We start from the raw sequence: 49,615 nt of genomic DNA on the forward strand, positions 1-49,615 counted from the left end.
CCCGAACCGTTGAAACCGGCGGGAAGTCGTTGGGCAACATACGCCATTGGCATCCGGTCGTTGCAATGTAGAGGAGTGCGTCGACCACGTCGCGCAAACATGTCGTACGGGGCCGACCAGTTGTCTTCGGCGGCGACATCGAAGGCGCTATCAACGCCCATTCCGCATCCTTCATATCGCTTGCGTATTTATCGCCTTTTCGATCATGTTGACGGCGGGTGAGTTCAGTCCAAGCCATTGTGATCTCCATTCAGCTTCACAACCGAACAGAATCACAAACCACTGAACTCACTCAAATAGTTTTAAATCGGGCTCTTAGACCAATCTTGCCTGCCCAGCCGCTGGGCAGGCACCACACCGCGCTAGATCACGCCCGCGATATCAAGGGCGATCCGGTCAGCCAAGGCCTTTGCCACGCCCGGCGACGTCAGCCCGCCAACGCCGACCCGGCTGCGAATGCGCCAGTATAGCCCGGGCTGCCAACCACGCGTTTGCGCCGTCTTCATCCGCAGCGTGAACCCGTTCGACGGCTTCAGCGCCATTGGATTGCGATCAACCGCTTCAATGTCGCCCCGCGCCGCAATCAAGCGGCCTGCCCCGTCGGTCAGCCCGTCTTGCGTCCAGTTTAAACTGTCAGTGCGCCCCCGCCACATCGCATAGGCCAGCGCCAGCGCGGCCAAAGCGGCGGCGACCATCAGCGCCTGTGTGACAAGGCCTTGCGAAAACGCAGTGCGCAGCAGCAGCGCCGCCATCGCCAGCATCACGCCAATCCCCGTCGCCGTGCGAAACACTGTAGGGGCAAGGATGGGCGGCGGGATATCGGTCATACGGTCTGCTCCGGTCGGGGCCGCAGGACGTTGCGGCGCGTCGCTGTGATAGCGGCAAATGGGGGTGGCGTCATGGACCATCTTAGCGCTGCTCGCGCTGCGGCCTTACGCCAAGCGTGCGCCGACGGATTGGCACACCAAGGTGCAATAATTTGCCTCAATCTCGGCCGCGGTCAGGCGGCCACCCGGGCGATACCAATTCGTGATGCCGGTCAGCAGCGCAATCAGGCCAAGCGTCGCGACGCGGCAGTCGGGGACGGTAAAGTCGCCGGATGCGACGCCATCGTGCAAGATATCCTCTAGGCGATCCTCATAGGCGCGGCGCAGTTCGGCAATCTGGGCAAAGTTTTCGTCCGTCAGATTGCGCAGTTCCATATAGCTTAGGAACACCGTGTCCCGGCGCGGCAGGTGAAACCGGATGTGGAACCGCGTGAAGGCGTCCAGCCGGGCCAAAGGCGTCCCCGTCAGCGCCGCCGCATCAAGCGCGTCAATCAGTTCGGTCATATTGCCGCGCAGCAGATCGAACAAAAGCGACTGTTTGTCGGCGGTATAATTATAAAGCGCGCCAGCTTGCACGCCGACCTCTGCCGCGATTTGGCGCATGGAAACGGCCGCATAGCCATGCTGCGCGAACAGCCGCAGGGCGGCGTCCTGCACCTTTGGTCCGGTAATCCCGGCATGAGAGCCTTGCTTGCGCGCCATGACCCCAATTAACTGAACATCCGTTCAGATGAAAAGCGGTTTCCCCCGGGGGCGGTCCTGCTATGTTGCGTGCGTGTCCCAAAGGTAGCACCCATGCCCCCTGCCCGCCCATTGTTCCTATCCCTGATGCTGCTTGCCGGCTGCGCCGATGCGCCGTCGCTAGACGGACGCATTTCCGCAGCTGCGGCTGCCGCCCCTTATCCGCAATTGCAGCCCTTGGCCCCGCTGTTGGCGCAGGCCGCACTGCCCGGTCGGATCACCCCAGCATCGACCGTGCAGATGGATGGCAGCACAGCCGGACTGCGCGCCCGCGCCGCTGCCCTGCGCGGCCCCGTTGTCGATGCCGCCACACGCGCCCGGATGCAGCGCGCCATCGCACGGGCCGCGTTGCGGTAGCCACCGCTTTTCGCTAGTACCGCCACAACTTATCGCCGCAATATCGGAGCCGCCCCTATGTCAGACCCCCTTCGCCTTGGTATCGCGGGACTTGGCACCGTGGGTGTCGGCATCGTGCGGATCGTGCAAAAGCATGGCGATCTGCTGGCAGCCCGCGCTGGGCGGCCCATCGTCATCACCGCCGTATCGGCCCGGTCGCAAAAGGATCGCGGCGTCGATCTGTCCGGCTACGCCTGGGAAGACGACCCTGTCGCCCTTGCCGCACGCGACGACGTCGACGTTGTGATCGAAGTCATGGGCGGCCATGAAGGGCCTGCCAAACACACCACCGAAGCCGCCCTTGCCGCTGGCAAAGATGTGGTCAGCGCCAACAAAGCGCTGCTGGCGATCCACGGGCAAGCCTTGGCAGAGGCGGCAGAGGCCACGGGCCGCGTCATCCGCTTTGAAGCTGCCGTCGCGGGCGGCATTCCCGTCGTCAAATCCCTGATCGAAGGGCTTGCCGGCAACGAGATCACCCGCGTGCTGGGCGTGATGAACGGCAGCTGCAACTATATCCTGACCCGCATGGAAGACGCAGGTCTGACCTACGCCGAGGTCTTTGAGGAAGCCAACCAGCTTGGCTATCTTGAAGCCGACCCAGAGCTTGACGTGGGTGGCATCGACGCCGGGCACAAACTGGCCCTGCTGGCCGCGATTGCCTTTGGCACGCAGGTCGATTTCAGCGGCGTCGCGCTGGAAGGCATCGGCGCGGTCACGATCGAGGATATCCGCCAAGCCGCTGATATGGGTTACCGCATCAAACTGCTGGGTGTGGCGCAGATGACCGGTCGCGGTCTGGAACAGCGCATGTCGCCCTGCCTTGTGCCCGCCACCTCGCCTTTGGCGCAGCTGCAAGGCGGCACCAATATGGTCGTGCTGGAAGGTGATGCTGTGGGCCAAATCGTGCTGCGCGGCGCAGGTGCGGGCGAAGGTCCAACCGCCAGCGCGATCATGGCCGACGTCATGGATCTGGCGCGCGGCACCCGCTATGCCACCTTTGGCCAACCCGCGCACACACTGCGCCGCGCGCGTGCGGCAACCGCCGCCATCCCGGCACCGTATTACCTGCGCCTGCAGCTGCTGGATAAACCCGGCGCGCTGGCCAAGGTGGCCGCTGCGCTGGGCGACGCGGGTGTCAGCATCGACCGGATGCGCCAGTATGATCACCACGACACCGCGGCCCCCGTGCTGATCGTGACGCATAAAACGACCCGCTCGGCCTTGGACGAAGCATTAGCGCGCTTCACGCAAACCGGCGTCGTCACGACGGCCCCCGTCGCGATCCGAATCGAAGCGGTGTAAAAAAGGCTTCGAACGAAGACTTTTAGGGCCGGCCTAGAATTGCAGGGCCTGTTAGCGATCACATGCTTGTCATCTGGCCCGGTTAAACGCTAGGCCAAGGCAACATGCGAAGGAGCTATCATGTCCGCCAATCCCGATTTTAATGACCGCAGCCTGTCACTTGGCCTTGCGCGCGTGTCCGAAGCCGCCGCCATCGCCTGCGCCCCGCTAATCGGGCGCGGTGATGAAAAGGCCGCCGATCAGGCCGCCGTCGACGCCATGCGCACCCAGTTGAACAAGCTGGACATCGCAGGCGTCGTGGTGATTGGCGAAGGCGAGCGGGACGAAGCGCCAATGCTGTTCATCGGCGAAGAAGTCGGCACAGGAAACGGCCCGGGCGTCGATATCGCGCTTGATCCGCTTGAAGGCACAACGCTGACCGCCAAGGACATGCCGAACGCTTTGGCTGTGATTGCCATGGGCCCGCGTGGATCAATGCTGCATGCACCCGACGTCTATATGGACAAACTTGCCATTGGACCCGGTTTCGCGCCGGGTGTCGTGACCTTGGATATGAGCCCGTCGGAGCGCGTGAAAGCGCTGGCGGAAGCCAAAGGCTGTTCGATCCGCGATATCACGGTCTGCGTGTTAGAGCGTCCGCGCCACGAGGACATGATTGCCGAAATCCGCGCCACCGGTGCCGCGATCCGGCTGATCACGGACGGCGATGTCGCTGGCGTCATGCATTGCGCCGAGGCCGCACGCACAGGGATTGATATGTACATGGGCTCTGGCGGCGCACCAGAAGGCGTGTTGGCCGCAGCCGCGCTGAAATGCATGGGCGGGCAGATTTTTGGCCGCCTGATGTTCCGCAACGACGATGAACGCCGCCGCGCCACGGCTGCTGGGATCACCGATTTTGACCGTATCTATACCCGCGACGATATGGTCACCAGCGATGTGATCTTTGCCGCGACCGGCGTGACAGACGGCAGCCTGCTGCCCGGGATCAAGCGCGAGCCGGGGTTCGTGACGGCGGAAACCATGCTGATGCGGTCCAAGACCGGCTCTGTGCGGCACATGCGCTATCGCAATCCGGTTGCATAAGGGGCATCTGTGTGGCCCATGCCTTTCGCAAAGGCAGATATGACCACAAGACACAGGTGACACGATGACAGATCAAGCGGCGTATTTGGGTGTTGGGGCTTCTCTGACCGGACGCCGCTGGATCGGCCCCACCGCAGAAGAAGACCGTCTGGCCGAGGCGATGGCGCAGGACACGGATCTGCCCCCGGCGTTGTGCCGCACCTTGGTCAAACGCGGCATCACCGCAGACGGCGCTGCCGCGTTTCTGGCCCCCACCCTGCGCGATCTGCTGCCCGACCCGCGTAGCCTGCGCGATATGGAAAAGGCGGCGACCCGGTTTTTGGCAGCTGTAAAAGCACGCGAGCGGATCGCCGTCTTTGCCGATTACGACGTGGACGGCGGATCATCTGCGGCCCTGCTGTTGGTCTGGCTGCGCGATATGGGCCTGCGCGCGACGCTTTATGTGCCCGACCGCATTGACGAAGGGTATGGCCCCAATGATGCGGCCATGGCGGGTCTGGCAAAAGATCACAATCTGATCGTCTGCGTGGACTGCGGCACTGTTTCGCATGGCCCGATCGCTGCCGCTGCGGCTGCTGACGTGATTGTGCTGGACCACCACTTAGGCGCTGAAACCCTGCCCCCAGCGCTGGCCGTGGTAAACCCGAACCGGCAGGACGAAAGCGGCGATCTGGGGCATCTGTGCGCCGCTGGCGTTGTGTTCCTGATGTTGGTCGAGGCGAATCGCCAACTGAAGGACGCAGGCCAGCGCGGGCCTGACCTGATGGCCATGCTTGATCTGGTCGCGCTGGCCACCGTGGCCGATGTGGCCCCGCTGATTGGCGTGAACCGTGCGCTGGTCCGCCAAGGCCTGACCGTTATGGCGCGGCGGCAGCGCGCCGGGCTGGTGGCGCTGGCTGACGTGGCGGGCATGGATCAGGCCCCGACATCGTACCACCTTGGCTTTTTGCTGGGCCCGCGCGTGAACGCGGGTGGACGCATCGGTGCCGCCGATCTGGGCGCGCGCCTGCTGGCGACCGCTGACCCGCATGAGGCGGGCGCACTAGCCGAACGCCTCGATTTGCTGAACACCGAACGCCGAGAGATCGAGAACCGCGTCCGCGAAGCAGCGCTAGAACAGGCGACAGAGCGCGGCCTTGACGGCCCCCTTGTCTGGGCCGCTGGCGCAGGCTGGCACCCCGGCGTCGTCGGCATCGTCGCCGCCCGCCTAAAAGAAGCGACCAACCGCCCTGCTATCGTTATCGGACTAGAGGACGGCGTCGGCAAAGGCTCTGGCCGGTCGGTCAGCGGCATCGACCTTGGCGCGGTGATCCAGCGCGTCGCCGCCGAAGGGTTGCTGTTGAAAGGCGGCGGTCACAAAATGGCCGCTGGCCTGACCGTGGCAGAGGACATGTTGCCCGCTGCGATGGACCGGATCGCCGTCCTTTTGGACAAACAGGGTGCGGGCGCCCTTGGGCCGTCAGATTTGCGAATCGATGCGTTGCTGATGCCCGGTGCGGCCACGGTCGAACTGATCGAAAAAATCGCGGCAGCTGGTCCCTTTGGGGCCGGTGCCCCCGCCCCGCGATTCGCGTTTCCCGATTGCCAGATTCTTTTCGCAAAACAGGTCGGCACAGGGCACCTTAAGGTGACTTTTGGCGACGGCATGGGCGCACGCATCGACGCAATCGCCTTTGGTGCGATGGACGGACCGCTTGGCGCACGGCTGACGCAGCACGGCGGCGCGCGTTTTCACCTTGTTGGCCGGCTAGAGGTCAACACTTGGCAAGGTCGGCAAAGCCCGCAGTTGCGATTAGAGGACGCAGCACCCGCTTAAGATGCGAAAAACGGGGGTCGGCAACTTTTTTCGAAATCTACGCGAAAATGTTCTTGCACCCCCCCAGCGCATTACTTAGAAGCCCCCTTACCAACAGTGGCCCGTTCGTCTATCGGTTAGGACGTCAGGTTTTCAACCTGAAAAGAGGGGTTCGACTCCCCTACGGGCTGCCACGGTTTTCTTTATATTATTGAAACGCATAGCATATTTCCTTATGCTTGCTAACCTCTCAGAGGTGGTTAGCAGATTTCGTTTTATTGGAAGTTTCTTTCAGCTTATCCACCGCCCGATAGGCTAGCTGCCTTTGGTCGGCTTTGGCAGTGTAACGACGCACTTCTGTGTCTGTCTTGTGGCCAGTGATTGCTTTGATTTCGTGAAAGGTGCATCCCGCCTCGGCTAGACGCCGGGAACAAGCTTTGCGCAGACCGTGTGACGAGCAGTTTGACAGCCCGGCCTCGTCGCAGCGAGCCCGCATCCAATTTCCAAATCCTGCCACCGAGTAAGGGCGTCCATATTCCGTCAACAAAAACGTGGGCGCATCAACCGGTAGGTTTGCCAGTACCTCTTGCAGCTCAGAGATGATGGGGATCATCAGCTCGGTTTTCGTTTTCTGCTGCTTCACCCAGATCATGCCATTAGAGACATCCTCCCAGCCCATCCTAACCGCATCTGACTTACGCTGGCCCGTGTTTAGCAAAAGCATCAGGGCCAAATAGGCCTTGCTTCCAGGCAGATGACGCGCGGTGAATTGTGCGATCTCTCCCTCGGTCCAGGTGTGGTATCCTTCCTCATTAGACGCATAACCTTTCATTCCTGCCATCGGGTTCGAAGGTATCATGCCGATATCCACTGCGTAGTTCATAAGCAGGCGCAGCCGCTTCATTAGCGTGTTCGCCGCTTCCGGCGTCTGACTGAGCCTACCTAGAATCGCAGATGCGTGTTTTCGTGAGAACTGCGACACGGGCAGGTTGCCGTATTTCTCGCAGAATTTCTCAAGAATACGTCGGTAGTTGTGTTTCGAGCTTGAGCTGAGCTTCGAGTAGAGGGCCGACCCAAGGTAGAGCCGCAGCAAGTCCCGGAAGGTGTCCTTTCCGCTCGGCGTCTTGGTATTGACCCGTACCAGCTTCTCCCCCTCGACTGCCCTGGCATAAGCCAGCAGGAATTCAGAGCTACCGACAGGCAACGGCAGGGGTATGCGCTTGCTACCGGGTGGCGTGTAATACGCGCGGGGCTTGCCGTGCCGATCATTGTAAGTGTGCAGATGCATAAAGGCTATTTCGCGTTTGCCCATGTCACAACACCGTATCCCAAGGATTTTCAGCGGGCGCAGTAGCGGGCTTGCCAGCTTGCACCAGTTCGATGGTGAAACTTCCATCCGGTTCGACTTTCAGCGCGGCAGGTTCTTTCCCCTGCCCAGCCACTAATTGCATTGCCCGCTTGGCGGACACGACCGAGAACGGTTTAGGCTTGCCTGCCTTGAGCATCAGCTTCTTCGCCCACGCAAAACCGGTCGGCTTTACTACAGGGTTCGGTGACACGCTCGCAGTCGCTATTGTTTTCTCCTTCACCCTCACAGTCCCCCATGTCCATTCGCCATGCTGTTTTTTAGGAGCTGGCGTAGTTCGGCGTTCATTGACCGTCCATTTTCGGTGGCTCTACGTTCAAGCCAGCCCTTTTCTTCTTCAGATAGTCGTAGCCTCAAAGTCTTCATCTCTATTTCCTCAAAAAGCCTCACCGTGAGGCATATATGAGGCATAATAAATTTTGACTTGCTGTCAACCTCACAGTGGGGCAATGGTGGGTCATGACACGAGATGACCCACCTGTTCGCGTCCGGCTTAGCCAGGACTTGAAAGACCGCATCCAAGCGGCAGCGAAGCATAATCGTCGTTCGATGAATGCTGAAATCAACGCACGCCTTGAGGAGAGCTTTGGGATTGCGCCCCAAGACACGGCTTCCCCACTTAGTCCCTCCGTTAAAAGCTGGATTAAGGCTGCGAAGCGAGGAGCTGAGGGTGCATCTCCGGACGAACGGCTATTAGCGTTGGAAGTCGAAGTGCAGGAACTGAGGTCGGGGCTGCTGGAGCTGCGACAGGCGCGTCAGGGTGGCCCAGAAATGACCTAATCTTTAGGTAGGGAGGAAGGGATGCGATAGTCATAGCGCCGCTCTGCGAACCTCTCCCGACAAACTGCGATACGCAGCCTAGGATCGTACCTGTCGCGCCCGCACGATCTTGTCAGCCAAGACTTCCGCATCCGTGACGCGCAACAGCCGCGTGTTTAAGATCGACCCGGGGCGCGCAGTCACCAGCCCCGGTGCAACGGTCACTTGTTTGATCTGTATAGGTGGGATCGCACGGACCGTCTTGCTGAAGCCCATGACGAACAAAACGTTGCGCGTGGTGACTACCTCAAACCGCTTTTACTGTGTCAGGCAGGCTACGGCATAGGTGATCTCGGCAAACACTCCGAAGAAAATGCCGACGCCCAGCACACCCCCGCCCTTGTAGATCAGCAGCAGTGTAAAAACTACGAGCGGGCGGGACAACAGCAGGATGTACGCGAAAATGCCGCCCTTGGGACCTAGGCGAGACATAGAGGCTTTTCACCCACAGCGATGGGCACCCTGGGGCGGGATAGATGGATTGGGGGTCGAGGCTCACTGTGATAAGAATGTTTCGTTCTGTATAATATAATCATAACATTCATGGCGGTAACGGTTTTTCCGGAACAGAACGTTCTGGATGGAGATTTTTGCAAAACGACTGAAGGAGCGGGCCGCTAAGCTCGGCATTTCCAACGCACAAGCCGCCCGGCTGTGCGAGTTGGACGAGCGACGCTATGCAAACTACGCCAACGACCAGCGAGAGCCTGACCTCATGACGCTCGCCAAAATTGCCCGCATTCTGAACACCTCTACTGACCATTTGCTCGGACTAGCTGACCATCAGCCGCAGACCGAACGGGCGCGTCTTCTAGATCGCCTCAACGTCGCCGCTACCTCGCTGACAGACGAAGAACTGCGAACAGTCGTCACTCAGACCGAGGCGCTTGCCATTCCGCGCCCAAAGAAAACCGGCAAGAAAATGCCTCCAATTTCAGGCGTCTAGGCGCTTCGTTTCCTAAGCCAACGCGTCTCCGCGCCGAGATTCATGCGCGTGTGTCGACGCCAAACTCTGAAATGAGGAAATCGACCGTCGCCTCGTCGCGCAGCTTGCACACGATGTTCTGGTTTGCGAATGCGCCCTTGAAACGTTTAGCCTGCGCTGGCTCCACGGTTTTGCGCCACTCGATACCGACAACATGCTCCGCTTGTTCGGCAGGTTCTCCGTTTCGCTTGAAGCGGGGTTCACTGAGAGGTTGATCGAACAACGGCCCGTGCGCCGTAATGAACGCGCTCGCGGGCTGCGCCTCGCTCACAACCGCACCATAGCCTATGTAGCCGTTGCCTTTGTCATAAACGAACACCTCATCGCCTACGTTCAGTTGCTGCAATCGTTTGGTGTAGAACTCACCGCCTCCCGCAGAGATGAAACCATAGCGCCGCATGTCAGACCATGATCGGTGCTCTCCCAAACCCGCATTGACGAAGAAATAGCCAGACCACGGAGCGCGGACCTTGCGTTCGGATCGCTCCTCGACCGCTTCCTGATCCAGAAGGAAATCGGTAGTCAGCCATTCGCGCCCTTCTGCCTCGAACACATTGAAGAACACGGTGTTGATCGCCACCCCGTACTCTTCGGACAGATATTCGACAATCCGGCGCGATGCGAGATCAAGCTCGCTGGCGACGATCAACATCGAATGGGTCGCGTTTAAACGCTCGGGGATGCCCTCGCCGAACCGTTCCCGAAACGCCGTGACCAGACGGCTACCCAGATACCTCTCGGCGCGTTCATAAATTTCGGGCGTGGTCAGGGTGCGGACCCACGAGGCGTAGTCGAGCACCTGCGCCACAATCTCGCGCGGGGTGCGATCTTTCTTCAACTCGATTATTATTAGCCCGCCTGTGGCATCCATCGCGAGCAGGTCGATGAACTTGCCGTGGTCTGTGGGGACCTGCCGTCCGATGATCAGCGCGTCCAAACCAAGCAGCGCAGGGTCGGCGGCGACCCAATCCTCGATCATGCTTTCCTTGGCCAATGCGCGGCGTTGTGCGCGGCGCAGCTTTCCGTCTGTGATGGCGTAAAGCGATGTCATGCGTCCTCGGCCTCTTCTTCTGGTGGGTATTGCTCTGCGAGCTTTTGATGAAGCACTTGGATTGCGGCAAAACCCGGCTCACCCGCCAATCCGGCAATGTCGTAATCGCGGCAAAAGGCGATGTCGCTGGCGGACATGTAGAACTTTTTCACCAGCACCTCTTCGATCTGCTGGGCTTCGTCGGTGTATTCGCGTTCCTCGGGGTCTTGCGATGCGATCAGGAAGGACTCGTAGCCCTCGCCGATGGCTGGAGCGCTGTGGCGCTGAATTTCCTCGACGGTGCGCATCACGTCGCGCACCTTGCGGGTCATCTCACCTTCGGAGTTGAAGAAGATGTTGCCATTGGCATGGGCGGTGTCGTTGCGTTCGTCCACCAGCTTGGCATAGATGCCGATCTTGGCGTTGTCGCACTGGATCAGTTTCAGGAACCGCAGCACCGACCGCTCGTTTACCGCGCTGAAAACGAAGGGCGAGGATGCGGCCATAAGGTTCTTTTCAACGTCCTTGCTAAACCCAACCATCGCCGTCTCGAACGGTCCGGGGCGGATCAACTTGATCTGCCAGATGTTGAAATAGACAAAGCTCATGACAAGCATATGATAGGCGAGGAAGGCGAACTGGTATTTGCCATGCTCGGCATTGGTGTTGAACGCCTCCCAGAGAAAGCGGATGTAGTCGCGTTCCTTGGGCGTGCGATAGGCTAGCGGCAGGTAGGTTTCGAGATCGGCGGCCTCTTCGATCATCCGCCGCCCTCACCCTCGGCCTCGCCCCAGAGGCGGGCGATAGCGTCGTCGATCTTTTTCTCGAAGCGGGCGATCAGCTCGCGGTTGCCGTTGACGAGGGCTTGCTCAGCTTCGATTTCGGCGATGATGGCAAGTTGAATGTGTATCGGCGGAAGGGGAATTTGGAACTCTCGCAGAGCTTTCAGCGATACGGTCTTCTGCGCAACGCCTGTTGCAGCCTCATCCCCCTGCTTCTTTCCTGTGGGTGAACGCAAGAAATGAAGAAGATAGCCGCTCATCACCTCGGCTGATGGCCGTAGCAGCGCTATGTGGCGCTGAAAGCAGAACTCGCGGTTTCCATTCACCGGAACGACCACACCATATGAGCCTGTGACAGAATAGAGCAAGTCGCCCGCAATCGGTCGCCGCGTTTCCTTAAGCGCGTCGAAGTATTCACGGGACACGAAGAAGGTCTTTTCGAACTTCACACCCTCAGTTTCGTTTAAATTTGAAATCGTTACGAAGGGGATGCCCGTGTCTGTCTTCGGTGGCGGCTGGTGATCGCCGTCGGTGATGGACGTGCAGAGATCGCCCATCCGCACCGTCGGCCACTCGGGATCAACCGGGATGTGGGGCCGGTAGTTGTCGAGGACGGCGCGGGCTCCGTCAATGACTCGCTGATAGCCCTCGACTTCGGCCACAATTTCGCGCTGCATTCCAAGGGGCGGGAGGGGAATGAGGCGTTTTTCCATACCTGACTTTGTTGCATGGATCATTGCGATGCCGCTGCCTTCAGCTTTGATGCTCTCAGCCTCAGCTCGCAAAACCCAATACAAGAAATTCTTGTCAATCTGGTCTCCAGGGACCACCTTCCAAATGTGATAGTGGTAAATTGCTTTGGGACCATCCCAGATTTTTGGGCCGAACGATGCCGACCACGCGAACAGCAAGTCTCCCGCGTGGCAATATTTTTCGGGCGGCAGTTCTAGGTCTGAAAAGTACCAGCTGCGGTTGGAAAAGAAATTCCCTACCCGTAGAACCGGCACCGGCCCCTGATCCAGCAGTTCTTCCTGTTTGTAAGCTCTCCCATTGATAAGGGTCGCCACCTCACCAAGCGGGACCATAGGGTAAGCTCTAACGACTTCGTCGATTGCCGAATAGCGTTCAACGCTGAGGTTGTAGTCTCCGCCCTCGGCCAGCCGTGCCCGTTCGACCACGCTGCCAATTTCGCTATCCAGCCCCTCACCGCCACCAACCCGCGCGACCTGCAACCAAGCCCCAAGCTCGGCCTTCACCTGCCCCAGTTGCCCGCCCTTAACCGACTTTCGCTGTGCGCCCAGTGCAAAACCGTCATTCTCGATCTTGAAAAACGCAACGTGATTGCTTGCCTTGGCCACCGCGCGGTCAAGGATCAGGATCGACGTTTTTACGCCCGAATAGGGGTTGAACACACCCGCAGGCAGCGAGATGACGGCAGCAAGGTGGTTTTCCACCAACATCTTGCGCAGGGCCACATAGGCGGTTTGGCTTTGAAAGATGATCCCCTCGGGCACGACAATCGCCGCGCGGCCTCGGGGCGTCAGGTGTTCGGCGATGTAATCGACAAACAGCACTTCGCTGCGCTTTGACTGCACTTGAAAACGGGTATGTGGTTTGATCCCTCCTTTCGGCGACATGAATGGCGGGTTGGCGAGGATGACATCGGCCATCTCCTGCCATTTGTCTTCAGATGTGAGTGTGTCGTATTCTTCGATCTTGGGATCGGCAAAGCCGTGTAGATAGAGGTTCACAAGGGACAGTCGCACCATATCGGGCGAAATGTCATAGCCATAGATGTTGCGGGCGAGGCGTTCGCGGTCAGGTTGGGTTAGCTGATCGCCCGGATAGCGCAGCGGGCTTTCCAGCGCCTGCTCGGCGGCATCCCCGCCCTCGGACGCGGTGGCTGTGCTGGGGGCACTGGTCGAGTTCTGTTTCAGGACGTGTTTGTAGGCCGAAATCAGAAAGCCCGCCGTGCCGCAAGCCGGGTCCATAACGGTCTCGGTCTTTTGTGGGTCGATGATTTCAACCATGAAATCGATGATATGGCGGGGCGTGCGGAACTGACCCGCATCGCCTTGGCTGCCCAGAACCGACAGCAGGTATTCAAACGCATCGCCCAGACGTTCGCTGTGGTCATAGGTGAAGCTGTTGATCTCGCGTAGGAAGGAGCGCAGGGTTTCGGGGTCGCGGTAGGGCAGATAGGCGTTGCGAAAGATGTCGCGGAAGAGCTTGGGGAGGCCGTCGTTTTCGACCATCTTGGTCAGCGCTTCGGAATAGGTGTTAAGCATGTCCTGCCCCGACACGCCGGGGGCCACCAGTTTGGCCCAGCGGTAGCGTTCATAGTCCTTGGTGAAGAAACGGCGCTGGCCGCCCAACTCTTCGGCCTCTAGGTCCATGTCGTCCATGAATTTGTAGATCAGTGCGACAGTGATCTGTTCGACCTGACTTTTCGGATCGGGCACCTTGCCAACAAGAATGTCGCGGCAGGTGTCGATGCGGCGTTTGGTGTCAGTGTCTAACATTGAGGTCTTTCGTCAAAGGAAGGGGTTCAGGGACACGTAGTCCTTGATGTATTCGGGAATGCGTTTGCGCCACGCGGCAGGCACGTCTTTCAGGTCGCGCGTGGAAAAGCCGGGGTTTACGTTGAGATCGGCAAAATGGCCAGCATCGATCTTGGCGCGAACACGGCCGTCGCGTATGTAAGCCTCGAAAAAATAGCGCATTTCACGAATGCGGTCGGCTTCTTCAGGCTGCTGGTCCGTCAGGAATTTCTGGAATTCGTCCTCGATCAGCTCAGCCTTGCTCTTAAAGCCGGGGATGAAGCCGAATGCCTTTTCGACCAGCTCGCGCACCGAGATGCGACGATCTACCCCCACCGCACGGCGTAACTTTTCAAGGGTGTAGAACTCGTTGGGTTTGTCGAATATTTCTTCGATGACATGTCGGGTCGCGGCTTCCCAATTCTGGGCGGCGACCAAATCTGACAACGTTGCATCAGCTCGGACAGCGTCTTCGAACTTGCCGAACAACTCGCGGTCAATGCGCATTCCGTCCTTGCCGATCTGGGTCTCGATCTGACTGACCACATCGTCGGGATCGAAATGCTCATAGGTGCCAAGGCCGCCCGTGACGTTCGCTAGCCTCTTCCTATCATCGACTCCCGTGGACAAGGGCATGGTAGGCGATGCTGGTAGCTTTACCTCTTCGTCATAATCGAAACTTTCCTCAAAATATTCGCAATTTGCGAAGAAGTCGAACAGACGGAAGGCGGTCTTTTTGACCTCGCCGAGCGCAGCCTTCTGGGCTGGATTAAACATTTCTTCCACAAAGTTGTGCTTGCGGGTGCCTCGACCCTTGATCTGCACGAAGTCAGACGGCGAGAAGATGGGACGCATCAGCGCGAGGTTCAAGATGTCTGGCGCGTCGTAGCCTGTGGTCATCATTCCCACAGTAACGCAAATCCGCGCCTTGCTGGTTCGATAGTTTTCGACAAAATCGCTGTTTCCGCCAAGGTTGTTATTAGCGAATTTTACCGTCATCTTTTGCGCGTCGGAAACGTGACTTGTCACCTGCATCGCGAAATCAGATTTGTAGCGCTCTGGCCAAAGCTGATCCGCCAACTCGTTTAGAATTTGGACGATCTTGGCCGCGTGGTTCTGACTTACAGCGAAGGCGAGTGTCTTCCCGAACTCGCGCGATATCGGGTCACGCAATCCGTGCTGCAAAAGAGTTTTGCAAAAGGCGAGGTTAGTCGCTTCGGCAAAAAATTTCTTTTCAAAATCACGCCCAGCAAATGCCTCCTCAAGCTCGCTGCCATCGTCATCGGTCGTTGTAGCAACGAAACCTTGATCTGACAAAAGCTGAGTAGTCACACCTGTCCTTGCATCAACGACATAAGGATTGATCAAGAACCCATCCTTCACACCGTCGATTAGGGAATAGCGATAGGTCGGCTCACCCGTGGTGCACCCGAAAGCTTTGTAAGTATCTAGCATCATACGTCGCTCGGTCTCGCGCGGATCACGCTCAGATGTGCCGCTACTGGGCTGCTTGAGATAATCCTTTGGCGTCGCGGTAAGGCCCAACTTATACCCGATGAAATATTCAAAAACCGCGCGAGCATTCCCCCCAATGGAACGATGCGCTTCATCCGAAATGACCAGATCGAAATCGGTCGCGGCGAATAAACGGCGAAACTTGTCGTTGAACAAAAGCGACTGAACGGTCGTGACCACAATGTCCGCCTTGCGCCAGTCGTCGCGCTGCTCCTTGTAGATGACTGAGGTGAAATCATTCTTGAGATAGGCTTTGAACGCTTTGTCGGCTTGAACTTCCAACTCGAGGCGATCGACTAAGAACAAAACCCGCTTCGCGTTCCCCGTTTTGAGAAAGAGCTTAATAAGCGCGGCGGATGTCAATGTCTTTCCGGTCCCGGTTGCCATTTCAAACAAGAACCGCGTCGAGCCCTTGGCAGCGTCTTCCTGCACTCGCTGGATCGCTCGCTGTTGATAGGGCCGGAGAAACTTCAGCTTGTTCTCTTCAATAAATAGAGGGCGTTCAGCTTCGACCTTCCAACCAGCCTCTTGCGGATAGGAAGGCATTTGCGTCAGGGCGATATAATCGAGGCCTACCTGTTCGCCAGTAAGTCGATCGACATCTGGTGCAAAGGCATAATGGTTTCCAATTTCAGTTGGGGTAGGAAATTTTGAAATGACAACTGGATTGCCTTGCTCCAAATCCCACAGGTAGTGAATGTTTCCATTACTTAGAATAACGAAACGAGCGTTCTGAGATCGAGCGTACTTCCGTGCCTGTTCTTTGGCTGAAAGTGGGTTCTTTTCTTCTGATTTCGCTTCCAGAACAACCAACGGCTTGCCGTGACCATCAAGCAAAAGAAAATCGACAAACCCGTCTTTAGACTTTTCAAGATCATCGCCGAGGGCGTTGAGATCGCGTAGTGAAATCTTCACATTGGGTTCTAGCACAATGTTTGCAGGGCCGTTCTCGCCATCAAAGAAACGCCATCCTGCGGCTTCAAGGAGGCGATTGATCTTGATCCTAGCAGTTGCTTCCTTGCTCGCCAAATTCAACCCAACCCGATAATTCAACAACTCAAGCAATCTATTCGCAAGCGATGTGAAACTACCAGTGGAAAGCTAGGGTTTTCCTGGGTTTTCGTTCGCTGGAACAACGGGTTTCTGGCGGCATCTATGAAGGGGTCAAGTCACAACAGCTCCCCAGCCGCATTTCCGATAAAAAGTTCACCCTCGCGGACGTAGCGGGCCAGCATTGCGTCGGAGGTGTGGCCGGTCATCGCGCGGATTTTTAGGGTGGAGACGCCAGCCTGTGCCGCCGAGGTGGCAAAGCCCGCCCGCAGGCTGTGGCCTGAGTAACCTTCGGGCTTGATCCCCGACGCTGACAGACGCTCCCGCAGCAGGACCGACACGGCGTCCCCGGTCAGCGGGTTCGCTGCTAGGTGGCCGTGTCGGGTGATCGGGCGGAATAGCGGGCCTGTGTCGATCAAGGATGCTGACAGCCAAACCTCAACCGCCGCGACTGGGCAATGGCGGGTGCGACCGTGGGGGATTCCGATGCGGCGACCTGCCCCTTCCTGATCGGTCTTACTGCGCCGAATGGTCACGATGAGCCCTTGCCGGACGGTTTCGATGTCAGCCCGTTCCAGTGTCACTAGTTCGGATCGGCGGAAGCCCCCGGCGAAGCCCAGAAGCAGCAGCGCACGGTCGCGCTGGTCGCGCAGGGATTCTCTCAAGCTATCCAGAACTAACAGCAGGTCATCACGCATCAAGGGCTTGGCCTGTCTTTGGACGGTTCCGTGCTTGCGGCGCAGGCCGCGAAGTGTGGCTTTCACGATTTCGGTACGGCAGGGATTAGGCAGCCCCGCCATTTCGTGAACCTTGGAGATGGAGGCTACCCGGCGCTGGATGGTCGCCACAGCATGTTGCCCCGCGTGGTCGCCTGTGTAGGCACAGACTGTGGCTGGGGTTGCAGGCAACGTACCACCCCAGTTTTGGAAATGGGCCAGATCACCACGCAAAGCCCGTTCGGTCGCCGGGGCGAGGCTGTATTGGAGCAGATCAATTGCTTCATTCGTCAGGGACTCACGCGCATCGCTCCGGAACATTTTGACGTTGCAATTAACTGCAAATTGTTCGGAATTGTGCTTCTCTGGATTGTCAGTTTTGACCCGTGTTAATGGATTAGTATCCGAGGTTAGAACCGCTTCAGACATCACGCGCCTCCTTCATCACATGCGCTCGGATATGATTGAGCAGCGGCAAATCCTCCCGCATTAGGTTGAGGGCCTCTACGGCAACTTCTGGAAGCACCCCCAAGGTTTCGAACATCAGTTGAGAGTGAAGGCGGTCGGAGAGGTCGCCTCCGACACGGCGGGCGAGCAATCCCCCCTCGACCCGGAACAGTATCTGTCCCAGAAAAGATATCCGCCTAGCCTGCAATACCTCAGAGCGTGTCAATTCCGCGACCCCTGCCCTAGTCGCAAGCAACCGGGTTAAAGCTAACTTGCCTTCGCGCGTGAACATGTCGAGTGACCATCCGGGAACCCCGCCAATCATCACCTCGGGCGGCACGGGGTCGTCCGTCACGCCAGACCGCAAGCCATTCTCCAGTGCCAGCAGTGCCAATAACGCCGGCAGGGCCTCACTTGTCTTGCGGTAGCCATCACGACAAATGGCCAGTGTCGTAGGCGCAGTGCCGAGTTCATCCAGAAGATCGAAAGCCAATGTCACCTCGCCTCGCCGAGCAGGCAGCTTCCCGCCGGGGCGGTTAGTACCTAGAAGAAATAGGACTGCTAGGGCACGGCGATGCAGGTTCGGCGTATTCAACGCAATCTGGCGCAGTCGAGAATTGGTCTCGGCAGCAAGGCCGTAGCGGATGTCCGCGAGGGCGGGCAGCGTTTCCAGCGCCATGAAAAGATCATCGGTCGCCCGGCTTTTCGGGGCCTCGGCTAGCGCCCTTACTACGACCGATGCCACGGCCCAATCGCCACCGATCGCAGCCCGGAAACGCTTGCCGGTCAATGCGGCAACGGTCAGGCCGACGGTGTGCAAGCTGCCCAATCCGATGTCCTCAAACGCAATGCCGCCTAGCCTGCGCCAGAGGCGATCAGGCGAATCCCGCAGCAAGGTGGCGGCCGCATTCATGGCGAGGTCTACACGGCCCCGGCGCACGGCCTTTTGTAGCATACTCATGGCCAACCAAGGCGAAATTTGCAGGGGCTGTCCCTGAGGGACACGCTCTTGCGCAGCGATCCTCTGGATGAGGTCAGTTCGAAAACGGGTCGTGTAGCAGGGGTCGGTCATTCATCGCTCCTTCGATTCTGGAAGGGGGATCAATGACTTATAACCCTCGAGTAGCGTAATATACAGGTCACCAAAGGAAAGGAGAGATCGCATATAGGTGCCTTTTCCCGCGGCTAGACCCCGGTTCGGATTGGGGGGGTAAGCAACGACAAACAGAATGTCGTTAATCCGGATGTCCCCCCCCCGTCCCATCAGTTTAACCGCCGAAAGCACGTAGGATCAGCAGGTTAGAGGGAGTCTGACAGTTCCAGTTTTTGTCCCTGTGCTGGGTCCACTTCTAGAACCCAAGCCTGCTGAAACGGCTGTAGGGCATGGAAACGTACGTGGTGCTTGTATTGTGCCCACCACTTTGGAAACTTTGAATGTCGGAAAAAATTCTCAGCTGATCGCAGCCATTCATCCGTGCCAATCCAAGGAAAATCATCTTTAGTAGAGGACTGAATCTCGGCCGGGGTGCAGATGAAGTACTCTTGGCCTTCGCTCTGTCGAAGATGCTCACAATATTCGCGATCCCGCCGGAACTCCATCTCGGCCGCTGTCATCCGGGTAAAAGAAGATCGTGACTGGGCTGGAACTTTCTTTGTAACAGGTGCGACCAAATGGGTCGTACGCTTCCCGGCAATGATCTCTTCGTCTGTCCACCCCTTTTTGCGACGAGCCCTGATCGCTGTGGAGCTAACCCCCTGCTTCGTGGCAAGCTGTGATGCGGTGTAGCTGCGCCCCGTGTTCAGACAGGTAAAGATCAGGCTGTCACCTTTGTTGCGGTTCTGCGTCCCCTTGTCGGCCCATCGCACCTTTCCGGGGGCATATTCGGGATCGTCATTATTGATACGGTCGAGAGTCGCTCGCGCGGTCGGTTTGGGGCCGACCAATTGCAGGAAATCCGGGAAGCTGCGGAACGAAGAGTGTACCACAGCCCCATAGGTCTTGACACGTTGAAGCATGTTCCGGTGGGTGTTGGCCTCACCCGCATATTTGGTCCGCAGCTGCATGGTGGTCATGGAATCGAGATCGTTTATCATAGCGATCCACACTAGATCATCTCGCATTTTCTTTGCTACGCAACCGCCTAAATGGGGGTTACTTATGACCGGAACCGCGACGCCAGCTGGCATACCTGTATCCTCCTGAATGATCGTAGTTTTCTTTCTTAGCTGCCTGACCCTCGGCGATTTCGCAGTCAAAGCAAATCCGGGTTCAGTATTAGCTTCGCCTAATGCTTCGAGGCTGCCGATAGACTTCATGCTCATTGCCAATCTCCCGCGTTCAGGCCGAAAGGTCGGTTAGCAGAGGAGGAGAAATCGGTTATGTTTTGAAGGGGCCGACTTTGATTGGTTAGCAAATTTAAGTGTTTGAAATAATAAAGATAGTTTGGAACCCTACGGGCTGCCACGGTAACTTCCTGAAAATGTTGATAGAAACATCCCCTCCGGGGTCATGTGACTAACACGCACTGCAGCGTCTGCGGCGCTTTTTCAGGTCAATACGCCTCTCCGAAAATCGCACGCCAGTTGCCAACGAATATGCGGCGCCGCGCTTGATCCATTGCGACCAAAAGGGTGGGTGCGATGGGGATCGTGCGCTGGATGCTGTCTTGCAGGACGGTTTGGTCGGGTTCGGCCGATTGCACCAAACGGTTGCGGCGCAAGATCGTTTGCCCTGCCGGGGACAGGATGAAATCCAGCAGCAGCGCGGCACCTTCGGGATGCGGCGCGGATTTGGGAATCATGTAAGCGCGGGACAGCACCAGCGTATAGTCCTGCGGATAGATCACCCCGACCCGCCCGTTCGCCATCACGTCCAGATAGGACCCCAGCACGTTGTAAGCGATCAGAAACTTGCCGCTTTCGACCGATGAGATAATCTCAGCCGAGCAGCAGGTGGCAACGGCATCAACGCGGGCGAAACCTTCGAGCAGGCCGCCAAAGGTCGTGGCTTGCTGGCTGTCCATAAAGGCGAACAGATAGCCAAGGCCCGAAGCCTCGATATCATAGGTCGCGATCTTACCCCGGTAGGATTCGGGCTTGCGGCGCAGCAAGTCAAGCAGGTCGAACCGGGTGCGCGGCACGTCCACGTCTGGCACCAGATCCTTGTTATAAATCGTGACGGCCGCCTCTGCTGTGATGCCCCACACCTCGTTGCGCCAGCGGCGTGCCTCTGGCAGGGCAAGGGTCCGGCCAGAGGTATAGGGCCGCGCGCAGGCCCGGTTCACCAGATCGACAATCTGATGCACGCCGGATGAGATGACAGCATCGGGCTGTGCGTCCCCGCCCCCATCGCAGGCCCGCAGCGCGGCGGCATAGAGCGCGTTAGAGCCCCATTGTTCGTAGGTGAGGGCAATGCCCGGATGAGCCGTAACAAAGGCGTCCAGCAGCGGGGCAAAGATTTCTGTATCGGTGGTCGAGCGGACAACAAGCGGTGTGGTCACAGCCGCGCCGGGGGCGGCGTAGGTGCTGACGGCCTCTTGCGCGTGGGCGGCTGAGGATAGCAGCAGGCTGAGTGCAATGGCGCGGATCATGGCGTGTCCTGCTGTTTGAGCGGCAAGGTCAGGCTAACGCGAAAGCCGCCCGGCACATTTGCCATGATCATTTGCCCGTCAAAGGCGCGGGCGACGGCAGCGACGATGGACAGGCCCAGCCCTGCGCTATTGCCTTTGGATGCGGCGGTGCGTTCGAACCGCTGGCCAAGGGCCGCGCGCACGGCGTCAGGCGGGCCCGGGCCAGTGTCCTGCACCCAGATTGCGGCGATATCGCCATCCACTGACACGCCCACGACAACGGGCGCGGTGCCATGGCGCAGGGCATTGCCCAACATGTTACGCACCGCTTCGGTCAGGGAAATCTCGTCCGCGAGGGCCATCACAGCGTCTTCGCCAATTTGCAGCTGCACGTCTTTACCGGGGGCCAGCAGTTCGTGATCGCGGCTGTCCAGCACGGTCAGGGCAATGTCGCGCAGGTCAATCGGCGTCGGCGCAGCGTTATCGATGCGGTGGATCACCAGCGCCCGCGACAGCATCTGATCCAGCAGCGTGCCAAGCGATCTTGTCCGCAGCACCAACCGGTCCAGCCGCTGCGGGCGCTGCGCCTCGTCTTCGAGCGCAAGTTCGGCCTGCGCACGGATCGCGGCGACAGGGGTGCGCAGCTGGTGCGCGGTGTCGGAAATCAGGTTCTTCATCGCGCCGACTTGGCGATCAAGGCGGCCCATAAAACGGTTCATCGCGCCGACCATGATTGTCACCTCGGCCGGGCCGCCGGCCTGCATGGGCGTCAGATCATAGGGGTCGCGGTGCATCAGATCGCGGGTCAGGACAGCAAGCGGACGCATCGCCGACCGGATCACGACAAAGGCGCTGACGATCAAGGCGATGCCGCCCAGTGCGGTCAGCAGCAACGCGCGGCGGGTCAGGTCCAGCGCCATGGCCCTGCGCGCCTGCATGGTCTGGCCGACGGTGACGAACACCCGCCCTGAATAGGCACGTTCGGAAAATAGGCGCGACACGGTGACGAATCGCGCCGCGTCACCCTGCATGGCACCATCGCGGTACCGGGTCTGGGCGGGATTGCCGCTGCGTTCGGGCAAATCCTGACCATCGTAGCCCGTCAACAATGCGCCGTCAGGGCCGTGGATCGCATAGAAAATCCGGTCATCCGGGGCGAGTGACAACAGGCCGAAGGCCGAAACGGGCAGGTCAATCACTGGCGCGCCGTCGCTGATCGAGATTGATTCCGCGATATCCTGCGCCGCGCCCACCAGCAGCGGGTCAAACGCCTGCCGCGCGGCGCTGCGACCATAAGCAAAGGACGCCAGCGCCACCACGACCCCGCCGAGCGCCAGCAGCGACAGCACGCCCACCATGACGCGGCTGACCAGCGTCCAGCGGTGGTGCGGCGATCCGCTAGGCATCAAGGCAAATCCGGTAGCCAATGCCGCGCTGCGTTTCAATCTTTACCGCCGACGTCCCGATCCGTTTGCGCAGGCGCGCGATATAAAGCTCGATCGCGTTCAGGCCAACGTCGGCGTCGTCAAAGGCGAACAGCCCCTCGTACAGGCGTTGCTTGCTGATCGCTTGGCCTTGGTGGCGCAGCAGCAGGCCCAGCAGGGCCGCTTCGCGGCGCGTCAAATCCATTGCGGCCCCGTCCAGCGTGGCGGTCTGGGTCGCGGGGGAAAAGGCCAGCGGGCCAAGCGTCAGCGCGTCGGTTTTCTGGTCCGCATCGCGCCGCATCAAGGCGCGCAGGCGGGCGTCGAGTTCGCGTTGATCGAAAGGTTTCACCAGATAATCATCCGCCCCAAGGTTCAGCGCCGACACCCGGTCATCGACGGAAAACAGCGCCGTCAGCATCAGGACCGGCGTACGGTCGCCCCTTGCGCGCAGGTCTTTGAGCAGGTCCGTGCCATGGCGATCCGGTAGGTTAATATCCAGCACCATGGCGTCATAGCGCTGGACCCTCAGGAAATCCTCGGCGTCTGCCACGCTGCCGGCAACATCGCAGGCCATGCCAGATTTCCCCAGCCGCGCCGCAATCGCGTCGGCGACATCGGCGGCATCTTCGACGATTAAAACGCGCATAGTCCCCCCTGCGGTGCCTAGCTGCCGCCCGATGACAGGTTCGCGACAGCTTTAGCGCCTAACCTCTTATCAGCCAAACGCGAGGAGACCGCAATTCTTGCGGTGCGTTGGCTCAGGCTTCCGGGCGGCCATAAGCCCCGGCAAAACGAATCTGGAGGGATTTCCACATGACTATTAAGGCAACACGCCTGACCATCGCCGCAGTTCTGCTCGGCGCATCGACCATTGCCGCATCGGCGCAGGGCTTTACCCCCGAAAGCCCAGAGTGCATCGCACCCGCCAACCCCGGCGGCGGCTGGGACTTTACCTGCCGTCAGGTCGGCAAGCTGATGCAGGACGAAGGTCTGATCGAAAAGACTATGCAGGTCGTGAACCTGGCTGGCGGCGGCGGCGGTGTCGCTTACGCCGAAGTCGTGAACAAGCGTGCCGACAGCAACGACCTGATCGTCGCGGCATCATCCGCCACGACCACCCGTCTGGCGCAGGGTGCATACCCCGGCAACACAATGGACCAGGTCCGTTGGTTGGCATCGGTTGGCGCTGATTACGGCATTATCGCCGTATCCGCCGATTCAGAGCTCGCCGACCTGCCCGCCCTGCTGGAGCAGATGAAGACCGATCCGACTTCAATCTCTATCGCTGGCGGCTCTGCTGTGGGCGGCTGGGATCACCTGAAGGTGCTGATCGCGGCCAACGCTTATGGCATCGATGACGTGCGTTCGGTCAAGTACATCGCCTTTGACGGTGGCGGCGAGGCTGTGACCCAGCTGCTGGCCGGTTCCGTGCAGGCGTTCACTGGCGACGCATCCGAAGCCAAGGGCTTTGTTGAAAGCGGTGACATCCGCGTGCTGGCCGTGCTGGCACCAGAGCGTCTGGAAGGCGACTTTGCCGTTTTCCCAACAGCAAAAGAGCAAGGCGTTGACGCGATCGGTGCCAACTGGCGCGGCTTCTACGCCCCCGGCGGCATGAGCGATGAAGCCTATGACGCTTGGGTGTCCAAGATCGCTGACCTTTATGCCTCTGACGCTTGGAAAGACGTCATGGCGAACAACGGCTTGGCCCCGCTGGACCTGCAGGGCGCAGAGTTCGAAGCCTTCGTGGCTGACGACGTCGCGCGCATCAATGCGATTTCCAAAGAAATCGGCATCATCCAGTAAACGGCGCGTTTGCCGTTGAACATCAGGGGCGCTGCAAAAAATTTGCGGCGCCCCAACCGTTCCCCCCTTCCCCACATACCTGTCAAAGGATCCCACCATGACCGATCGCATTTTTGGCGTCGTCGGGCTGCTTCTGGCGATTGGCTTTGCGCTGGCCGCATTGACGATCAATGAAAGCTTCTTGTCTGATGCCGTCGGCCCCAAGGCCTTTCCGCTGATCATCGCCACCATCCTTGGCCTTAGCTCTGCCGTGATCGCACTGCGCCCCGACGAATCGCCCCAGTGGCCCGCCCTTGGCCGCTTGGTCGAGATTTTCGCCGCCGCCGTCGTCATGGTGCTTTATGCGCAGCTGCTGCCAGAGGTTGGTTTCATCATCGCGACCTTCTTTGCCTCGGCTTACCTGACATGGCGTCTGGGGTCCGGGCTCGTTGGCTCTTTGTTGACCGGCGTTGGCACATCGCTCGGCATCTATGTCGTCTTTCACCTCGTGCTGGGCCTGTCGCTCGCACGCGGTCCACTTGGTTTCTAAGGACGCATCACCATGGATACCCTTACTTCCCTCGTCGATGGCTTTGCCATTGCGCTGACTTGGCAGAATATTCTGCTGGCCCTGCTGGGCTGCTTTTTGGGCACGATCATGGGCGCCCTGCCCGGTCTTGGCCCATCGAACGGCGTGGCGATCCTGATCCCGCTGGCGTTTACCCTTGGCCTTGGGCCGACGGCCTCGCTGATCCTGCTGACTTCGGTCTATTACGGGGCCATGTATGGCGGGCGGATCTCCTCGATACTGCTGAACATTCCGGGCGACGAGCCTGCGATGATGACCTGTCTTGACGGCTACCCCATGGCGCAAAAGGGCATGGCCGGTCAGGCGCTGTCGCTATCGGGTCTGGCGTCCTTTGTCGGCGCGTTCTTTGCCACGTGGGGCCTGATCTTTTTGGCACCCCAACTGGTCAAGATCGCGCTGCTGTTTGGCCCCGCCGAATACTTCGCGCTGTTCGCGCTGGCCTTCATGACGCTGGGCGGCGTTTCGTCCACGAACCAAGCCAAATCGGCCTTTGCGGCCGCCCTTGGCCTTGGCCTTGCGATGATCGGTGTGGACACCCAAACCGGCGTGCCACGCTTTACCTTTGGCGAAGTCCACCTTTACGACGGCCTTGATTTCCTTGTCGCCATCGTCGGCCTGTTCGCCCTGTCAGAGGTGTTCATCTTTCTTGAGAACCGCCACGGCGAAGCCAGCGCCGATGCCGCCAAGATCAAGATTGGCCGCCTGACGCCGCCGATGTCGATGATCAAGCAGACGACCCCGACAATGATCCGGTCCACCATCCTTGGCTTCCTTGCGGGCGTCTTGCCGGGTGCGGGTGCATCGCTAGGGTCATTCATCGCCTATACGTTTGAAAAGAAGCTGGTCGATCCCGAAGGCAAAACCTTTGGCAAAGGCGATCCACGCGGTGTCGCCGCGCCAGAGGCCGGCAATAACGCGGCCGCTGGCGGTGCGCTGGTGCCCATGTTGGCGCTGGGTGTGCCGGGATCAGGCACAACAGCCGTGCTGCTGGCGGTGCTGTTGTCGCTTAACATCACCCCCGGCCCGCTGCTGTTCAGCCAGAACCCCGACGTCGTCTGGGGCCTGATCGCCGCGCTGTTCATCGCGAACTTTATGCTGCTGGCGATGAACATCCCGATGGTTGGCATCTTTACACGCGTGCTGATGGTGCCGCCGCGCATCCTGATGCCCGTGGTCGCGATGGTGTCCTTTGTCGGGATCTACGGCATCTCTGGCTCGTCCTTTGACCTGCTGGTCATGGTTGGCTTTGGCCTGATGGGCTGGGTGCTGCGTAAGTTGGACGTGCCGCTGGTGCCCATCATCCTTGGCACCCTGCTGGGCAACGCGATGGAGAACAACCTGCGCCGCGCGATTACCATCGACAACGGCAACTGGTTCACGCTGATCGACAGCCCGCTGGCCATTGGCCTGTGGACCATCGCCATCATCGGCTTTGTCATCCCGCTGATCGTCGGTCGCCGGGTTAAGGCGCAGATGCACGCCCGCCGCGACGAAGAAGGGTCGCTGTCCGACTAAAGCACCGGACGGCGCAAAAGACAGGGGCGGCGCGCCATATGGCTCGCCGCCCCTTTTTGTTTCTGAATGACGTTGCCGCCTACCGGCGCGGTGGCCGGGCGTTCGCCGATGCATCACAGACCGCGTCCGGGTCTTCAGACGCGCATCCTGCCTGCGCCTTCAGGCAGGACAGGATCGCGTTCCCGCCCGCCTCGCCTGCGTGGTAATGATAGCTCATGCCCGCGACCTCGTGGCCGTTGCACGCATCCAGATCGTCCGGGGTCGCACCGTTGGCAAGGGCATGGGTACGGCGCGATGGTGTGCGCCGACAGAATAGCGTCCACTGGCGCAGGCCCATCCAAACGCACCGCACAGCTACGAACACGCCGAAATGCGCGCCCATAAGGCGATCAGCACGATCTGTCTGTGAGTAAATTTAACGCACTAAAGCGTTATAAATGGTGCCCAGGGGCGGAATCGAACCACCGACACGAGGATTTTCAATCCACTGCTCTACCCCTGAGCTACCCGGGCACCGGGATGGCCAAGGCCATCGGGTAGCGGCGTTCTAGGTCAGCCACGCGGGGGTGTCCAGAGCCTTTTTCACGAAATCAGTGAGGTTTTTCGAGGCCTTGAAAATCTTCGTCGTCGGCTTGCTCTTCTGGGGCCGCAGGAATGGCGTAAGAGCCGGTCAGCCACTTGGCTAGATCAACGTCAGCGCAGCGCTTTGAGCAGAATGGGCGGTATTGTGGGTCGGTTGCACGCTCGCAGATCGGGCAGCTCATGCAGGCAAACCTTTCCACGGCAGACGCTCGCGTTTGCGCTGCAGTTCAAACAAACCCATCGTGGTCCATCCGACCAACGACGTCTCGACCGCGTCAGCGCGAAAGGCCGCGCGCAGGGATTGTTCGACTTGTTTGCGGTGCGCCTTGGACATGGGCGCGAAATCGACGGCAATCTGCCCGCCAAAGCCGCGCAGACGCAGCGCACGGGGCAGCACACGGGCTGCCGCAAGGTTCACCTTAAGCGCCGCAGCAGGCGAGGTGTCGCCGCCTGTGTTCACATCGACGGCCACCAGCGCGCGGGTGGCTTCGACGTACATGGTGCCTTCTGCCAGCGTAATTTTTGGACGCAAGATATCGTCAATCTGGTCCAGCACGCCAAGGCTCTCGAACCCGCCTGGCTCGGTCACGACCTCTGCGGGGATGACCCATTCGCGCCACGCCAGCGCGTGCGGGCCGTCGCCTTCGGTCAGGGCCTCAGGCTCGGTGCCTTCCGCTTCTGCCATGATGGCGGCGGCAAGGTCCTGCATCGCGATGATATCTTCGGTGATGTCGTCCTCTGATGCAAAGGCGCAAGAGGAGCGCAGAATCAGGCCCGTCTCTCCGTCCGCCTCGAACGCCGCATTGGCGATGCCAAGCAACGCGTCGCGCTGGTCGTCGTCGGTAATCTGGCGGCTGATGTTCAGGCCGGGTTTGCCGGGCGTCACAATGGCATAGCGGCTTTTGAACAGCACACGGTCGGTGACAGGCACGGCCTTGCCGTCCTCGGCGTAGCCCGTGACCTGTACCAGCATGGGCTGACCTGGGCGCAGGCCCTTGGCGCTGCGCAGAAAGGCTGTGCCGCCCTCTGGTAGGCGCAGCATCATGCCGCCCTGCCCCTTGAGCGGACGATCGCAAATGCCGCGATAAATCGCACCGGGGCGCGGCGCGTCAACGGCATCAACCAGCAGGTCGTCCAGCTGGCCATCGACCAACAAGGCTGCGGCTTCGATTCCGTTCAGATCGTCGAGGATAATCGTGCGGCCCTTCATGCGGGGACTCCGTAAATGGGATAGCCAGCGCTGGCCAAAAGGGTTGCGGTTTCCGCCAGCGGCAAGCCGACGACACCGGTAAAGCTACCGTTGATCCATGGGATAAAGGCACCGGCAGGCCCTTGGATGGCATAGCCACCCGCCTTGCCGCGCCAGTCATCACTGGCGATGTAACTGTCGATTTCAGGTTGCGACAAACGCTTCATCATCACTGTGGTCTGCACGTCGCGCGCCCAGGTCTTGTCGCCGCGTTTGACGACAACGGCGGTAATGACCTTGTGACGGCGACCCGACAGCAGCGACAGAAAGGCACGCGCCTCGGCCGCGTCCACGGGTTTGCCCATGATGCGGCGCCCAAGTGCAACGGTGGTATCAGCGACCAAAACGATCTCGTCCGGGCCCGCGATAATAGCGGCGCTTTTCTGGGCGGCGATGCGTTTGACGTAATCGCGGGGCAGTTCGCCCTTGGCTACATCTTCGTTAATGTCAGGTGGCGATACGGCGTCAGGCACAACGCCGATCTGCGCAAGCAGCTCGAGCCGGCGTGGAGAGCCGGAACCGAGGATCAGTTGCATTTTGTCAGTCATATTAGCACCCCGGTGCATGCGCAGGGTGTCGGTCGCGGTTTGCCAAGCAAACCGCAGGCCCGCAAAGGCGCGACACCGCGCCCTTGTTTATTTGAAACGATAGTTGATCCGACCTTTGGTCAGATCGTAGGGGGTCATTTCGACCTGCACCTTGTCGCCCGCGAGGACACGGATGCGGTTCTTCCGCATCTTGCCAGCCGTATGCGCGATAATTTCATGGCCGTTTTCCAACTCGACCCGGAATGTCGCATTCGGCAGCAGTTCCTTCACGACGCCCGGAAATTCGAGAAGTTCATCCTTGGCCATGTGGTCTCCTGTCTAAAATGTTGCCGCGCAAAGGCGGCTGCGGCGTGTAAATGCGCCTCATTCCCAAGATTTTCAAGGGCAAATGTCAGCCCCTGCCCCCCATATCCGGCGGGCTTTGCAAAAAACCCAAGGCAAAATGGGTTCTAAGGGGATCAATCGGGGTGGCCCGCTGTCATATCCACGCCAGAACCAACCCCGCCAATATGATATAGCGCAGGCCCTTGGCGCATGTCACCAGCAGCAAAAACGGAATAAGCGGCTCTTTCATAACGCCCGCGACCAGCGTCAACGGGTCGCCGACGATGGGCAACCAGCTGCCCAGCAGCGACCAGCGGCCATAGCGCCGATACCAGCCCTGCGCGCGGTCAAGCTGGCGGTCATTCACCGGAAACCAGCGCGCATTTTGCCAGCGCAGCAACGACCGCCCCAGCACCCAATTCACCAGCGATCCCAAAACATTGCCGAAAGTTGCGACAGCGATCAGCGCGGCGGCTGGATGGTCCCCCGCCACCAAAAGGGCGGCCAAGACCGCCTCTGACTGCGCAGGAAGCAGCGTTGCCGCCAGAAACGCGGCAAGCCACAGACCAAGATATGAAATCATATCAGCGCGTTAGTCAGCAGGCGGCGGGCCAAAGCGGTCGGTCAGACGCGCGATTATCTGATCGCGGGTCTGGCGATACAGCGCAAGGCGCTCTTCGCGCTGGTCGACCATTCCCGTGGGGTCCAGAATGGGCCAATATTCCACGTCCAAATGATAGAACTGCGTCAAATCCAGCGCGCGGCGCTGGCTGGCGGGCGACAAGGCCAACACCAGATCAAAGGACGACAGATCGTCGCCCCATTGCTCCATCTCGTCAAAGCTGCGGGACCGGTGTCGTTCCAGCGCCACGCCGATTTCAGCGCAGACAGAAACCGCAAAGCCGTCGATCTCCATGTCGTTATTCACGCCGACGGATTGGATGTAAGCCCGCGTGCCGTATAGCTTTTTCATGATGCCTTCGGCCATGGGCGAACGGACGGCATTATGGTCGCAGCAAAACAAGACAGACTGCGGCAAACCTGCCGCCTTATGTCCGCTGTCATCCGCCAAAATGAAGCACACAGATCAGGGTAAACAAACGGCGCGCCGTGTCGATATCCACTTCGGCCTTGCCTTCAAGCCGTTCCTGCAACACCCGCGCACCCTCGTTGTGGATGCCCCGGCGGGCCATATCGATCGTCTCGATCTGGCTGGGCGGCATGGTTTTCACCGCGTCGAAATAGCTTTCGCAAATCTGAAAGTAATCCTTCACCACCTGCCGAAACGGGCCAAGCGACAGATGAAATTCCCCCGCTTCGCCCAATTCTGCGTCGGTGATGTCGAACACCAGACGGCGTTCGCGGATCGACAGCTCTAGCCGGTAAGGGCCCGGCGGCACATCGCGCCCTTCGCGGGCGGGCAAGGTAAACGTGTTGTCTTCAAGTAGATCAAAGATCGCGACCCGGCGCTCTTGCTCGATCTCTGGGCTGGGCGGCGGCAGGCCGCTGTCATCCAGCGAAATATCAACGATGCGGCTCATGTGCGGTTCAATCGGTCAAGGCGGGCCTGCACGGATAGCCCGTGCGCCTCTAGGCTTTCGGACTGCGCCAGACGCGCCGCAGCAGGCCCGATGGCGGCCAGCGCCTCAGGCGTCATGCGGGCCAAAGTGGTGCGTTTGATAAAGTCCATAACCGACAACCCACTTGAAAAGCGCGCCGACCGGGCGGTCGGCAATACGTGATTTGGTCCGCCAATGTAGTCACCAATCGCCTCTGGCGTCCAGCTTCCGATGAAAATGGCACCGGCATGGGCGATCTGTGTACTCAGCGCCTCAGCCTCTGCCACGCAAAGCTCTAGGTGCTCTGGCGCGATCCGGTCGGACAGCGCAACAGCGGTGGCCAGATCGGGCACGGTGATAATCGCGCCAAAGTCGCGCCAGCTGGCCCCGGCAATCTTGCGACGCTCCAGCGTTTCTAAACGCTTGTCCACTGCCGCCGCGACCGCTTGGCCAAAGCCAGCATCGGTGGTGATCAGGATCGACTGGGCGCTTTCATCATGTTCGGCTTGGCTGAGCAGATCGAGCGCGATCCAATCGGGATCGTTGTCCGCATCAGCAATCACAAGGATTTCCGACGGACCCGCAATCATGTCGATGCCAACCTTGCCGAACACCCGCCGCTTGGCCGCCGCGACATAAGCATTTCCCGGCCCGGTGATCTTGTCCACCGGCGCGATGGTGTCCGTTCCATAAGCCAGCGCCGCAATCGCCTGTGCGCCGCCAACGCGGTAAATCTCGTCCACACCCGCAATCCGCGCCGCCAACAAAACCAACGGGTTCAGCACGCCGTCCGGCGTCGGCACAACCATCGCAAGCCGCCCCACGCCGGCCACCTTCGCCGGGATCGCGTTCATCAACACGGACGATGGATAGCTTGCCAGCCCGCCCGGCACATATAGTCCAGCCGCAGACACAGGCGTCCAGCGCCAACCAAGGCTTGCGCCCGCATCATCAATCCAGCTTTGATCTTCTGGCATCTGCCGCGCGTGATAGGCGCGAATGCGCTCCGCCGCCAATTCCAGCGCCGCGCGGTCCTCTGCGCTGACCTCAGCGCAAGCGGCGTCTACCTCTGCCGCAGAAATCCGCAGTTTGTCCGCCGTCAGCGTCAAACGATCGAACTTGGCCGTCAGATCGATCAGCGCCTGATCACCCCTGCCCCGCACATCCGCAATGATCGCCGCGACGGCGTCATCGACATCGGGGCTGTCCTCACGCTTCGCGCTTAGCAGCGCTTGAAACTGCGCTTCGAAATCTGCGCTTTGCGCATCCAAAAACTGTGGCATATCTCGGCATCCTTGGTGGATTAGGCCTTCATCTGGCCAGGAAAACTCCCGCCGGAGGCATATAGCTCGTGATCGCGATCAGGCAATCAGTCCGGATGTCGCGGGGCCTTGCGCGACGGCGCAATATAGGGCCGCGTCACGTCGCGCAGCACGACTTCCAGCGCCTCGACCGCGCAGGAAATCACGCCGTCGCCGGCAAGCGTCATCACGACCTCTCCGGTGCCATCCGGGCCGGGGCGAAACTCTAGCGCCAGCAGCGACAGGACCGTATCCGCGTCGCCCTTTGGCACACCCTGGGACCGCACGCCCATGACGTCCTCGATCAGCAGAACGCTCTGCACCCGCTCAAAATCGCGGCGGCCATGCGCCTTGGCCGCGTCTTCCCAGCGAAACCGGTTCAGCAGTATCGCAAAGCGGCGGTCTGCCGGGGTCCAGCGCATTTCGGACGCGGGAAACACTGCATCCTGCGCCAGGGCAGAGATAACCTGCAAATCCTCGGCGTCCCGCGCCATCAGGGCGAGCGGTTTGTCGACCCCGTCTTCAAAGCGTGCATCTTCGGTCATACGCCTGTGACCCGTTCGATCTGGGCCCCAACACCGCCAAGCTTATCCTCGACATGCTCATAGCCGCGATCAAGGTGATAGACGCGGTTCACAATCGTTTCACCCTCGGCGGCCAGACCAGCAAGAATCAGCGATACGCTGGCCCGCAGATCGGTCGCCATAACGGGGGCACCCTTCAGCTTTTCCACGCCGTGAACGGTAGCATGGCCGCCGTGCACTTCGATATTCGCGCCCATACGCACCAGTTCGGGCGCATGCATAAAGCGATTCTCGAAAATCTTTTCTTCCAGCACCGATGTGCCTTCGGCCAAGCACAGCATCGCCATCATCTGCGCCTGCAAATCCGTCGGAAAGCCGGGGAACGGTTCAGTCACGACGTCAACCGCACGCGGCCGGTCGCCGCGGCGCTTTACCTTCAGGCCGTTCGGCGTCTCGGTCACATCGACACCTGCCGCATCCAGCCGTTCGGCAAAAGATTCAACCAGATCCATGCGCCCGCCAAGGCATTCGACTTCGCCGCCGCAAAACACAGGGGCCAGCATGTAGGTGCCCAGCTCGATCCGGTCTGTGACAACGGGGTGCGTCGCCGCGCCCAGACGGTCCACGCCTTGGATCGTGATGGTAGAGGTCCCCTCGCCCTCAATCTGCGCGCCCATGCTGCGCAGGCAGCGGGCCAGATCGACGATTTCCGGCTCGCGCGCGGCGTTTTCCAGAATGGTCGTGCCTTTGGCCAAAGTCGCGGCCATCAGAATATTCTCGGTCGCGCCGACAGAGGCAAAGCGCAACGGCACCCGCGCGCCCTTAAGCCCGCCGGGCGCTTTCGCGTGCAAATAGCCGTCGCGCAGTTCAATCTGCGCACCCATCGCTTCCAGCGCTGTGACGTGAATATCCATCGGCCGCGCACCAATGGCGCAGCCGCCCGGCAGCGACACAATCGCCTGATGATGCCGCGCCAGCAGCGGGCCCAGCACAAGGTTAGACGCCCGCATCTTGCGCACGATTTCATAGTCAGCCGTCGTGGATGTCATGTCGTGGCTCGACAGCACCTGCACCTTGCCGTCCTGCATAGAGGTCACTTCGACCCCCAGCGACTGCAGCAAAGCGGTCATCGTCTTGATGTCCGACAGGCGCGGCGCATTGGTCAGCGTCAACGGCTCTTCTGACAACAAAGTCGCGGGCATCAACGCCAGCGCGGCGTTCTTGGCCCCTGCGATAGAGATCTGACCTTGAAGCGGGCGGCCACCCTTGACGACGATTGAATCCATGGACCTGACCTTCCTGCTGCCGGCGTTGGCTGCCGTGTTACAGCGACCCGTCCGCGAGGTCCAGTCGCGCAAGTCTTAGTCGGCGGTATCAGCGCTGCGCGCCTTGGCCTGCGCTTTGCGCTTTGCCATGTTCGCCTTTAGCGCGGCCTTCAGCCTGTCTTCGCGGGTCTTGCCCTTGGCAGCAGGCTTGGCGCGCGGCGCGGCGGTATCGGGTGTGGATTTGTCTGTCATGCAATTCTTCTACCCGCTGTGCAATTTTTGGTCCAGAGAGGGCTTGCACCCCGCGCAAACGTCCGCTAATTCCCCGCTCACGGATGCTGTGGTAGCTCAGTGGCAGAGCACACCCTTGGTAAGGGTGAGGTCGAGAGTTCAATCCTCTCTCACAGCACCATCTGAACCCCTTGATATCAAATGATAATTCTTTGCTATGTGAGCAAACTCACTTGTTGCAAGGGTGCGAACTTGCGTCAAAGTTGACGCTGAGCCCTTCCAGCGATTCCATGCCGGCGGCGGCTATCACACTGACTTGAGGATTATCATGACCGCAGCAGAGTTCGAAGCGATATTGGAAACAGTGGCCGAACGACTGAACCGAGACGTGACCGCCGACAAGTCGATGCACAAGCCAGCAATCTTTGAAGCACAAGTCCGGCACCGCATCTCTGAGCGCCTGGTCGAACTGGGCTTTGACCCGGCACTAGATGAGCAGGTCCAAGCGTTCCCTGATATTGTGATCGGGAATTTCGGTGTTGAGGTCAAAGCCACCGAAAGCGACAGCTGGCGTTGCATCGCAAACAGTGTGTCAGAAGGAAAGCGCAGCGCAGCCGTCGACAACATATATATCATGTATGGAAAAATGGGCGGTACGCCGCAGGTCAGGTTTGCAGACTACGGCGACAGCATCATCCACGTTCGCACGTCCCACGTCCCTCGTTTCGAGATCGAGATCGGGTCTGAACGTTCCCTGTTCGACCAGATTGGAACGACTTACGAAGACTTCCGCAAGCTCGACATGCACGACAAGATGACGCACATCAGGGAATATGCACGAGGCAGGTTGAATGAGGGTGAGCGGCTGTGGTGGCTTGAAGACAAGCCAGAGGATGAGCAAACCCACACGCTCTCGATGGAGATCCGGCTCTACATGGATCTGCCCCAAGATGAAAAGCGTGCGATCCGCGCGGAAGCGGTTCTACTTTGCCCCCAAGTCTGCGGCGGCGGTCGGCAACGCCGCAAATATACCGACCCAGTCTCATACATGATGTCTTACCGCGGCGTCCTTTGCCCTCAAGCACGTGACCTGTTCTCTGCCGGCAGTGTCGCCGGGCCCGCGCGCGGCGGGCATTATGTCGAGCGTTCGATCATGGCGATCCAAGATGAAATGCGGGAGGCGGCAGCCTATCTCGAGCCAGCGCTGTTCGTCGAATATTGGGGGTCCGACGTTCCGCCAGATCAGCGCATTATTGAATGGCTGAAGCGCGCCGATGTTTACGCTGTAGACTTTACACCGTCCCAAAACTTGTTTTTAACTGAACAGAGAATAGAACAGTCAAAGAACGTTTCTGGGGTTTAAGATGAAAAAGCATACCGTCGTATCGATGTTTAGCGGATGCGGCGGCATGGACCTCGGCTTCTTGGGTGGCTTCGACGCCAACGGAAAGCACTATGCCAAAAACCCATTCGAGATCGTATGGGCAAATGATTTGAACCCGAATGCATGCCGGACATACGAAGCCAATCTGGGTCATCAGATCCACGTCGGAAGTGTGTGGGATCACATCGACACCATGCCTGAAAGCTGTGACGTCGTGATCGGCGGTTTCCCATGCCAGGATATCAGTATCAACGGAAAGCGGGCCGGCGTGGCCGGTGCACGGTCAGGGCTCTACAAAGCCATGGTAGATGCAGTTGAAAAGATGCGGCCGCGGATCTTCGTCGCTGAGAATGTCCGCGGCCTACTTTACGCTTATAATAAAGACTCGCTTGCGAAAGTTCTTAGCGACTTCACGGCCATCGGCTACGATGTCAGCATCAAGCTTTACCATGCAGCTGCATACGGCGTTCCGCAGAAGCGCGAGCGTGTGATGATCGTTGGCGTGTTGAACGGATCGGTGCCGTTCGAGCACCCTACCCCGCTGCTTGAAAAGCCTGACTGGGTGTCTTCTCGATCAGCGATCGAAGATCTTGAAGGCGTGGACCAGGATCCAGAATTCAGCCACGTCTGGAGCCTCGCCCGAGCGTCAAGCGATCAAGGCAGCCGTGTTCTGAACCCTGACGTTCCGGCACATACAATCCGTGCGGAATGCCATGGCAACAACCAGTTTCACTACAAGCTGCCACGTCGCATCTCGATGCGTGAAGCTGCGCGGTTCCAGACGTTTCCTGACAAATTCATCTTCCACGCCAAGCTTCGCGAGACGGAACGCATGATCGGAAATGCCGTGCCGCCGGTGTTGGGCTGGCATGTTGCTGGCGCCGTTCTTGAATGTCTGGAGAAAACGGAAGGAGCCGTGTCGATCGCCGCTGAGTGACGCGGCTTCAGATGAATCTCGCGATCTTCAGCGCATCCGGAACACTTCCAGCCTGACCGCACCACCGCGGCTCGTCGCTGGCTTGATACAAGCACATCACGATAAACAGATCGCCGTCTGTCACGATGTAAGGCCTGTTACGCCACAACGCGATTTCATCTGCTGGCCGCCGGATCGGGTCGCACCAGCCGGGCGGGTTCAGCGGATCTACGGCGACGCCGTTCACGACGTCGCGGCAGTAGATCACACCAGCATCTGTCTGCAGCTTCCTCATAGCGTTTAATGTATGCGGAACGAACAAGACCCACCAGCTTTCGCGTCCTGAATATCTTACTCCTGATCCGCCGCCCGTGGGAGGCTTTCCGAGCTCGGCATGCTGAGACTGATGCCCATGTGTCATATCTGGCTCAAGTTCTGTTGTTACTCAAAATCGATGAGAGCCACATTCACCGCCGCAAACATCCTTATCCTGGAAAGCAACATGCGCTTTTCAAGCTCGCAACCATCTTGCAAAGCGTGATGATAGGTCGAGGTTTTGCCCGTGCACGCGGGGGCCACGAAGGAGATCAACATTGGAATTGGCGTCGGGATGCAAGTCATGGATTCGATCCATGAGATTGTCATTTCATTCTCCAGTTTGTCTGTAAGCTTGTGTCAGAGCCCGCCAGCTTGCGCCGGCGGGCCTTGTGTTCGATCAGCCCCGCAGGAAATCAGGCCTCAATCTGCGGCGGTTTTCTTCATGCGCAGCACTCACCGCTTATCTGCGTCGCACCACAGCCCGAACCAAGCGCCCGTGCGCAGGGCTTATGCAGTATGCCCACCACACCCTCATACAAAATGATGTACGTTTCATGCGATCAAACCGAAAATCTCGCGTTTGATCACGAAGTGGTGAAACTTGGCACCGGGCAGGTCATAGATGCCGATCATGTCGCCGTCTGTGTATGCCGCATCGCAGATGTCGAGAATGCAGTGCTGCCGCAGCTCGTCAATTGATGGCTGCCGCATCACGGTCACACGGTCACGCATGAAGCAGATCCGGACGAACGCGATGTCCGGGTCGCGGTCAAAGTCTGGAATGTCGAACTCGAGATTTCCGCTGTAGCCGATGAAGAAGTCGAGCATGTGCTGACGGCGCGTCATAAGTATCTCAGCCGCCTCTTGGGCGGCCTGGTGAAGCGTCGCGTGGAAATCATCGAACGTGATGCGGCGCAGGACGTTGTCAATCTTGTGCGCCTCGACAAAGACGTCAGGCACTTCTGCGAAGAGCATTTCCTCAATGTTCATGTTCAGCATCTTCGTCATATCCCAGTCTGCCATCTACAGTGGTCGTATTATTCCGGCTCTCATGTCATTTAGATTCCACTTTAGGTGCAATATTACGAGCATCTTTCCTGACTTTTTTCAATATGCGACAAAAAACTTACTCTTTGTCATTCCTGCGTATAAATATGTCATGAATGGACAGAGTTTTGCGAAATGATTATGCACGAACACATGACTGGCAAAGACGTCGAAGAGCACCTTAAAGCGCTTCTCGGCACGGACCGTCGCGGCTGGCAGTCTGCCGTCGCCGACCTGCTCGACGTCACGCCGCGCACGATTGCGCGCAACTGCGAAGAGCCGACACGCGAGTTCATCAGCAAGATTGCGCAGTATAACCGCCGCGCAGGACTTACGCCGCGCGATGTGATTGCCGATTTCGCCGGCGGCTGGACGATCGGCCGTGCGGTCAGTGCTGATTGCGACGACGTATTCGTCACACATATCGCAAGTCCGTCGTTCATCTTGCAAGCGTCGTTCAATGCGAGCGGCGATCATGACTACTATGTGACCTGGATCGAGCAGCCGGAAATTTCGGCCGCGGCCGGGCTCATCGATGAAGCGATTGCTCTCGCTGTGCATGCGAATTCTGACAACAGCGAAAAGACGGCGGATCGCATCGTGTCTGACGTGATCCGCAGCGGCCGGCCAGCGAATGAGCATCCGGCCGTCATCAGTTTGATCTCGAACAACGAGATCGAGAAGCTGACTGCGGTTCTCGAAAAGCTCAGAATGCGCGGTTATTCACCGTCGCGCTGATGTCGAGCGCACGCTGACGTGCGTCGTAGTGATGTGTTCCCCATCTCTCGGACAGTATCCGGCGCCTTGTAAGCTCCGGCCTGCTCCTGCTGATCAGCAGTGCGTTCCGTTACTTCAATCCCACCGGACTTCAGTCGCGAGATACCCGAATATAACGCTTCTGATGCCGACGCCGTAATCCCGGTTGACCTGATACCGGTATGTCCCGTCCTGAACGACTATCCAGCTGTCGACCATGTAGTTCATTCCACCTCAGTGGAACGCCTTTTTTTGATTTGTTCGACCAATGCTCACAGGGCTTGTGGCAAATTACGACCTCGCGCTCGCGCGCAATGGGTTCCTTTTTCATTTCGAAGGAAGGAGCGTCATTCCTAGATGTCATCCACCAAAGTTCGTCTTCGTCCTTGTGAATCCAGACATCGCCCGAAGTCTCTGCGACAGTGGTCATCAAATTGAACCAGCGTGAGGCCGTCGCCTTCGTCGGTTTCTTTCCTGCCGCAGTGGTATCATTCGCCATTCGGCTCGACATATAACCCTCGCGGTCATTCACTTCCCAATACCTCTGGGCGTCGATAGCATTCATGGTCGCGACTGGTCCACGCTCCCGACATATCGGCCATTCGTAATTCTGACGGCCGAAATTTGCAATTTATACCTTCATTGATATCTATATTGCTCCATTGATTCCCCCCTTAGTATTACTGAAGTGAGCAGCCATCGTAGGAATAATTCGAAAAGTATGACGGTATCGCACAGCCTGTGGCATCACTCATCTCAAAGTTTAGGTCAGCCCATCGGAGACATTCGCCGAAAACGCTGGTGCTACAGCGCGGTTTCCCAAACCTCCGGCTCGACCTATCACATAGTATCGTTGTATCACCGCCAGCGAAGATGAAATTTGAAACCTGTGTATCAAACACTCGAGTTAACGCTTGAGAAGGTGCATATTTACAATCGCCTGGGACATCGCTCGCGAGATGTAGTAGCGTTCTGCGTGCTCTTCGATCCTCTCCTTGAGGACTTTCATGTGATCTGTAGCAACCTCTCGCTGAGAGATCCAAAGCAAAAGATCTACCGCTTGAAGGCCTCGGTTATGGGTTGATGGCATGAGTGTAAACTTGCCCTTTGGATACGGTGCCATCTCAGCTGAAGGGAACTTTCCGTCCCCGCGTTCTAAAATCACCATCTGTCCAAATTCCTCATAATACCTTTTGAGCTCTGACTGAAACTCTTGCTGCTGATCATGCACAAGGGTTTCGGGCTGACAGCCGTGGATCTTGCAGAAATGGTGTATCGCTTGAAATGCTTGAGTGAATGCGATAACATTTGGTGAGTGGCCTTGGTATCCTTTGCGTTTTTCGGTGACGAGTAGGGTGAATTCGTCTTGGTTTTCTTTAGCCCACTTGATCGAATTCCTAAATACTTTCTTTATTGCGGCCGGCTCTGAAGACTTTCTGACCGTCTTAGCAATCTCTGTTGCGATAGTTACGATGCCTTTAGCATCGTCATTCAGGAACGCCTCCCAAAACTTCTTCGCCAATTCACGGTTCATTGCGGAGTCGCTGACTAAGCAAAGGACGTGCCGGTGCATTTCATCCCAATACCAATGACCAGGCGTGGCGTTGTTTTCGCCTGGATCAAAGATCATGTCGACAAACTTCGTCGGAGCAATATAGGGTTTGTGGACACTGAAAATGTTGAGAACCCAAGGGCCGCATTCCCCAATGCTATCGAGCACGGAATGCGACAAGTCGACAAGCTCATATTCAGGCCACTCATTCGCATGCAGTCGCTCAACACCTTTTTCTTTGAGAAAGGGATCAAGCACCTCCCCAACGGACGTGGCAATATTAATTTTTGAGAGCAAGGTCCCGAGTTGAAAATTTTCATTCACATCGAAAATATTACGTCCAGAGTGGCCCGTTTCGTCGATATAAGCAAACATTCATACCTCAAATTCAGAATTATCCGGGACGGCGGGCTTTCTAAGGAAGTTACAGTCGCGTTCTCTGCTCTACAAGTCAGTGATATTTGAAAAAATGCTTCCTCGCGTTATTGAATCCCCAAAGGTAATGCCAGCGATCCCTGCCGCGACACGGTGGTTACGCCCGCGAAGTAAGTGTCAGCTTCTCCGCCCTCAGTGTCGATTACACCGGGTCCGGCGGGGTGGGCCTGGCGGAATGTCCGCTTCCGCAGTGGGTCCTGAATGCGTTCACGCCTGCTGCGAACTTCCGGGCTCCGCCCTTCGCGTCTGGAGACTTCAGGAACGCTCTCCACCTGCCTCTTACATTCCAGACAACCGGCATGCGCGGTCGTTGCTTCACCCAGCCATGCGGCACGGACCGGAGGCAGCACGGGTTCAGGGTTCCGGCAACTGGCCCGGATCGGCAGTACGGTTACCCAGCCAGCCCAGAAGTTTTGCTTTGCCCTCGCCGAATGATATCTGAACCGGAGAGTGGCGGCGGCTGCCGGGTGTCAGTGAAGAAGGTAGGGGGTGGTGTCGTCGATCGCGTGCGCATGTTCGACAATCTTGATGATGTCGCGCATGCTGAATGACCGGTCAGCGTATTTCACGGCATCAATTACCGCCCGGGCGGCGTCATCGCTGAGCCCTCGCCGGCCGGACATCGTGCACGCAAATACGATCGTCTGCCCTCGTGTCGGCGGCGGCAGGTTTATGACGCGGCAACGGCTCAGTAACGGCGCAGGAATGCCGTCTGTCGTGTTCGCGGTCAGGATCCAACTGATATGCGACATGTCGAAAGACACGCGGTAGAACGGGCAATCCCAAGCGGCGGCAGTTGCTGGCTCTAAAAGGCTCAGCAACGCATCTTCAAGCGACATGCGCCGCCCCTTTTCGGACGTCATAGACACAGACTTACAGATCTCATCGACGATGATGAGCGGGTTCGCGATCCGGCTCGAAATGATCATCTCTACCGGCCGCCCCGGCTGCGCTGTAGACCACCCGCGCTCGGTGCCGTTGATCGAGAAGCCGACGGCGCCCTTGCTCGCGTCGATGTCGACCGCGGGCAGGCCGATCTGATGCGCGACGAACCGAGCCCATACGCTCTTGCCGATGCCAGGCGGGCCGACCAGGATCACCGGCGGCACCCGGACCGGTGTGCCGTCCTCAGCCGCGCGGCGCAGAGCGTGCCAGACGTACTGCGTTGCAGGTGCAAGCCATCCGAATTCCTCGTGAACAGCCGCGGCGATCTCGTCGGCCCGGTCCGCGGTGACGGTCATAGCATCGACGCCGCCAGCGATCCGGCCGAGCTTGATCAGTTCTTCAGTTTTAAGCGGTGATGCCGCCCGGATCGCCTCGTGCAGCTTCAATGTGCGGCGGGTAATCACGCGGTGCGCATCATGCATGACGTGCTTTTCAGCGATCTCGATGCCGTCGAAGCTCTTAAGACCCTTGCCTTGCCGCAACATTTTGTAGAACGCCCGCCAACGCTTTTCGATTTTATCGCGAGTCAGGAACACGTTGCCGGCCTCGATAATCTTGATCTTCATGCCTTACCTGCGAAATAAGATTTTTATCGCATTTTTAATACGATCATCTGCGGGTGACGGTCAAGTGGTGATAAATGCGAAAAGGGCCGGCGATGCCGGCCCACTCTCTTCAGTTTGTGATCTTTCTGATGTGCTCATCAAGGAGCTTGATGAACTTCTCGTTCTCGACGTCGATCTCGTAGATCACCCCCTTCACACCGCCACGGCGGCCCTGCGCGCCGCTCTGATTGATGAAGTTAGTGCGCTCTGCAGCGGCTTTGGCCAGATTCGCGATGCCTTTCACGTAGTCATGCGGGTCGGAGTTCGTAGCCGCGCACCAGAGCGGCTTGAGAACGAAGGACGTCTCGACGGAGAACTGCCTGCCGTCCTGTTTAAAGTTCCAGAACTCGGTGCCTGCGCGGTGGCCTGGCTGGACCGTCGACATAATGTGGTCTTCGATTGCGAAGCGCAGGTCATCAGCATCGTCAGTGACGCGGCGTCCCTCGTAGAGCGACTCCGCATACTCGCGGGAGGGGCGGGACAGCGACAGGTCGAGAGTGCCGTGCGGCTGCTCCGCGCGGCGGCGGTTGTATATCGCGACGGCTTGGGCCCAAATATTATCGATGTTCTCGATGAGGCGGTCTGTGTCGATCTCACCGCGGCGCGGCAGGTTCATGACCAAGGGCCAGAAGCGGCGATTGTTGAACGGGTCGATCAGATAGTCGCGGCTGTCGGCGGTGCCCATCGTGATGAACTGTCGATAGTAAGTGCGAGGGGCGACGGAGTATGCAACGCGGGTCTTATCTGCCGTCTGAGACAGACGCGACTTCAACTTCTTCGTGTCACGCTTGCTTGATATCTCCATTTCGGCCAGTTCAACGACGTGACAGCCCTGCATCTTCTGCACGAACACGTTGTCATTCGCGATGTCGTCGCTGCCCAGTGTGCCAAAGAGTCCGCGAGCGATGTTTTCCACGAATGTCGACTTGCGCTGGCCGCCCTCCCGGCTGCCCTCCACGACCGGCGTGAAATCGAATTTGTGCCCCGGTTCGAATGCCCTCGCTACTCCAGCGACGAACCAGTTGATCGCGCACTCTGTGTGATACAGGTTGTTTTCGCAGCCGAGATAGTCGTGAAAGAACGTCTTAAGACGGTCGATGCCGTCCCACTCAGTCGCATCGAGCATGTCCTGGAGCGGGTTGATTGTTTGACGATCGGCGGCGATTTTCAATGCCATTTTCAGCACGCGAAGGTCGAAGGAAAGGCCGTAGCCACCTTGATTCTCGGGGGCCGTCAGCCAGGCGCAGAGAGCGCTGATCAAGCCTTCGTCGAGTTCGCGGGGGTGCTCCGCGCTCGAAATGACTACGGGGAAATCAGGGATGCCGGAGTCGAAGGTGCGATTCATGAACTCGCTGTTCGTGAAAGCGTTATGCACGAACGCATTCTTTGTGTTGCGAGCGTTGATGATAATTTTCGTGAGGTTGTGCGTCGTGCCGCGGATCGCATTCTCTTTGCCTGAGCGGTCGAGATCGAGCATCCAGAGCTCATCATAGTCATCGTCATCATATTGGATCAACTCAACGCCGCTCAACGTCGCGCGGACACGGGCCGGGACCTGGTCCGGGGTGGTGTCGTCGATCGTCAGCGGCGACTCGATGACCGGCAGAATGTCGACAGTGTTGCTATCCTCGTCATTCACCGGCGCATCGTTTGCCGGCACGGACGGCGCGACGGCGGTGCAGATCTGGCTGATACGTGTGTCAGTGGCAGCGATCGCGCGCTCATGCGCATCGAGCTCCGTATTGAGATCGTTGATGATGTCGTTGAAGTTCTATTCTGCTGTTTCAGTTGTCATGTCATGTCCTGTCGTTGCTGTATAATGTAGCATTTCTTGTGCAAAAGTTCGCATACATGAGCTTCACGTCGTGAAGGTTCGATCAACTATGTCAGCGTCATGCAGCGTCACACAAAGTGCCCGTGAGAATCAGCGTAAACCTGTCATGTGCGGTTCTCTCACTCGAGATGTGTGCATCTTGCGATCACCCTCAAAAACTTGTCAGGTGACGGGTGAGTGAAAACAACGTTTCCAGTTTGCGAGATCTCATTTCCACCACCAAGTCACTGTTTTTGCTCACCGTTCACCCCAAGTGGAAACATCCCTATAATTTTGCTTCCGCCCCACGCCATTGTTTTAATTAAGAAAAAATGCGTTTGGAAACAAAATGGGTGGAAACAGCCTATCTTGCCCGGTGGGCGGGGGAGGTGGGGGAGTGGGAAGAGAGTACATACTTACAACATATTCCATTTTTGATGATTTCGTTTCCACTTACCCTCAGCCCCCTTATTTTTATGGCTCCGAGGTGGAAACAATCCCGGAAACAACCCGAAAACATGGTGGAAACGTAATTCTCGTTTCCACTTGCCCCTCCCGCCCCTGTCCTCCGGACGGCCTGGATCCATCGATGCGCCATCGCGCAAGAACTGTGACATGCGCCATACCGCACTATGATACTGTGCTCGCATGAGCAGCGATGTAAGACATATTACAAGACGCGTCGTCGATCGCGATACGCAGCGGGCGTTGATCGCAGCTGTGTTCAGCAGCGGTAGTTCACGTGATGCGGCGGGCCGACTCGGCATTCCGGCAGAACGAGTCTCGCACACGATCAGCGAGGCGTATGCCTCGCAATACGACCTGCCGAATCTCGATGATCGGGCACGGGTTCGCGACTGCATCACCTGCAGCAACGCGATAATCTCTCAGCGCGCAGTTCACCGCGTCTGCCGCCCCTGCCGCGGTGATGCCGGCATGTCGGAGGATGCTGCATGAGCCAGCGTCGCGCTGCATATAATGATGTCACGCCTGTGCAAAAGCGTAAACATTCGCCGGGTGCCGTCTGGCTGCTGTGCTGTGAGATCGCTTATCGAGTGTCCTTATGGACGCACACGAGAACACCCCCCGCATTCAAGTTTTATCGGTCTCTGATACTGGGCGGCGTCGCCGCTGGACAGATGCCGAGAAGGTCCGGATCGTTGAGGAAAGCCTTGGCGATGGCGTGACATTGGCCGAGGTCGCACGGCGCCATGACGTTTCGCGGTCCCAGCTTTACGATTGGCGCTATCGTTGTCGGCATGGGTTGCTGAGTTCTGGCCCAAAGTTTTTGCGTGTTTTCAACATCGACGAAGCTCCAGGCGGGCTTGATCCTGATAATATGCCGACTCCGCAGGGTTCTGTGATGACTGTCGATTTTGGCGCGCGCTGTCGTGTGTCGATCCCGTCCGACTTTGACATGGAGGCTGCAGCGCGTTTACTCAACAGTCTAGCGGTGGGACGATGATCGCGTTTCCGGCGGGCACGAAGGTTTGGATTGCGGGCGGCGTGACGGACATGCGGCGCGGTATGAATACCTTGGCGCTGGCGGTCCAGCAGGGCCTTGGGCGTGACCCGCATGCCGGTGAGATCTTTTGCTTTCGGGGTCGCAAGGGTGATCTCGTGAAACTGCTCTGGCATGACGGGGTCGGCATGTCGCTGTATCTGAAGCGGCTTGAGGCGGGGAAGTTCATCTGGCCGGTAAGCCAGGATGGGACGGCTGTTTCGATATCCGCCGCCCAGCTCGGCTATCTTCTGGAAGGGATCGACTGGAGGAACCCGCGCTGGACGCAAAGGCCCAGAACAGATGGATAAATTGCGGTGAAACGCCTGTTTTTATTGGCGCTTCATGCTGTCTGTGGTAAATATTTGCCATGTCAGATGCCGCTTCCGAAATCGCCAGATTGAGCGCCGCCCTTGCCGCGCAGCCCGCGCGCAAGCTGCGGAGGTCGAACTGGCACAGGCCCGCGCCTTGGCCTCTTGCACGCAAGCAATGATCCAGGAATTGAAGCTGGAGATCGCAAAGCTGCGGCGTGATAAATACGGCATCTCTTCCGAGCGTCGCGCGCGACTGATCGATCAGCTGGAGTTGCAGCTTGAGGAACTGGAAGCCGCTGCCACCGAGGATGCGTTGGCGGCTGAACAAGCCGCAGCGCAGGACAAGACCAGCACCGTGCGCGCCTTCACGCGGCGCAAGCCGGTGCGCAAACCCTTTCCCGAGCATCTGCCGCGCGAGTGTGTGGTGGTTGAGGCACCGACCAACTGCACCTGCTGCGGCTCGGACCGCATCGTGAAGATGGGTGAAGACATTACCGACACGCTGGAAGTTATTCCGCGTCAGTGGAAGGTGATCCAGACCGTCCGCGAGAAGTTCACTTGTCGGTCATGCGAGAAGATCAGCCAGCCACCAGCGCCTTTCCACGCCATTCCGCGCGGTTGGGCTGGGCCGCAACTGATCGCCATGATTGCTTTCGACAAGTATGGACAGCACCAACCACTGAACCGGCAATCCGATCGGATTGCGCGAGAAGGTGTCGATCTCAGCCTGTCTACACTGGCTGATCTGAAAAGATTGTTTTAGGTAAACACTCATTATGAAATCACCGTTAAACACGATAATCACCTAAAAGGTGTAGCTTCCTTTATTGTTATTATTCAACATATTAGCTGCACTAAGTTGATAGTGTTGCAATATAGCAATACATCTTTTGATTGTGTGGCCTGCTAATTCTGGTGCCGCATCACGCGCTTGCTGGATACTTCGGCCCCACAGCTCGCATGATGTGCCACTGTAAGCCATGCCTGGCTCCGCACCGCTTGCATTTGAAGTCCTTCTCGATCTCGATGAGCTTCTTCAGCTCGTGGTAACGGGCATGTAGATGGTGCGGCGCTACGTTGAACCTGGCGTGACAAGCTTTGCATGTGACAACCACAACATCCCGAGCCGTCAGGTCATGCAACCGGATCGAAGACTTAGGACCAAGGGAGACGGGTTCACATGTCATGACATGGAACGTATAGTGAACATAGAGCCCCGCACGCAAGGCGGTGTGTGAAAATGCAACCTAACGTTGTTTATTTCCACCCAGAAGTGACCCGGGTAGCGGCATAATTTCCATTGAGAATTGTCCCATGTGACCCTTCCCCCAGCGGCATTCGCAGCGGGGGACTTTGGAGTGATACACATGGGACTTTTGAACATCATCCGACGTATGGCTTTGCGAGAGAAGTTGCCCCCGCGCGAGATATCGCGGCGGACCGGGATGTCGCGCAACACCATCAAAAAGTATCTGAACGCAGGCACGATCGAGCCTCAGTTTGCGACGCCGGAGCGGCAAAGCAAGCTCGATCCGTTCGCTGAGAAGCTTGTCGGTTGGCTGAAGACGGAGGCGGGGAAGTCTCGCAAACAGCGGCGGACGCTGAAGCAGATGCATGCCGATCTGGTGGTTCTGGGCTTTGACGGGTCTTACAACCGGGTTGCGGCTTTTGCGCGTGACTGGCGAGCCGATCGGCAGCGAGATCAGCAGACGACAGGCCGCGGCACCTTTGTGCCTCTGTCGTTCCGCCCGGGCGAGGCGTTCCAGTTCGACTGGAGCGAGGATTTTGCCGTTCTGGGTGGTGAGCGCACGAAGCTGCAAGTCGCCCACATCAAGCTGTCGCACAGCCGGGCCTTTTTGGTCCGAGCCTATCTGCTGCAAACCCACGAGATGCTGTTCGAAGCCCATTGGCACGGGTTCCGGGTCTTCGGTGGCATCCCCGAGCGCGGCATCTACGATAACATGCGCACCGCAGTCGATCGCGTCGGTCGCGGAAAGGAGCGACAGGTCAACATGCGCTTTCTCGCAATGGCGAACCACTATGTATTTGAGCCAGCGTTCTGCAATCCGGCCGCAGGCTGGGAGAAGGGGCAGGTCGAGAAGAACGTGCAGGATTCCCGACATCGACTGTGGCAACCCATGCCGGACTTCCCCGATCTTGCGGCCCTGAACGACTGGCTGGAACAGCAGTGTGTCGCATTATGGGGTAAGATCCCGCACGCAGCATTACCTGGGAGCGTTGCTGACGTTTGGGCCGCAGAACAAGCAGCGCTGATGCCATTACCACCCGCATTCGATGGCTTTGTCGAGCATAGCAAGCGGGTATCGCCGACCTGTCTGATCAGCTTTGAACGCAATCGCTACAGCGTTCCAGCGTCATTTGCGAACCGCCCGGTGAGCTTGCGGGTTTATCCTGAACGTCTGGTGATCGCCGCCGAAGGACAGATCCTGTGCGAACATATGCGGGTGATCCAGCGCAGCCACCAATTGCCACCACGCACGATTTACAACTGGCGGCATTACTTGGCTGTTCTCCAGCGCAAGCCCGGTGCCTTGCGGAACGGTGCCCCCTTTTCCGAATTCCCTCCGGCCTTCAAGCAGCTGCAAGATCTCATGTTGCGTCGTCCCGGCGGTGATCGGGAGATGGTCGATATCCTAGCGCTGGTTCTGCATCACGACGAACAGGCTGTGCTGGTCGCCGTGGAAATGGCGCTGGCTGAAGGTGTCGCGACCAAGACACATGTGCTGAACCTTCTGCACCGTCTTATCGACGGAAAGACGATCGGCGGGCCCGACATCGATACGCCGCAGGCGCTGATCCTTCAGCGCGAACCAGAAGCCAATGTCGAACGCTATGATGAACCGCCCCGGGTTTACCGGAGGGCAAAACTCTCGGAGAAATGCCCATTATGGAACAGTCACACAACAAGAAGACCTCGAAGCCGTATTCACCTGAGTTCCGCGAACGTGCGGTGCGGTTAGGCACCCCCGATGTAACGTAAGCACTCCATTGCTACCGCGGTAATTTAGCCTTGATGCGCAGCACGAGGTCCTTGTCGTCCACGAAGTCGTCGAGGAATTCGTGCCATGTCCTGGTGGTGAGACGGGCAGCTTTGATCAGATCGGTCAGCTCTTCGATACCGTCATCGGTCAGGGCTGTGATCGTCTCGTCGGGGCCCACGTAAACGCTTACAATGCTCCCGTAGGTCAGATTTTCGTCGTTATAGACGATGGCCTCGAGGAGTTCGGCATCTTCGTCCAGCATTTTAGCGACGTAGTCGAGCGTGCAGATATGGGTGATCGCAGCCATCACGCGACCTTTGAGTGAGCAGCGGCCATCGGCGTCCAATTCCATGGAAGTAGTTCATCCAGCCGGTTGATCTTGTGATCGTGGATGCGGTCGAGGATGTCAGCGAGATAGGCCTGTGGGTCGAGGCCGTTTAGCTTGGCGGTTTCAATGATCGTCATGGCGCGTGCAAGTGTTTCCGCACCGGTGTCGGCCCCGGCGAAGAGCCAGTTCTTTCTGCCGATTCCGATCGGTCGCAGAGCACGTTCCGCCGGATTATTGTCGATGGCCACACGACCGTCTGCCAGGAATAAACTGAAGGCCTCCCGGCGGTTGAGGCCATAGCGGAAAGCCTTGGCGAGATTGCTCTTGCCCGGAATGCGCAGGAGTTGCTGCTCGGACCACGCAAAGAAGGCCAGAACCTTCGGCAGGCTATACTTTTGACGTGCCGCGTGACGGACGTCCGCAGGCTGGCCATTGATGTCGCGCTCGATGTCATAGAGTTTGCCGATCCGGTCGAGCGCCTCGCGGGCGATCTCGGACTTGGTCGATGCCCAGAAGTCGTGGAAGTCACGGCGCAGGTGCGCCCAGCAAGCCGCTTCGCGCAAACGGGGGGTGCCGTCAGGCTCTGGCTCATAAAGCTTAGCATAGCCCTTGTAGCCGTCAGCCTGAAGTATGCCGCGGGCGCTGGCCAGATGGCTCAGGACATGCTCTTCCTTCCAGTCCTGTGCGAACCGATAGACGGCCCCGGGCGGGCTTGATCCAGCCCAAGGGCGCTGGTCGCGCACATAGGCCCAGATCCGGCCCTGCCTGACGCCTTTACCAAGCCCCTTGTCGCGCAACGACCGGTCCAGCACACGGATCGGCGTGTCATCTGCGTGCAGC

The 49,615-nt window shown here is 58.6% G+C and carries 52 protein-coding genes, 3 tRNA genes and 1 pseudogene; 18 read left to right on the plus strand and 38 right to left on the minus strand.

The features are described 5' to 3' along the window. The 3 genes from BM131_RS15840 to BM131_RS15850 all read right to left on the minus strand — a co-directional run. The coding region (locus tag BM131_RS15840; RefSeq protein ID WP_425434310.1) for a transposase at positions 1 to 250 on the minus strand (250 nt) is incomplete at its 3' end. A gap of 112 nt (positions 251 to 362) precedes the next feature. Further along, the gene (locus BM131_RS15845; RefSeq protein WP_139222660.1) at positions 363 to 827 is read right to left on the minus strand and encodes a hypothetical protein; all 465 of its coding nucleotides are present in this window, start codon (positions 825 to 827) and stop codon (positions 363 to 365) included. Positions 828 to 932: 105 nt separating this feature from the next. After that, positions 933 to 1,529, minus strand: coding sequence for a TetR/AcrR family transcriptional regulator (locus BM131_RS15850; protein ID WP_090191048.1), 597 nt, complete (start codon positions 1,527 to 1,529; stop codon positions 933 to 935). 93 nt (positions 1,530 to 1,622) lie between these two features. Here BM131_RS15850 and BM131_RS15855 point away from each other — a divergent pair, with 93 nt between their 5' ends. The 5 genes from BM131_RS15855 (at position 1,623) to BM131_RS15875 (ending at position 6,341) form a co-directional block, all read left to right on the plus strand. Beyond that, positions 1,623 to 1,925 carry a hypothetical protein gene (locus BM131_RS15855; RefSeq protein WP_090191050.1) on the plus strand — a complete coding sequence of 101 codons (303 nt, stop codon included), beginning with the start codon at positions 1,623 to 1,625 and terminating at the stop codon, positions 1,923 to 1,925. Between the two features lie 57 nt (positions 1,926 to 1,982). Next, a complete protein-coding gene (locus BM131_RS15860; RefSeq protein WP_090191052.1) occupies positions 1,983 to 3,266 on the plus strand; it encodes a homoserine dehydrogenase in 1,284 nt (427 codons plus the stop codon). Positions 3,267 to 3,386: 120 nt separating this feature from the next. Next, positions 3,387 to 4,352, plus strand: coding sequence for a class II fructose-bisphosphatase (gene glpX, locus BM131_RS15865; protein ID WP_090191053.1), 966 nt, complete (start codon positions 3,387 to 3,389; stop codon positions 4,350 to 4,352). Between the two features lie 64 nt (positions 4,353 to 4,416). Then, positions 4,417 to 6,168: a single-stranded-DNA-specific exonuclease RecJ gene (gene recJ / locus BM131_RS15870; protein ID WP_090191055.1), complete on the plus strand. Its 1,752-nt coding sequence runs from the start codon at positions 4,417 to 4,419 to the stop codon at positions 6,166 to 6,168. A gap of 98 nt (positions 6,169 to 6,266) precedes the next feature. Beyond that, a tRNA-Glu gene (locus BM131_RS15875) sits at positions 6,267 to 6,341 on the plus strand. Between the two features lie 56 nt (positions 6,342 to 6,397). Here BM131_RS15875 and BM131_RS15880 read toward each other — a convergent pair. From BM131_RS15880 to BM131_RS20760, 3 genes are read right to left on the minus strand one after another with little or no spacing between them, the layout of a single operon-like run. Continuing rightward, on the minus strand, positions 6,398 to 7,459 hold the full coding sequence (locus tag BM131_RS15880) for a tyrosine-type recombinase/integrase (protein ID WP_175499386.1): 1,062 nt from the start codon (positions 7,457 to 7,459) through the stop codon (positions 6,398 to 6,400). Position 7,460: 1 nt separating this feature from the next. After that, positions 7,461 to 7,736: a hypothetical protein gene (locus tag BM131_RS20295; protein ID WP_175499388.1), complete on the minus strand. Its 276-nt coding sequence runs from the start codon at positions 7,734 to 7,736 to the stop codon at positions 7,461 to 7,463. Between the two features lie 2 nt (positions 7,737 to 7,738). Further along, positions 7,739 to 8,050, minus strand: a complete 312-nt coding sequence (locus tag BM131_RS20760) for a FitA-like ribbon-helix-helix domain-containing protein (protein WP_090191115.1) — start codon at positions 8,048 to 8,050, stop codon at positions 7,739 to 7,741. Here BM131_RS20760 and BM131_RS15890 point away from each other — a divergent pair. Continuing rightward, positions 7,973 to 8,293 carry an Arc family DNA-binding protein gene (locus BM131_RS15890; protein ID WP_090191058.1) on the plus strand — a complete coding sequence of 107 codons (321 nt, stop codon included), beginning with the start codon at positions 7,973 to 7,975 and terminating at the stop codon, positions 8,291 to 8,293. The genes BM131_RS20760 and BM131_RS15890 overlap by 78 nt on opposite strands. A gap of 297 nt (positions 8,294 to 8,590) precedes the next feature. On the opposite strand, the gene BM131_RS20305 is transcribed toward BM131_RS15890, so the two are convergent. Further along, positions 8,591 to 8,764, minus strand: a complete 174-nt coding sequence (locus BM131_RS20305) for a hypothetical protein (protein WP_175499392.1) — start codon at positions 8,762 to 8,764, stop codon at positions 8,591 to 8,593. A gap of 148 nt (positions 8,765 to 8,912) precedes the next feature. Here BM131_RS20305 and BM131_RS15900 point away from each other — a divergent pair, with 148 nt between their 5' ends. Next, positions 8,913 to 9,278, plus strand: a complete 366-nt coding sequence (locus tag BM131_RS15900) for a helix-turn-helix domain-containing protein (RefSeq protein WP_090191061.1) — start codon at positions 8,913 to 8,915, stop codon at positions 9,276 to 9,278. Positions 9,279 to 9,318: 40 nt separating this feature from the next. On the opposite strand, the gene BM131_RS15905 is transcribed toward BM131_RS15900, so the two are convergent. The 10 genes from BM131_RS15905 to BM131_RS15950 form a co-directional block, all read right to left on the minus strand. Then, positions 9,319 to 10,368, minus strand: coding sequence for a PDDEXK family nuclease (locus BM131_RS15905; RefSeq protein WP_090191062.1), 1,050 nt, complete (start codon positions 10,366 to 10,368; stop codon positions 9,319 to 9,321). Further along, a complete protein-coding gene (locus BM131_RS15910; RefSeq protein WP_090191064.1) occupies positions 10,365 to 11,111 on the minus strand; it encodes a hypothetical protein in 747 nt (248 codons plus the stop codon). The genes BM131_RS15905 and BM131_RS15910 overlap by 4 nt, the downstream gene beginning before the upstream one ends. Then, a complete protein-coding gene (locus BM131_RS15915; RefSeq protein ID WP_217646877.1) occupies positions 11,108 to 13,504 on the minus strand; it encodes an N-6 DNA methylase in 2,397 nt (798 codons plus the stop codon). Before BM131_RS15915 ends, BM131_RS15910 begins: the two co-directional genes overlap by 4 nt. 159 nt (positions 13,505 to 13,663) lie before the next feature. Continuing rightward, positions 13,664 to 16,240 carry a DEAD/DEAH box helicase family protein gene (locus BM131_RS15920; protein ID WP_217646878.1) on the minus strand — a complete coding sequence of 859 codons (2,577 nt, stop codon included), beginning with the start codon at positions 16,238 to 16,240 and terminating at the stop codon, positions 13,664 to 13,666. 113 nt (positions 16,241 to 16,353) lie between these two features. Next, positions 16,354 to 17,379: a site-specific integrase gene (locus BM131_RS15925; protein ID WP_090191067.1), complete on the minus strand. Its 1,026-nt coding sequence runs from the start codon at positions 17,377 to 17,379 to the stop codon at positions 16,354 to 16,356. Continuing rightward, a complete protein-coding gene (locus tag BM131_RS15930; protein WP_090191068.1) occupies positions 17,372 to 18,469 on the minus strand; it encodes a hypothetical protein in 1,098 nt (365 codons plus the stop codon). The genes BM131_RS15925 and BM131_RS15930 overlap by 8 nt, the downstream gene beginning before the upstream one ends. Positions 18,470 to 18,696: 227 nt before the next feature. Beyond that, complete coding sequence (locus tag BM131_RS15935; protein WP_090191070.1) at positions 18,697 to 19,719, minus strand: hypothetical protein; 1,023 nt, start codon at positions 19,717 to 19,719, stop codon at positions 18,697 to 18,699. A gap of 230 nt (positions 19,720 to 19,949) precedes the next feature. Continuing rightward, on the minus strand, positions 19,950 to 20,987 hold the full coding sequence (locus BM131_RS15940; protein ID WP_090191071.1) for an ABC transporter substrate-binding protein: 1,038 nt from the start codon (positions 20,985 to 20,987) through the stop codon (positions 19,950 to 19,952). Then, positions 20,984 to 22,372 carry a sensor histidine kinase N-terminal domain-containing protein gene (locus BM131_RS15945; protein WP_090191073.1) on the minus strand — a complete coding sequence of 463 codons (1,389 nt, stop codon included), beginning with the start codon at positions 22,370 to 22,372 and terminating at the stop codon, positions 20,984 to 20,986. The genes BM131_RS15940 and BM131_RS15945 overlap by 4 nt, the downstream gene beginning before the upstream one ends. Further along, the gene (locus tag BM131_RS15950) at positions 22,365 to 23,036 is read right to left on the minus strand and encodes a response regulator transcription factor (RefSeq protein WP_090191074.1); all 672 of its coding nucleotides are present in this window, start codon (positions 23,034 to 23,036) and stop codon (positions 22,365 to 22,367) included. Before BM131_RS15950 ends, BM131_RS15945 begins: the two co-directional genes overlap by 8 nt. A gap of 167 nt (positions 23,037 to 23,203) precedes the next feature. Here BM131_RS15950 and BM131_RS15955 point away from each other — a divergent pair, with 167 nt between their 5' ends. The 3 genes from BM131_RS15955 (at position 23,204) to BM131_RS15965 (ending at position 26,276) form a co-directional block, all read left to right on the plus strand. Then, entirely contained in the window at positions 23,204 to 24,193 is a 990-nt protein-coding gene (locus tag BM131_RS15955) for a Bug family tripartite tricarboxylate transporter substrate binding protein (protein WP_090191076.1), read from the plus strand. A 97-nt stretch (positions 24,194 to 24,290) separates the two neighbouring features. Further along, a complete protein-coding gene (locus BM131_RS15960; protein ID WP_090191078.1) occupies positions 24,291 to 24,722 on the plus strand; it encodes a tripartite tricarboxylate transporter TctB family protein in 432 nt (143 codons plus the stop codon). Positions 24,723 to 24,734: 12 nt separating this feature from the next. Next, complete coding sequence (locus tag BM131_RS15965) at positions 24,735 to 26,276, plus strand: tripartite tricarboxylate transporter permease (RefSeq protein ID WP_090191079.1); 1,542 nt, start codon at positions 24,735 to 24,737, stop codon at positions 26,274 to 26,276. Between the two features lie 79 nt (positions 26,277 to 26,355). Here BM131_RS15965 and BM131_RS15970 read toward each other — a convergent pair whose 3' ends face one another. From BM131_RS15970 to BM131_RS20310, 13 genes are all read right to left on the minus strand, one after another. Beyond that, positions 26,356 to 26,658 carry a hypothetical protein gene (locus BM131_RS15970; RefSeq protein ID WP_090191080.1) on the minus strand — a complete coding sequence of 101 codons (303 nt, stop codon included), beginning with the start codon at positions 26,656 to 26,658 and terminating at the stop codon, positions 26,356 to 26,358. A 56-nt stretch (positions 26,659 to 26,714) separates the two neighbouring features. Continuing rightward, positions 26,715 to 26,789 (minus strand) — tRNA-Phe (locus BM131_RS15975). 77 nt (positions 26,790 to 26,866) lie between these two features. Continuing rightward, a complete protein-coding gene (locus tag BM131_RS15980) occupies positions 26,867 to 27,040 on the minus strand; it encodes a DNA gyrase inhibitor YacG (protein WP_090191082.1) in 174 nt (57 codons plus the stop codon). Beyond that, positions 27,037 to 28,068: a ribonuclease E/G gene (locus tag BM131_RS15985; RefSeq protein WP_090191084.1), complete on the minus strand. Its 1,032-nt coding sequence runs from the start codon at positions 28,066 to 28,068 to the stop codon at positions 27,037 to 27,039. Before BM131_RS15985 ends, BM131_RS15980 begins: the two co-directional genes overlap by 4 nt. Beyond that, on the minus strand, positions 28,065 to 28,643 hold the full coding sequence (locus BM131_RS15990) for a Maf family protein (protein WP_090191118.1): 579 nt from the start codon (positions 28,641 to 28,643) through the stop codon (positions 28,065 to 28,067). Before BM131_RS15990 ends, BM131_RS15985 begins: the two co-directional genes overlap by 4 nt. A gap of 99 nt (positions 28,644 to 28,742) precedes the next feature. Next, positions 28,743 to 28,961: a translation initiation factor IF-1 gene (gene infA / locus BM131_RS15995; RefSeq protein ID WP_056038395.1), complete on the minus strand. Its 219-nt coding sequence runs from the start codon at positions 28,959 to 28,961 to the stop codon at positions 28,743 to 28,745. A 172-nt stretch (positions 28,962 to 29,133) separates the two neighbouring features. Then, positions 29,134 to 29,562: a YqaA family protein gene (locus BM131_RS16000; protein ID WP_090191086.1), complete on the minus strand. Its 429-nt coding sequence runs from the start codon at positions 29,560 to 29,562 to the stop codon at positions 29,134 to 29,136. A gap of 9 nt (positions 29,563 to 29,571) precedes the next feature. Further along, on the minus strand, positions 29,572 to 30,051 hold the full coding sequence (locus BM131_RS16005; protein ID WP_090191087.1) for an arsenate-mycothiol transferase ArsC: 480 nt from the start codon (positions 30,049 to 30,051) through the stop codon (positions 29,572 to 29,574). After that, a complete protein-coding gene (locus BM131_RS16010) occupies positions 30,041 to 30,520 on the minus strand; it encodes a UPF0262 family protein (RefSeq protein ID WP_090191089.1) in 480 nt (159 codons plus the stop codon). The genes BM131_RS16005 and BM131_RS16010 overlap by 11 nt, the downstream gene beginning before the upstream one ends. Further along, the gene (gene hisD / locus BM131_RS16015; protein WP_090191091.1) at positions 30,517 to 31,821 is read right to left on the minus strand and encodes a histidinol dehydrogenase; all 1,305 of its coding nucleotides are present in this window, start codon (positions 31,819 to 31,821) and stop codon (positions 30,517 to 30,519) included. Before hisD ends, BM131_RS16010 begins: the two co-directional genes overlap by 4 nt. An 86-nt stretch (positions 31,822 to 31,907) precedes the next feature. Beyond that, positions 31,908 to 32,384, minus strand: a complete 477-nt coding sequence (locus tag BM131_RS16020) for a DUF2948 family protein (RefSeq protein WP_090191092.1) — start codon at positions 32,382 to 32,384, stop codon at positions 31,908 to 31,910. Continuing rightward, positions 32,381 to 33,649 carry a UDP-N-acetylglucosamine 1-carboxyvinyltransferase gene (murA, locus tag BM131_RS16025; protein WP_090191094.1) on the minus strand — a complete coding sequence of 423 codons (1,269 nt, stop codon included), beginning with the start codon at positions 33,647 to 33,649 and terminating at the stop codon, positions 32,381 to 32,383. The genes BM131_RS16020 and murA overlap by 4 nt, the downstream gene beginning before the upstream one ends. A 75-nt stretch (positions 33,650 to 33,724) precedes the next feature. After that, positions 33,725 to 33,880, minus strand: a complete 156-nt coding sequence (locus BM131_RS20310) for a hypothetical protein (protein ID WP_175499394.1) — start codon at positions 33,878 to 33,880, stop codon at positions 33,725 to 33,727. An 85-nt stretch (positions 33,881 to 33,965) separates the two neighbouring features. Between BM131_RS20310 and BM131_RS16030 the strand changes: the two genes are divergently transcribed. The 3 genes from BM131_RS16030 (at position 33,966) to BM131_RS16040 (ending at position 36,180) form a co-directional block, all read left to right on the plus strand. After that, a tRNA-Thr gene (locus BM131_RS16030) sits at positions 33,966 to 34,040 on the plus strand. 147 nt (positions 34,041 to 34,187) lie between these two features. Beyond that, positions 34,188 to 35,222: a hypothetical protein gene (locus tag BM131_RS16035; protein WP_090191096.1), complete on the plus strand. Its 1,035-nt coding sequence runs from the start codon at positions 34,188 to 34,190 to the stop codon at positions 35,220 to 35,222. A gap of 1 nt (position 35,223) precedes the next feature. Then, the gene (locus BM131_RS16040) at positions 35,224 to 36,180 is read left to right on the plus strand and encodes a DNA cytosine methyltransferase (protein ID WP_090191097.1); all 957 of its coding nucleotides are present in this window, start codon (positions 35,224 to 35,226) and stop codon (positions 36,178 to 36,180) included. A 7-nt stretch (positions 36,181 to 36,187) separates the two neighbouring features. Here the strand turns inward: BM131_RS16040 and BM131_RS16045 are convergent, their stop codons facing one another. Continuing rightward, entirely contained in the window at positions 36,188 to 36,454 is a 267-nt protein-coding gene (locus tag BM131_RS16045; RefSeq protein WP_090191100.1) for a hypothetical protein, read from the minus strand. A gap of 575 nt (positions 36,455 to 37,029) precedes the next feature. After that, complete coding sequence (locus BM131_RS16055; RefSeq protein ID WP_139222661.1) at positions 37,030 to 37,485, minus strand: hypothetical protein; 456 nt, start codon at positions 37,483 to 37,485, stop codon at positions 37,030 to 37,032. 192 nt (positions 37,486 to 37,677) lie between these two features. Between BM131_RS16055 and BM131_RS16060 the strand changes: the two genes are divergently transcribed. Beyond that, entirely contained in the window at positions 37,678 to 38,262 is a 585-nt protein-coding gene (locus BM131_RS16060) for a hypothetical protein (protein ID WP_139222662.1), read from the plus strand. Positions 38,263 to 38,392: 130 nt separating this feature from the next. Here the strand turns inward: BM131_RS16060 and BM131_RS20015 are convergent, their stop codons facing one another. The 4 genes from BM131_RS20015 to BM131_RS16075 form a co-directional block, all read right to left on the minus strand. Continuing rightward, the gene (locus BM131_RS20015; protein ID WP_139222663.1) at positions 38,393 to 38,845 is read right to left on the minus strand and encodes a hypothetical protein; all 453 of its coding nucleotides are present in this window, start codon (positions 38,843 to 38,845) and stop codon (positions 38,393 to 38,395) included. Between the two features lie 342 nt (positions 38,846 to 39,187). Further along, positions 39,188 to 40,207 carry a DUF3800 domain-containing protein gene (locus BM131_RS16065; protein ID WP_090191106.1) on the minus strand — a complete coding sequence of 340 codons (1,020 nt, stop codon included), beginning with the start codon at positions 40,205 to 40,207 and terminating at the stop codon, positions 39,188 to 39,190. Between the two features lie 530 nt (positions 40,208 to 40,737). Next, positions 40,738 to 41,778, minus strand: a complete 1,041-nt coding sequence (locus BM131_RS16070) for an AAA family ATPase (RefSeq protein WP_090191107.1) — start codon at positions 41,776 to 41,778, stop codon at positions 40,738 to 40,740. Positions 41,779 to 41,887: 109 nt separating this feature from the next. Next, complete coding sequence (locus tag BM131_RS16075; protein ID WP_139222664.1) at positions 41,888 to 43,456, minus strand: virulence-associated E family protein; 1,569 nt, start codon at positions 43,454 to 43,456, stop codon at positions 41,888 to 41,890. A gap of 1,237 nt (positions 43,457 to 44,693) precedes the next feature. Between BM131_RS16075 and tnpA the strand changes: the two genes are divergently transcribed. From tnpA to istA, 4 genes and pseudogenes are all read left to right on the plus strand, one after another. Beyond that, positions 44,694 to 45,095: an IS66-like element accessory protein TnpA gene (gene tnpA / locus BM131_RS20765; RefSeq protein ID WP_090191110.1), complete on the plus strand. Its 402-nt coding sequence runs from the start codon at positions 44,694 to 44,696 to the stop codon at positions 45,093 to 45,095. Continuing rightward, positions 45,092 to 45,442, plus strand: coding sequence for an IS66 family insertion sequence element accessory protein TnpB (gene tnpB, locus BM131_RS16085; RefSeq protein ID WP_090191112.1), 351 nt, complete (start codon positions 45,092 to 45,094; stop codon positions 45,440 to 45,442). The genes tnpA and tnpB overlap by 4 nt, the downstream gene beginning before the upstream one ends. A 59-nt stretch (positions 45,443 to 45,501) precedes the next feature. After that, positions 45,502 to 46,190, plus strand: a pseudogene (locus BM131_RS16090) (transposase domain-containing protein); the annotation flags it as partial. 622 nt (positions 46,191 to 46,812) lie between these two features. Next, positions 46,813 to 48,426 (plus strand): IS21 family transposase, encoded by a 1,614-nt coding sequence (gene istA / locus BM131_RS16095; protein WP_245754273.1) that lies wholly within the window; start codon positions 46,813 to 46,815, stop codon positions 48,424 to 48,426. A 31-nt stretch (positions 48,427 to 48,457) separates the two neighbouring features. Here istA and BM131_RS16100 read toward each other — a convergent pair whose 3' ends face one another. Continuing rightward, a complete protein-coding gene (locus BM131_RS16100; RefSeq protein WP_090191113.1) occupies positions 48,458 to 48,754 on the minus strand; it encodes a hypothetical protein in 297 nt (98 codons plus the stop codon). Then, positions 48,754 to 49,615, minus strand: an 862-nt coding sequence (tnpC, locus tag BM131_RS16105; RefSeq protein WP_139222665.1) for an IS66 family transposase, incomplete at its 5' end; no start/stop codon positions are given. The genes tnpC and BM131_RS16100, both read right to left, overlap by 1 nt.

The organism is Loktanella salsilacus (genome assembly GCF_900114485.1).
In the GTDB taxonomy this organism is placed as follows: Bacteria; Pseudomonadota; Alphaproteobacteria; order Rhodobacterales; family Rhodobacteraceae; genus Loktanella; species Loktanella salsilacus.

Excerpts from the sequence above, each read along its gene's own strand:
- BM131_RS15845 (WP_139222660.1), bottom strand. The coding sequence starts at position 827 with ATGACCGATATCCCGCCGCCCATCCTTGCCCCTACAGTGTTTCGCACG.
- BM131_RS15850 (WP_090191048.1), bottom strand. The coding sequence starts at position 1,529 with ATGGCGCGCAAGCAAGGCTCTCATGCCGGGATTACCGGACCAAAGGTG.
- BM131_RS15855 (WP_090191050.1), top strand. The coding sequence starts at position 1,623 with ATGCCCCCTGCCCGCCCATTGTTCCTATCCCTGATGCTGCTTGCCGGC.
- BM131_RS15860 (WP_090191052.1), top strand. The coding sequence starts at position 1,983 with ATGTCAGACCCCCTTCGCCTTGGTATCGCGGGACTTGGCACCGTGGGT.
- glpX (WP_090191053.1), top strand. The coding sequence starts at position 3,387 with ATGTCCGCCAATCCCGATTTTAATGACCGCAGCCTGTCACTTGGCCTT.
- recJ (WP_090191055.1), top strand. The coding sequence starts at position 4,417 with ATGACAGATCAAGCGGCGTATTTGGGTGTTGGGGCTTCTCTGACCGGA.
- BM131_RS15880 (WP_175499386.1), bottom strand. The coding sequence starts at position 7,459 with ATGGGCAAACGCGAAATAGCCTTTATGCATCTGCACACTTACAATGAT.
- BM131_RS15890 (WP_090191058.1), top strand. The coding sequence starts at position 7,973 with ATGACACGAGATGACCCACCTGTTCGCGTCCGGCTTAGCCAGGACTTG.
- BM131_RS20760 (WP_090191115.1), bottom strand. The coding sequence starts at position 8,050 with ATGCTTCGCTGCCGCTTGGATGCGGTCTTTCAAGTCCTGGCTAAGCCG.
- BM131_RS20305 (WP_175499392.1), bottom strand. The coding sequence starts at position 8,764 with ATGTCTCGCCTAGGTCCCAAGGGCGGCATTTTCGCGTACATCCTGCTG.
- BM131_RS15900 (WP_090191061.1), top strand. The coding sequence starts at position 8,913 with ATGGAGATTTTTGCAAAACGACTGAAGGAGCGGGCCGCTAAGCTCGGC.
- BM131_RS15905 (WP_090191062.1), bottom strand. The coding sequence starts at position 10,368 with ATGACATCGCTTTACGCCATCACAGACGGAAAGCTGCGCCGCGCACAA.
- BM131_RS15910 (WP_090191064.1), bottom strand. The coding sequence starts at position 11,111 with ATGATCGAAGAGGCCGCCGATCTCGAAACCTACCTGCCGCTAGCCTAT.
- BM131_RS15925 (WP_090191067.1), bottom strand. The coding sequence starts at position 17,379 with ATGTCTGAAGCGGTTCTAACCTCGGATACTAATCCATTAACACGGGTC.
- BM131_RS15930 (WP_090191068.1), bottom strand. The coding sequence starts at position 18,469 with ATGACCGACCCCTGCTACACGACCCGTTTTCGAACTGACCTCATCCAG.
- BM131_RS15935 (WP_090191070.1), bottom strand. The coding sequence starts at position 19,719 with ATGAGCATGAAGTCTATCGGCAGCCTCGAAGCATTAGGCGAAGCTAAT.
- BM131_RS15940 (WP_090191071.1), bottom strand. The coding sequence starts at position 20,987 with ATGATCCGCGCCATTGCACTCAGCCTGCTGCTATCCTCAGCCGCCCAC.
- BM131_RS15945 (WP_090191073.1), bottom strand. The coding sequence starts at position 22,372 with ATGCCTAGCGGATCGCCGCACCACCGCTGGACGCTGGTCAGCCGCGTC.
- BM131_RS15950 (WP_090191074.1), bottom strand. The coding sequence starts at position 23,036 with ATGCGCGTTTTAATCGTCGAAGATGCCGCCGATGTCGCCGACGCGATT.
- BM131_RS15955 (WP_090191076.1), top strand. The coding sequence starts at position 23,204 with ATGACTATTAAGGCAACACGCCTGACCATCGCCGCAGTTCTGCTCGGC.
- BM131_RS15960 (WP_090191078.1), top strand. The coding sequence starts at position 24,291 with ATGACCGATCGCATTTTTGGCGTCGTCGGGCTGCTTCTGGCGATTGGC.
- BM131_RS15965 (WP_090191079.1), top strand. The coding sequence starts at position 24,735 with ATGGATACCCTTACTTCCCTCGTCGATGGCTTTGCCATTGCGCTGACT.
- BM131_RS15970 (WP_090191080.1), bottom strand. The coding sequence starts at position 26,658 with ATGGGCGCGCATTTCGGCGTGTTCGTAGCTGTGCGGTGCGTTTGGATG.
- BM131_RS15980 (WP_090191082.1), bottom strand. The coding sequence starts at position 27,040 with ATGAGCTGCCCGATCTGCGAGCGTGCAACCGACCCACAATACCGCCCA.
- BM131_RS15985 (WP_090191084.1), bottom strand. The coding sequence starts at position 28,068 with ATGAAGGGCCGCACGATTATCCTCGACGATCTGAACGGAATCGAAGCC.
- BM131_RS15990 (WP_090191118.1), bottom strand. The coding sequence starts at position 28,643 with ATGCAACTGATCCTCGGTTCCGGCTCTCCACGCCGGCTCGAGCTGCTT.
- infA (WP_056038395.1), bottom strand. The coding sequence starts at position 28,961 with ATGGCCAAGGATGAACTTCTCGAATTTCCGGGCGTCGTGAAGGAACTG.
- BM131_RS16000 (WP_090191086.1), bottom strand. The coding sequence starts at position 29,562 with ATGATTTCATATCTTGGTCTGTGGCTTGCCGCGTTTCTGGCGGCAACG.
- BM131_RS16010 (WP_090191089.1), bottom strand. The coding sequence starts at position 30,520 with ATGAGCCGCATCGTTGATATTTCGCTGGATGACAGCGGCCTGCCGCCG.
- hisD (WP_090191091.1), bottom strand. The coding sequence starts at position 31,821 with ATGCCACAGTTTTTGGATGCGCAAAGCGCAGATTTCGAAGCGCAGTTT.
- BM131_RS16020 (WP_090191092.1), bottom strand. The coding sequence starts at position 32,384 with ATGACCGAAGATGCACGCTTTGAAGACGGGGTCGACAAACCGCTCGCC.
- murA (WP_090191094.1), bottom strand. The coding sequence starts at position 33,649 with ATGGATTCAATCGTCGTCAAGGGTGGCCGCCCGCTTCAAGGTCAGATC.
- BM131_RS20310 (WP_175499394.1), bottom strand. The coding sequence starts at position 33,880 with ATGACAGACAAATCCACACCCGATACCGCCGCGCCGCGCGCCAAGCCT.
- BM131_RS16035 (WP_090191096.1), top strand. The coding sequence starts at position 34,188 with ATGACCGCAGCAGAGTTCGAAGCGATATTGGAAACAGTGGCCGAACGA.
- BM131_RS16040 (WP_090191097.1), top strand. The coding sequence starts at position 35,224 with ATGAAAAAGCATACCGTCGTATCGATGTTTAGCGGATGCGGCGGCATG.
- BM131_RS16045 (WP_090191100.1), bottom strand. The coding sequence starts at position 36,454 with ATGAGGAAGCTGCAGACAGATGCTGGTGTGATCTACTGCCGCGACGTC.
- BM131_RS16055 (WP_139222661.1), bottom strand. The coding sequence starts at position 37,485 with ATGACGAAGATGCTGAACATGAACATTGAGGAAATGCTCTTCGCAGAA.
- BM131_RS16060 (WP_139222662.1), top strand. The coding sequence starts at position 37,678 with ATGACTGGCAAAGACGTCGAAGAGCACCTTAAAGCGCTTCTCGGCACG.
- BM131_RS20015 (WP_139222663.1), bottom strand. The coding sequence starts at position 38,845 with ATGAATGCTATCGACGCCCAGAGGTATTGGGAAGTGAATGACCGCGAG.
- BM131_RS16065 (WP_090191106.1), bottom strand. The coding sequence starts at position 40,207 with ATGTTTGCTTATATCGACGAAACGGGCCACTCTGGACGTAATATTTTC.
- BM131_RS16070 (WP_090191107.1), bottom strand. The coding sequence starts at position 41,778 with ATGAAGATCAAGATTATCGAGGCCGGCAACGTGTTCCTGACTCGCGAT.
- tnpA (WP_090191110.1), top strand. The coding sequence starts at position 44,694 with ATGGACGCACACGAGAACACCCCCCGCATTCAAGTTTTATCGGTCTCT.
- tnpB (WP_090191112.1), top strand. The coding sequence starts at position 45,092 with ATGATCGCGTTTCCGGCGGGCACGAAGGTTTGGATTGCGGGCGGCGTG.
- istA (WP_245754273.1), top strand. The coding sequence starts at position 46,813 with ATGGGACTTTTGAACATCATCCGACGTATGGCTTTGCGAGAGAAGTTG.
- BM131_RS16100 (WP_090191113.1), bottom strand. The coding sequence starts at position 48,754 with ATGGCTGCGATCACCCATATCTGCACGCTCGACTACGTCGCTAAAATG.